This window comes from Clostridium sp. AM54-37XD, assembly GCF_003478225.1.
GTDB lineage: Bacteria > Bacillota > Clostridia > Lachnospirales > Lachnospiraceae > Coprococcus > Coprococcus ammoniilyticus.
This window is the reverse complement of record NZ_QUEV01000007.1, coordinates 115,343-173,013: the sequence shown is the minus strand read 5'-3', so window position 1 is coordinate 173,013 and position 57,671 is coordinate 115,343. Positions and strand designations below refer to the sequence as shown.

46 protein-coding genes, 2 pseudogenes and 1 riboswitch (2 of these 49 running past the window's edge) are annotated in these 57,671 nt (G+C 41.4%); of the genes and pseudogenes, 10 read left to right on the top strand and 38 right to left on the bottom strand.

Going from position 1 to position 57,671, the window contains the following annotated elements:
• The 6 genes and pseudogenes from DXA07_RS08590 to DXA07_RS08565 form a co-directional block, all read right to left on the bottom strand.
• Positions 1-833: part of an NAD(+) synthase coding region (locus DXA07_RS08590; RefSeq protein WP_118484260.1), annotated on the bottom strand (this coding region is incomplete at its 3' end). 1,096 nt of the annotated region lie to the left of the window's left edge; the window shows 833 of its 1,929 annotated nt.
• Between the two features lie 332 nt (positions 834-1,165).
• Positions 1,166-2,364 (bottom strand): annotated as a pseudogene (gene hydF, locus DXA07_RS08585) ([FeFe] hydrogenase H-cluster maturation GTPase HydF).
• 89 nt (positions 2,365-2,453) lie between these two features.
• On the bottom strand, positions 2,454-3,875 hold the full coding sequence (gene hydG / locus DXA07_RS08580; protein WP_118484264.1) for a [FeFe] hydrogenase H-cluster radical SAM maturase HydG: 1,422 nt from the start codon (positions 3,873-3,875) through the stop codon (positions 2,454-2,456).
• A 266-nt stretch (positions 3,876-4,141) separates the two neighbouring features.
• Positions 4,142-4,924 (bottom strand): ZIP family metal transporter, encoded by a 783-nt coding sequence (locus DXA07_RS08575; protein WP_117822006.1) that lies wholly within the window; start codon positions 4,922-4,924, stop codon positions 4,142-4,144.
• A gap of 285 nt (positions 4,925-5,209) precedes the next feature.
• On the bottom strand, positions 5,210-6,607 hold the full coding sequence (locus tag DXA07_RS08570; protein ID WP_117807290.1) for a sodium-dependent transporter: 1,398 nt from the start codon (positions 6,605-6,607) through the stop codon (positions 5,210-5,212).
• Between the two features lie 190 nt (positions 6,608-6,797).
• The gene (locus tag DXA07_RS08565) at positions 6,798-8,180 is read right to left on the bottom strand and encodes an MATE family efflux transporter (RefSeq protein WP_173783328.1); all 1,383 of its coding nucleotides are present in this window, start codon (positions 8,178-8,180) and stop codon (positions 6,798-6,800) included.
• 417 nt (positions 8,181-8,597) lie between these two features.
• Here DXA07_RS08565 and DXA07_RS08560 point away from each other — a divergent pair, with 417 nt between their 5' ends.
• Complete coding sequence (locus DXA07_RS08560) at positions 8,598-10,295, top strand: polysaccharide deacetylase family protein (protein ID WP_181983868.1); 1,698 nt, start codon at positions 8,598-8,600, stop codon at positions 10,293-10,295.
• 362 nt (positions 10,296-10,657) lie between these two features.
• Here the strand turns inward: DXA07_RS08560 and DXA07_RS08555 are convergent, their stop codons facing one another.
• The 5 genes and pseudogenes from DXA07_RS08555 to DXA07_RS08535 form a co-directional block, all read right to left on the bottom strand.
• On the bottom strand, positions 10,658-11,530 hold the full coding sequence (locus tag DXA07_RS08555) for a phosphoribosylaminoimidazolesuccinocarboxamide synthase (protein WP_021944088.1): 873 nt from the start codon (positions 11,528-11,530) through the stop codon (positions 10,658-10,660).
• 104 nt (positions 11,531-11,634) lie between these two features.
• Entirely contained in the window at positions 11,635-12,552 is a 918-nt protein-coding gene (locus DXA07_RS08550; RefSeq protein WP_117822008.1) for a SufD family Fe-S cluster assembly protein, read from the bottom strand.
• 18 nt (positions 12,553-12,570) lie between these two features.
• A pseudogene (locus tag DXA07_RS08545) lies at positions 12,571-13,295 on the bottom strand (ATP-binding cassette domain-containing protein).
• A 225-nt stretch (positions 13,296-13,520) separates the two neighbouring features.
• Positions 13,521-13,901 (bottom strand): hypothetical protein, encoded by a 381-nt coding sequence (locus DXA07_RS08540; protein WP_008401935.1) that lies wholly within the window; start codon positions 13,899-13,901, stop codon positions 13,521-13,523.
• Between the two features lie 157 nt (positions 13,902-14,058).
• Positions 14,059-15,198, bottom strand: coding sequence for a serine/threonine-protein kinase (locus DXA07_RS08535; RefSeq protein ID WP_117822009.1), 1,140 nt, complete (start codon positions 15,196-15,198; stop codon positions 14,059-14,061).
• A gap of 103 nt (positions 15,199-15,301) precedes the next feature.
• Between DXA07_RS08535 and DXA07_RS08530 the strand changes: the two genes are divergently transcribed.
• Positions 15,302-15,745 carry a hypothetical protein gene (locus DXA07_RS08530; RefSeq protein ID WP_117822010.1) on the top strand — a complete coding sequence of 148 codons (444 nt, stop codon included), beginning with the start codon at positions 15,302-15,304 and terminating at the stop codon, positions 15,743-15,745.
• A 15-nt stretch (positions 15,746-15,760) separates the two neighbouring features.
• Complete coding sequence (locus DXA07_RS08525) at positions 15,761-16,399, top strand: lactate utilization protein (protein ID WP_117807283.1); 639 nt, start codon at positions 15,761-15,763, stop codon at positions 16,397-16,399.
• Between the two features lie 159 nt (positions 16,400-16,558).
• On the opposite strand, the gene DXA07_RS08520 is transcribed toward DXA07_RS08525, so the two are convergent.
• From DXA07_RS08520 to DXA07_RS08505, 3 genes are all read right to left on the bottom strand, one after another.
• Positions 16,559-16,993, bottom strand: coding sequence for an Hsp20/alpha crystallin family protein (locus DXA07_RS08520; protein WP_117822011.1), 435 nt, complete (start codon positions 16,991-16,993; stop codon positions 16,559-16,561).
• A gap of 177 nt (positions 16,994-17,170) precedes the next feature.
• Positions 17,171-18,094 (bottom strand): ketopantoate reductase family protein, encoded by a 924-nt coding sequence (locus tag DXA07_RS08515; protein WP_117822012.1) that lies wholly within the window; start codon positions 18,092-18,094, stop codon positions 17,171-17,173.
• A gap of 216 nt (positions 18,095-18,310) precedes the next feature.
• Positions 18,311-19,234 carry a LysR family transcriptional regulator gene (locus tag DXA07_RS08505; RefSeq protein WP_117822013.1) on the bottom strand — a complete coding sequence of 308 codons (924 nt, stop codon included), beginning with the start codon at positions 19,232-19,234 and terminating at the stop codon, positions 18,311-18,313.
• 125 nt (positions 19,235-19,359) lie between these two features.
• On the opposite strand from DXA07_RS08505, the gene DXA07_RS08500 reads away from it, so the two are divergent.
• The 3 genes from DXA07_RS08500 to thiC all read left to right on the top strand — a co-directional run bounded on the left by DXA07_RS08500 (position 19,360) and on the right by thiC (position 23,055).
• Positions 19,360-20,127 carry a DUF4866 domain-containing protein gene (locus DXA07_RS08500; protein WP_117807279.1) on the top strand — a complete coding sequence of 256 codons (768 nt, stop codon included), beginning with the start codon at positions 19,360-19,362 and terminating at the stop codon, positions 20,125-20,127.
• Entirely contained in the window at positions 20,111-21,454 is a 1,344-nt protein-coding gene (locus DXA07_RS08495; protein WP_117807278.1) for a threonine/serine exporter family protein, read from the top strand. Before DXA07_RS08500 ends, DXA07_RS08495 begins: the two co-directional genes overlap by 17 nt.
• Positions 21,455-21,546: 92 nt before the next feature.
• Positions 21,547-21,656: riboswitch (TPP riboswitch) on the top strand.
• A gap of 88 nt (positions 21,657-21,744) precedes the next feature.
• On the top strand, positions 21,745-23,055 hold the full coding sequence (gene thiC / locus DXA07_RS08490; RefSeq protein ID WP_117822014.1) for a phosphomethylpyrimidine synthase ThiC: 1,311 nt from the start codon (positions 21,745-21,747) through the stop codon (positions 23,053-23,055).
• 375 nt (positions 23,056-23,430) lie between these two features.
• Here thiC and hydE read toward each other — a convergent pair whose 3' ends face one another.
• The gene (gene hydE / locus DXA07_RS08485) at positions 23,431-24,483 is read right to left on the bottom strand and encodes a [FeFe] hydrogenase H-cluster radical SAM maturase HydE (protein ID WP_117822015.1); all 1,053 of its coding nucleotides are present in this window, start codon (positions 24,481-24,483) and stop codon (positions 23,431-23,433) included.
• 283 nt (positions 24,484-24,766) lie between these two features.
• On the opposite strand from hydE, the gene alr reads away from it, so the two are divergent.
• Positions 24,767-25,864, top strand: coding sequence for an alanine racemase (alr, locus tag DXA07_RS08480; RefSeq protein WP_173783324.1), 1,098 nt, complete (start codon positions 24,767-24,769; stop codon positions 25,862-25,864).
• A gap of 355 nt (positions 25,865-26,219) precedes the next feature.
• Here the strand turns inward: alr and DXA07_RS08475 are convergent, their stop codons facing one another.
• The gene (locus tag DXA07_RS08475) at positions 26,220-27,716 is read right to left on the bottom strand and encodes a DUF4080 domain-containing protein (RefSeq protein ID WP_348980801.1); all 1,497 of its coding nucleotides are present in this window, start codon (positions 27,714-27,716) and stop codon (positions 26,220-26,222) included.
• Positions 27,677-28,069, bottom strand: coding sequence for a cobalamin B12-binding domain-containing protein (locus tag DXA07_RS14110; RefSeq protein WP_348980800.1), 393 nt, complete (start codon positions 28,067-28,069; stop codon positions 27,677-27,679). The genes DXA07_RS08475 and DXA07_RS14110 overlap by 40 nt, the downstream gene beginning before the upstream one ends.
• A gap of 212 nt (positions 28,070-28,281) precedes the next feature.
• On the opposite strand from DXA07_RS14110, the gene DXA07_RS08470 reads away from it, so the two are divergent.
• Positions 28,282-29,103: a hypothetical protein gene (locus tag DXA07_RS08470; RefSeq protein ID WP_117822018.1), complete on the top strand. Its 822-nt coding sequence runs from the start codon at positions 28,282-28,284 to the stop codon at positions 29,101-29,103.
• Between the two features lie 167 nt (positions 29,104-29,270).
• Here DXA07_RS08470 and DXA07_RS08465 read toward each other — a convergent pair whose 3' ends face one another.
• From DXA07_RS08465 to DXA07_RS08440, 6 genes are all read right to left on the bottom strand, one after another.
• The gene (locus DXA07_RS08465; protein ID WP_117822019.1) at positions 29,271-30,242 is read right to left on the bottom strand and encodes a glycoside hydrolase family 25 protein; all 972 of its coding nucleotides are present in this window, start codon (positions 30,240-30,242) and stop codon (positions 29,271-29,273) included.
• Positions 30,243-30,258: 16 nt separating this feature from the next.
• Positions 30,259-32,001: an alpha/beta hydrolase fold domain-containing protein gene (locus DXA07_RS08460; protein ID WP_117822020.1), complete on the bottom strand. Its 1,743-nt coding sequence runs from the start codon at positions 31,999-32,001 to the stop codon at positions 30,259-30,261.
• Positions 32,002-32,085: 84 nt separating this feature from the next.
• Positions 32,086-33,525 (bottom strand): DUF6034 family protein, encoded by a 1,440-nt coding sequence (locus DXA07_RS08455; RefSeq protein ID WP_117822021.1) that lies wholly within the window; start codon positions 33,523-33,525, stop codon positions 32,086-32,088.
• 89 nt (positions 33,526-33,614) lie between these two features.
• Positions 33,615-35,048, bottom strand: coding sequence for a hypothetical protein (locus DXA07_RS08450; protein WP_117822022.1), 1,434 nt, complete (start codon positions 35,046-35,048; stop codon positions 33,615-33,617).
• A 253-nt stretch (positions 35,049-35,301) separates the two neighbouring features.
• Complete coding sequence (locus tag DXA07_RS08445; protein ID WP_117822023.1) at positions 35,302-36,855, bottom strand: DUF6034 family protein; 1,554 nt, start codon at positions 36,853-36,855, stop codon at positions 35,302-35,304.
• A 188-nt stretch (positions 36,856-37,043) separates the two neighbouring features.
• Entirely contained in the window at positions 37,044-38,552 is a 1,509-nt protein-coding gene (locus DXA07_RS08440) for a DUF6034 family protein (protein ID WP_118484258.1), read from the bottom strand.
• 313 nt (positions 38,553-38,865) lie between these two features.
• Between DXA07_RS08440 and panD the strand changes: the two genes are divergently transcribed.
• Entirely contained in the window at positions 38,866-39,249 is a 384-nt protein-coding gene (gene panD, locus DXA07_RS08435) for an aspartate 1-decarboxylase (protein ID WP_117822025.1), read from the top strand.
• Between the two features lie 174 nt (positions 39,250-39,423).
• Here panD and DXA07_RS08430 read toward each other — a convergent pair whose 3' ends face one another.
• From DXA07_RS08430 to DXA07_RS08400, 7 genes are all read right to left on the bottom strand, one after another.
• Positions 39,424-39,726 (bottom strand): hypothetical protein, encoded by a 303-nt coding sequence (locus DXA07_RS08430; protein WP_118484256.1) that lies wholly within the window; start codon positions 39,724-39,726, stop codon positions 39,424-39,426.
• A 2-nt stretch (positions 39,727-39,728) separates the two neighbouring features.
• Positions 39,729-40,100, bottom strand: coding sequence for a hypothetical protein (locus tag DXA07_RS08425; protein ID WP_118484254.1), 372 nt, complete (start codon positions 40,098-40,100; stop codon positions 39,729-39,731).
• Positions 40,097-41,623, bottom strand: a complete 1,527-nt coding sequence (locus tag DXA07_RS08420; RefSeq protein WP_117822027.1) for a hypothetical protein — start codon at positions 41,621-41,623, stop codon at positions 40,097-40,099. Before DXA07_RS08420 ends, DXA07_RS08425 begins: the two co-directional genes overlap by 4 nt.
• A 14-nt stretch (positions 41,624-41,637) precedes the next feature.
• Complete coding sequence (locus DXA07_RS08415; protein ID WP_118484252.1) at positions 41,638-45,624, bottom strand: VWA domain-containing protein; 3,987 nt, start codon at positions 45,622-45,624, stop codon at positions 41,638-41,640.
• 196 nt (positions 45,625-45,820) lie between these two features.
• Positions 45,821-48,601 carry a glycoside hydrolase family 3 C-terminal domain-containing protein gene (locus DXA07_RS08410; RefSeq protein ID WP_347465071.1) on the bottom strand — a complete coding sequence of 927 codons (2,781 nt, stop codon included), beginning with the start codon at positions 48,599-48,601 and terminating at the stop codon, positions 45,821-45,823.
• Positions 48,602-49,065: 464 nt separating this feature from the next.
• Positions 49,066-49,980, bottom strand: coding sequence for a YibE/F family protein (locus DXA07_RS08405; RefSeq protein ID WP_117822030.1), 915 nt, complete (start codon positions 49,978-49,980; stop codon positions 49,066-49,068).
• Between the two features lie 308 nt (positions 49,981-50,288).
• Positions 50,289-51,998 carry a diguanylate cyclase gene (locus DXA07_RS08400; protein ID WP_226800972.1) on the bottom strand — a complete coding sequence of 570 codons (1,710 nt, stop codon included), beginning with the start codon at positions 51,996-51,998 and terminating at the stop codon, positions 50,289-50,291.
• A 229-nt stretch (positions 51,999-52,227) separates the two neighbouring features.
• On the opposite strand from DXA07_RS08400, the gene DXA07_RS08395 reads away from it, so the two are divergent.
• The gene (locus DXA07_RS08395) at positions 52,228-53,064 is read left to right on the top strand and encodes an AEC family transporter (RefSeq protein ID WP_226800998.1); all 837 of its coding nucleotides are present in this window, start codon (positions 52,228-52,230) and stop codon (positions 53,062-53,064) included.
• A 9-nt stretch (positions 53,065-53,073) separates the two neighbouring features.
• On the opposite strand, the gene DXA07_RS08390 is transcribed toward DXA07_RS08395, so the two are convergent.
• From DXA07_RS08390 to DXA07_RS08350, 8 genes are all read right to left on the bottom strand, one after another.
• Positions 53,074-53,232, bottom strand: a complete 159-nt coding sequence (locus DXA07_RS08390) for a hypothetical protein (RefSeq protein ID WP_309295067.1) — start codon at positions 53,230-53,232, stop codon at positions 53,074-53,076.
• 25 nt (positions 53,233-53,257) lie between these two features.
• Positions 53,258-53,776: a cysteine hydrolase family protein gene (locus tag DXA07_RS08385; protein ID WP_117822032.1), complete on the bottom strand. Its 519-nt coding sequence runs from the start codon at positions 53,774-53,776 to the stop codon at positions 53,258-53,260.
• A gap of 43 nt (positions 53,777-53,819) precedes the next feature.
• Complete coding sequence (locus DXA07_RS08380; protein ID WP_117822033.1) at positions 53,820-54,437, bottom strand: hypothetical protein; 618 nt, start codon at positions 54,435-54,437, stop codon at positions 53,820-53,822.
• Between the two features lie 91 nt (positions 54,438-54,528).
• Positions 54,529-55,032, bottom strand: a complete 504-nt coding sequence (locus tag DXA07_RS08375) for an isochorismatase family protein (RefSeq protein ID WP_226800971.1) — start codon at positions 55,030-55,032, stop codon at positions 54,529-54,531.
• A 30-nt stretch (positions 55,033-55,062) separates the two neighbouring features.
• A complete protein-coding gene (locus tag DXA07_RS08370; RefSeq protein ID WP_022004536.1) occupies positions 55,063-55,503 on the bottom strand; it encodes a hypothetical protein in 441 nt (146 codons plus the stop codon).
• Positions 55,504-55,708: 205 nt separating this feature from the next.
• The gene (locus tag DXA07_RS08360) at positions 55,709-56,035 is read right to left on the bottom strand and encodes a hypothetical protein (protein ID WP_117807256.1); all 327 of its coding nucleotides are present in this window, start codon (positions 56,033-56,035) and stop codon (positions 55,709-55,711) included.
• A gap of 63 nt (positions 56,036-56,098) precedes the next feature.
• On the bottom strand, positions 56,099-56,473 hold the full coding sequence (locus DXA07_RS08355) for an SMI1/KNR4 family protein (RefSeq protein ID WP_015534763.1): 375 nt from the start codon (positions 56,471-56,473) through the stop codon (positions 56,099-56,101).
• Positions 56,474-56,652: 179 nt separating this feature from the next.
• Positions 56,653-57,671, bottom strand: the 3' portion of a protein-coding gene (locus DXA07_RS08350) for a tyrosine-type recombinase/integrase (RefSeq protein ID WP_008400148.1). Its footprint extends 277 nt past the window's final position; only the last 1,019 of its 1,296 coding nucleotides appear in the window; the start codon falls outside the window, past its right edge — the gene reads right to left on this strand; it ends in the stop codon at positions 56,653-56,655.

Sequence of the window (57,671 nt, the reverse complement as noted above, 5' to 3'; positions counted from 1 at the left end):
CGGATCTTTGTCATATTAAAATCACGGATCAGGATACCATCTTCAAATGGCTTGATCTCGCCTAATAATTTTCCGTTTTCATACATCAGATTATGTCCGGAAAATACCATATCCGAGGTTGATTCATAGGCTCCGGCTGATGTATAGACATATCCACAGATACAGGAGGATGACATACTTCCTGTCAGTGTTCTTCTGTACTGTTCCTTTCCGATCACTTCATTGGATGCCGACAGATTGAGCAGGATCTCTGCTCCCTGAAGTGTCAGCAGTCTTCCCGGTGCGATCGGTGTCCAGAGATCCTCGCAGATCTCCATGCCAAATGTAACATGCTCCTCCTGCTGATTCGGATCCGTCATCTCGATCAGGATGGAATTGCCAAATAAAGTTTCCGATCCATCTGCCAGTTCAACTGTCCGGTTCTCTACACATCTTCCACTAAACCACCGTTTCTCATAAAACTCTCCGTAATTCGGCAGGTAGATCTTCGGAACGAGTGCGAGCACCATTCCGTTCCATAAAAAAGCTCCACAGTTAAATAATTCTCCGTCTACTTCATATGGCACACCGACAACAAGTGCTGCGCCCTTTTTGCCATATTCTGCTGTCATTTCCGCCAATTGTAACAGTCCTTCTTCTGCCCTGTCGATCAGATGACGGTTCACAAACAGATCCCCGCAGGTGTATCCGGTCAGTGACAGTTCCGGCGTCACAATAACGTCTACCTGTTCTGCATAGGTTCTATAAACTGTTTCAAGCTCCTTACAGTTCTTTGTTACATTACCAAGATGTACTCTTGGTGATACGGACGCGATTCTTACTAAATGTTTCATCATCGTTCTCCTGAATTATCTGTATATTTTCGTATCATTTGTTCTTTGATATCCGGCATCATCTGTTTACCGGCTTATAGCCTAATTTCCCTATTTTCCGGGAATAATAGGCGTTTCATTATCTCCGGTTATAACGTCTCCACTCGTACAAATGATATCCTCTGTTTCAAATTCTACAATATTCATCTGTGGCGTTTCGTATTTCTTCATAAACTTTGCCTCCTGATTTTGTTTTATATTATATATTATATTACTTACTTTCTGTAGCATTTGTTGTTACCTTTTCCTAAAGCCCATTAATATGATCAGTGACTTCTGTCTTTTCCGGCTTTTTAGACAGGTATTACAACCTTATCTAATATCCCGGTCAGATACGCGATCACCACACCATAATTGGTCATCGGGATCTGTTGCTCCTTTGCATGATCGATCCTTGACATAATATATTTGCGGTTAAACATACAGCCCCCACACTGTATGACAAGATCATACCCCTGCAGATCATCCGGGAAATCCGTTCCACTGACTATATCGATCGTCATATTTTCTCCATACCGTTTCCGCAGCATCTTAGGAATCTTTTCCCGTCCGATATCTTCTTTTAACGGTGCATGTGTACAGCACTCTGCAATCAGCACATGGGATTCCCCATTCAGCTTTCCTATCGCATTTGCTCCCTCTATATAATATTCGATATCTCCCTTATGTGCGGCAAATAACACAGAAAAGGAAGTCAACATAGATTTCTTAGGCTTATGCTCATAGACATAGGCAAATACCTGTGAATCCGTTATGATCAGCTTCGGTGCCTCTGTCAGATGGGATAAGGCTTCCACATACTGATCTGTCGTCACGCTCATAACAAGGCATTTTTTATCTAACAATTCTCTCAGTGTCTGCACCTGTGGCAGGATCAGTCTACCCTTCGGTGCCTGAATATCCTGCGGCATAACAAGCATGACCAGATCTCCCTTTGTTACCAGCTCTCTAAGGATCGAAGAAGCACCATATTGCTCCGGCAGGTCCGTACAAGCTCTTTTCTTACCTGATCCATACCGTCTCCAGTCGCGGCACTGATAACAATCGCACGCTGTCCTGTCTGTTGATACAACGTTTCATTTATCTTTTCTGTATCATTCCGGATATCTGCCTTACCGATCACCCATATGACAGGTGTCTTCTTTTCCTTAAACTGTTCATACCAGTGAAGTTCCTCGTCCATGTCAGTATCTACAAGCAGAATGATCGCTATATCTGTTTTCTCGGCTGCAAGCCTTGTCTTTTCCAAGCGTTCCTCCCCAAGCTCTGTCGCATCGTCAAAGCCCGCTGTATCGATCAGGGTACAAGGGCCAAGCGGATAAACTTCCATTGCTTTGTACACAGGATCAGTGGTTGTCCCTGCAACATTCGCTACGATTGATATATTCTGACCGGAAAATCGGTTGATAAAAGAAGATTTTCCGCTGTTTGTCTTTCCAAATACTCCGATATGAAGTCGATTGCCCGATGGTGTCTCATTTAACCCTGCCATGTGCTGCCCTCCCTGTTGTTATACGCTGTCTGCTTCAGCATTTATCTGCAATCCTTTCATCTGTTAAGATCGCTTCTTCCTATCATCTGTTAGAACCGGAAGTCTCTCTGTCCTTCTGCAATATCATGTATATGATCTGCCGTGATCTGTCTGACCTTCTCATTCGGGATCCGCGCAAGCTCACGTTCGATCAGCTCCAGACCGATCTGCTTCGTCTCAGGACTTGCATAATCTTCCAGATATTCCTTCAGCGTCATAAGAGCATTTGGATGACAGCAGTTTAAGATCTGCATACTCTTACAGAGTGCCATAAACCGGTCTCCGGTTCTTCCTGCTCTGTAACATGCTGTACAGAAGCTTGGTATATAATCCATCTTCATCAGCCAGTTCACAACCTGATCCAGCGTTCTGGTATCGCTGACATCGAACTGAGCCGATGTGATATCTTCTGATGTCTCCGGGATATCATATCCGCCTACACTTGTTCTCGAACCTCCACTGATCTGTGAAACACCAAGCGGCAGCACTTTCTCACGAACTGCCTGACTCTCTCTGGTTGATATGATCATTCCCGTATATGGTACTGCAATACGGATCAGTGCGCAGATCTTTGCAAATGTATCGTCACTGATTCCGTTATCGAATACATCCGGGTCGATATCATCTGCACGTTTGATCCTCGGAACACTGATCGTATGCGGACCTACCCCATGAACCGCTTCCAGATGTTCTGCATGCATCAGTAACCCTGCAAATTCATACCGGTACATTTCCAATCCGAACAGTACACCAAGTCCTACATCATCGATACCACCTTCCATGGCACGATCCATGGCTTCGGTGTGGTAATCGTAATCATGCTTCGGACCTGTCGGATGTAATTTCAGATAGCTTTCCTTATGATAAGTCTCCTGAAACAGGATATAGGTTCCGATGCCTGCATCCTTTAACTTCGTATAATTCTCAACTGTTGTCGCTGCTATATTGACATTGACACGGCGGATTGCGCCGTTCTTATGTTTGATACTGTAGATTGTATTAATACATTCCAGAATATATTCGATCGGATTATTCACAGGATCTTCACCGGCTTCGATCGCCAGACGCTTGTGTCCCATATCCTGAAGTGCGGTAACCTCTCTTACGATATCCTCCTGTGTCAGCTTCTTTCTTGCAATATGTTTATTCTTGCTGTGATATGGACAATAGACACATCCATTCACACAATAATTGGACAGATACAGCGGCGCAAATAACACGATACGATTTCCATAATAATCTTCCTTGATCTCCCTTGCCAGATCATACATCTCCCGGATCTTATCCGGCATCTCACAGGCCAGCAGCACAGACGCTTCTCTGTGCGTCAAGCCCTTTTTTAATCTGGCTTTTGCAAGGATCTCATCAACCATCTGTACGTTATCTTTATTCACATCGGCATATGCCAATGTCTCTCTGATCTCTTCATCTGAAATAAATTCTTCTGCTTTTAATGATTTTACATCATACACTTGTATCTGCCTCTTTTCTTCTGCTATATAATTCTTCTTCCTGTACAATCATCCGGTCTGCCTCGCGCGTTCTATAAAATCAATATATCTGTGAGCAGACCTTTGTTATGCTTCAAGCTATACCTAATAACAGTATAGTGGAACACTCCGAAAATATCAACTGCCATAAAAATGCAGTTATATAGTTATACAAATCATAAAAATGCAGCATATAGTTATCCTTTTACAATAACCATAACCTGCATTTTCACGTTCTGACTGTTCTCTTATCCAAGTGCTACATCAAGCACCATCATCATTGAAAATCCTACCGCAAACATGATCGTACCAAGATTCGTATGTTCGCCCTCTGCCATCTCCGGTATCAATTCCTCAACTACAACATATAGCATAGCTCCTGCCGCAAATCCCAGAAAATACGGAAGCACCGGTACCATGATCGAAGAAAGTGCGATCGTAATCAGCGCTGCGATCGGCTCTACGATACCGGAAAAGAATCCATAGCCAAATGCTTTCGTTTTACTGCATCCTTCCGAGCAAAGCGGCATTGACACGATCGCTCCCTCCGGAAGATTCTGGATCGCAATACCGATGGATAATGCAAGTGCTGCTGCCAACGTAATGTTCGTGCTGCCACTGATCCATCCGGCATAGACAACACCGACTGCCATTCCTTCTGGAATATTATGTATGATGATCGCAAATACCATCATAGTCGTACGTTTGAAATTGCTCTTGACCCCCTCTGCCTCCTTACTGTCAATATGTAAATGTGGCATCAGAGTATCGATCAGTAATAAAAATATAATTCCCAGCCAGAAACCGATAGTTGCCGGAAGAAATGCAAGCTTCCCCATTGCTTCCGACTGCTCCATCGCCGGAATCAGCAGGCTCCAGATAGATGCAGCCACCATAACACCCGCCGCAAATCCGGACAATGCTTTCTGCAATAACAAATTCATCTGTTTCTTCATAAAAAATACACAGGCTGCTCCTGCCGTCGTTCCAAGAAGCGGCAGTCCCAGACCAACAATTAAACTTAATATCATATATATTCACGCTCCATAAATTATTTCCATTTATTATATGAATCATCTCTCCTCTGTTTCCTTATTATAGCGGAATACTGTTAATTATGCCATGACCTGTTTTTTTCTTATCTGTATTTTTCTATCATTTGAGGTCTGTCTGCCACAGATTCTTCAATATATTTCATATTACAAAACCGACCGTCGATGCAAGATTTAATATCCGGCTTCCGACGATCGGTCTATATTAGATAATATTCATTTGAAAACTTAATATTGCTGACAAATTATTTATATTTTACAGCTTTAAATAAATGTCAATAAGCCTATCGACTTTAAGAACAGGATAAACAACAGGATCGGTGTTATGAATTTCACCATAACCACATACATACCTTTTCTGCTGAATTTTTCTCCGTTCTTCTGCACTTCTTCGATAACCGTCTGCGGTTTGGAAATCCATCCGATCAGGATACAGGTTCCGATTGCTACGATCGGCATCATAATGTTATTACTGATGTAATCCATGATATCAAGGATCTGTGCGATCGATCCGTTTGGAAGCTTTACTTCAAAGTACAGCTTGTTATATCCAAGACATACGATCGTTCCAACAATGATCGCGATAATCAACTCAATAATACCGGCCTTTGCTCTGCTTGTATGGAATTCATCCATGATACTTGCCACGATTGCTTCCATGACAGACACTGCACTGGTAAATGCCGCAAATAATACCATTGCGAAGAACAGACAACCGATCACATTTCCCACCTTACCCATCTGGGCAAATACTTTCGGAAGTGATACGAACATCAAACTTGGACCCTGTGCCATTCCCTCTGTTCCTGAGAATACATATACAGCAGGAATGATCATAACGCCTGCAAGAAATGCTACAACCGTATCAAAAATCTCAATCTGTCCAACTGATTTATTCAGAGCTGCATCATCTTTTACATAAGAACCGTAAGCGATCATAATACCCATGGCAACAGACAGACTGAAGAATAACTGTCCCATTGCATCCAATAATACCGTAAAGAAGCTTTTCACAGTAAGTCCGTCCAGATTCGGAATCAGATATAATTTCAAACCTTCTACACCGGTTCTGACAATTCCATCATCTCCGGTCTTTTTGATCGTTATGGAGAAGATCGCGATTCCTATAACCAGAAGGATCAGCAACGGCATGATGATCTTGGAAAAAGATTCAATTCCTTTATTAACACCACGAAATACGATAAATGCCGTAACAGCAAGAAATATCAACATCAAAATGACCGGTTCGATATCTGATGTAATAAAACCTGTAAAATAACCGTCCTGCGCTGCCTCTGTACCCTTACCGGTTAAAAATGCGAGGAAGTATTTGACAACCCAGCCACCGATCGTTATGTAATATGGGAAAATAATAACCGGAACCAGACTTGCAATGATTCCAAGGAATCCCCATTTCTTATTCAGCTTCTTATAAGCGGTAAGCGGACTCTGCTTGGTCTTCCGACCGATTGATACTTCTGTCACCAAAAGTGTATATCCAAATGTCAGTGCAAGGATCAGGTATATGACCAGGAACAGTCCACCGCCATCCTTTGCTGCAAGATATGGAAAACGCCAGATATTTCCAAGTCCTACTGCGCTTCCCGCGGCCGCAAGGACAAATCCAAGCGAGCCTGAAAAAGTATTACGTTTCTTTTCCATATTTTGTTTACCCCTGTCTGTATATCACAGACTCTTTCTAATTTATTTGTTATCCTCTTAGATTCTATGGAAGCTTCTCCAAATTCTCTCATAGAACAAACACCTTTTTAATATAGCATACCAAACAATCTTCTGTCATCTGAAAAATTCTACTTTTTTTACGAACTTACTCATATTGTGCCGCATACGGTCAGATTACCTTTTTGCCGATCCATCTGCCGCTTAGGTACCGCCGGATGAACAGCACGCCACGTACGAACTGATCCATGATCATAGCGACCCAGACACCAAATACACCCATACCCATATATTTGCCGAGCACATAACTGAACACGATACGGCAGATCCACATCGTACAGATGGATACGATCATGCTATACTTAACATCACCGGCTGCACGGAATGTACATGGAAGCGTAAATGCTACCGGCCAGATCGTAGATGCCGCGATACCATGAAGCATCAGGATCTTCTCGGCAGCAGACTGCGCTTCGTAAGATAGTCCATACGCTTTCATGACCAGAGGAAGAACCGCAAATGTAAACAATACCGTAACTATGATACACATATATGCCATGACCAGAACTTTGATCGTATAATATTTTGCCTGCTCGTAATCTCCTGCTCCCACGCATCTTGATACTACTGTGACCATGGCAAGGGAAGCCGCCATACCAGCCATCAACTGGAATCCGGCAATCACATTACCGACTGCATTTGCAGCGATCGCATATGTGCCAAATGTTGAGACCAGGCTGAGCACAAGGATCTTACCAAGCTGGAACATACTGTTTTCCAGTCCGTTTGGAATACCTACCAACAGAATGCTTTTCAACATATGCCAGTTCGCCCGATAATGCAGACTTTTCTTTATATAAATACGTGTACTGTCCTGCTTCGCCTGTGCACTTTTCTTCGGGATCAGCAATATGATCATGATAACCGCTGCTGCCAGTCTGGAAACCAGAGTAGGAATCGCAACGCCTTCCGTTCCGCATTTGCATACATAGATCAAAATGGCATTTCCCACTACATTGATCCCGTTCATGATCAGAGATACCCGCATGGATATATTGGAATTACCGATGGAACGGAAAATAGCCGCACCGGCATTATAAAGTGCCAGAAACGGAATCGATGCATTTACGATCATCATATAAGTATCTGCATGACCATATACGTCTGCTTCGATCTGACCAAACACATGATTTAGGATCAGTCCCTTGCCCGCATACATTAGCGCCATGACTCCGAGCGACAGGATCATCGAAAACCACACAAGCTGGGTAGCTGCCTCTCCCGCCTTTTCTTTATTCTTCTGTCCGAGATATTGTCCGACAGTAACCGCACCCCCGGTCGCAAGTGCCGCAAACAGATTGATGATCAGCTGGAAACAGCTGTCCACCAGTGATACACCGGATACTGCTGCTTCTCCTACAGAAGATACCATGATCGAATCTGCAAGTCCGACCAACATCGCAAGCATCTGTTCAATGATCAATGGCACATACAGAGCGACCAGATCTTTATTTGAAAATAAATATGTACTTGTATTCCGTTTCCTTCTATGCATAACCATACGCTTCCTGCTTTCATTTTCTATCTGCACTGTAATTTCATTTGCATGTGTATTTCCGTCCTTTCATTTCTGTCTGTCATGTTCCGGACGCAACACACCAATACTGCATTATACTCATCCCAGAATTTACTTGCAAGCCATATCCTTTTCCATCGTGCTCTTTTCTCTTTCATCCGTCTTTTTTATTATTTAAGTACTGCCTTGTTACAAATTTCTACGCCAGATTCTGAAAAATATACTTTTCTGTAGATATCCTGTTACTGTTTTATTTGAAAATTATTACAAAAAAATGTTATGCACTTATTACCGATTGTTAAGATAATTTTGGGTAGCCTGCCTGATTTTTTTATGCTAGTATGGGTTGTATTCATAGAAAAATACGATTACAGCAACAGGAAGGAGAACATATCTATGAAAAGAAAAATTTTACTGATTTTTGCCGCTCTGATCCTGATCCCGACACTCCTGAGTGCCGGATTTACCAGTCAGGCAGCCGGGAAAAAACAATCATCCGGTTTTGTCAAAGAAAAGAACGGAACCCATTATTACTATAAAAATGGGAAGCAGGCGAAAGGCCGGGTAACGATCAACGGGCACACCTACATTTTTAACAGTAAGGGTGTCATGCAGAAAAAAGGCTGGTATACGACCAAAAGGGGAAATACCTATTATCTCCGGAAAAATGGTACAGCCGTGAAGGGCAAACAGACGATCAAAGGTAAGACTTATATTTTTTCCAAAATCGGACGTATGCGAAAAGGCATGTACAAAAGTCCTTATACCGGAAAAAAATATTACCTAAATCCAAAGACAGGTGTATTACTTACCAATTCCTGGTTTACAACAAAAAAAGGAAATAAAATGTATTTCGGTTCCAGCGGTGCTGCCTACACCGGAAAGCATACGATTGGAAAACATACCTATCTGTTCTCAGACAAAGGTGCCATGAAAAAAGGCTTCCAGAAATTAAACGGGCATACCTATTATTTCCGTAAAAAAGGCGGGGCTATGGCAACCGGATTTCTCAGAATAAAAGGGAACATGTATTATTTCAACCAGAATGGTATCATGCAGACCGGTTTTCAGACCTTAAACAATAAAACATTCTACTTCAAAGAAAATGGTTGTATGTTAACCGGCTTCCAGAAATTAAACGGTCATACCTATTATTTTACCAAACGGGGTGTCATGGCAAAAGGATTTAAAAAACTGAATGGCCAAACTTATTACTTCCATGATAATGGAACTATGGCTGTCGGTGTCCAGAAAGTTGGCAGCAGCAATTATTATTTTAAGGCAAACGGAACCATGGCAACCGGTTTTCAGAAGATAAACGGCAAAACCTATTATTACAAAGAAAACGGAACCATGGCATATGGGATGCAGACGATTGGAAAAGACAGATATTATTTTAAATCAGATGGTACATTACTGACCGGCAGAGTTAAGATCGGCAACTGCCTGTATGTCGCAAATGACAAGGGTGTTATCTACAGAACGGTAGATGGAAATAAGAAAATGGTTGCCTTGACCTTCGATGATGGTCCTTCTCCATACACACCACTGGTATTGGACACACTGGAAAAATATAATGCAGTTGCAACCTTCTTTGTTGTTGGAAACCGCTGCTCCACATACAGTTCTTACCTGAAACGGGAATATGCACTCGGCTGCGAGATCGGTACACATACCTATGATCACGCATGGTTAAACAGATTATCCGCAGACGGAGTCAAAGAAGAGATCAAAAAGGGATCAGATGCGATCATCCGTGAGATCGGAGTTGCTCCTACTCTGATGCGTCCGCCTGGTGGCTGCGTCAATGATACTGTACGTGAGAATGTAGGTCTTCCAATGATCATGTGGTCTGTGGATACCAGAGACTGGGAAACCAGAAGCACTCCTACTACGATCACACGAGTTGTGGATGGTGCTTATGACGGAGCGATCATTCTGATACATGACCTTCACCAGTCAACCGCTATTGCCTCACAGACATTCATTCCGAAGCTGATTGAAAATGGTTATCAGCTTGTAACTGTCAGCGAAATGGCTGAGCTTCGTGGTGTAACAATGGAAGCCGGGCAGTCCTATAATTCATTCAGATAATACACAGGAATCTTGTCCTGAAACAGGCTCCCACACATATTTCCGCTTTACAGAATGGGATTTCTTATAATGAGAATCTCCCTGACAACGCAAAAAATAAGATGGAATCTTACTACCCCATTGTAATAAGATTCCATCTTTTTATTATAATCACCATAAAACCCCTGGTAATTTTTTATCTGTTGTATTTCTTATGAGCTGACTATAGCATGCCATTTTTCAAGCGTCAACCCATAATTGTCAGATTTTACAGACATTTTGTTGAATATTCAGAAAATTAATTCAGGCGGTATAAATACAATCCTGCGTACCTATACCGCCTAATAAAATTAAGTACTATTCTATTATTTTTCTATTACTTATTACTTTAAAGGCTTGCCTGTGAGAAGCTCATATGCCTGAAGATATTTGTCAATTGTTTTCTGAACAATCTCGTCAGGAAGCTCCCAGTTGTTATCCGGATTTGCCTTTAACCAGTCACGGGCAAACTGCTTATCAAAGGATGGCTGACCATGACCCGGTTCATATCCTTCTGCAGGCCAGAAACGGGAGCTGTCCGGTGTGAGCATCTCATCACCGAGAACGATATTGCCATTCTCATCCAGACCAAACTCGAACTTGGTATCTGCTATGATGATACCTCTTGATAATGCATATTCTGCACACTTCTTATATAAAGCGATCGTATAGTCACGAAGCTTTGCGCCATATTCTTCGCCCTTGCCAGGAAATCTCTTTTCCAGATATTCAACACTCTGCTCGTATGAGATATTCTCATCATGATCTCCGATCTCTGCCTTTGTGGAAGGTGTGTAGATCGGTTCCGGAAGCTTATCGGATTCTTTTAATCCTTCCGGAAGCTTGATACCACATACTGTACCGTTTTCTTTGTAGCTTGCCCAGCCACTTCCTGTGATATAACCACGAACGATACACTCAACAGGGAGCATTTCCAGTTTCTTGCACATCATACTGTTTCCGTCAAATTTCTCCTGCTGGAAAAATTCAGGCATATCCTTTACGTCAACCGAAATCATATGGTTTGGAAGAATATCTTCTGTCATATCAAACCAGAATTTGGACATCTGTGTCAGGACTGTACCCTTCTTTGTAACGATGTTCTTTAAAATGACATCAAAACAACTGATACGGTCTGTTGCTACCATGATAAGGCTGTCACCATTATCATAAATCTCACGTACTTTACCCTCTTTAATCGGTTTCATTTCCTGCATTTTGATACCTCGCTATGATTTTATGATTTGTATTTTTTACTCTTACAAACTATCACTATCTACCTTTAATGTCAAATAGGTTATATGATTTATTGTAAACGCTTTTATTTTAAAAATCCATTGATGATCTGCTCTTCCGCTTCTGCCTCTGTCAGCCCAAGCGTCATCAGCTTGATCAGCTGCTCGCCTGCAATCTTTCCGATCGCTGCTTCATGGATCAGGTTTGCATCAATGTTATTTGCCGTCAGCTTCGGACTTGCTGATACACTTGCGCTATCCATAATGATCGCATCACATTCACTGTGACCCTTACATTCATTATTGCCATTGATCGTGGAGAAAAATTCCTGTCTGGACTGATCTCTTGCAACGGATCTGGATACTACATTTGCACTGCAGCCTTTTCCATTCAAATCCACAACAAAATCAGTCTTTGCATACTGTTTGCCATGTGTCATGATCTTCTCCCTGATCTCTAATGATGCGTTATCCTTCAGATCACCGCCGGTCTTTCTGACAGTCGAATCAATTCCCTTGATCTGAGTCGTCTCCATCTCCATCGAGGCACCTTCTTCCAAGTGCACGATGGTTTCCGGATTCATGATATTCTCGCCATTTCCATCTCCCTCACCATAGTGTCGTTCGATGTATTTTACTTTTGCATTTTTACCAATATAAAAAGTATGGATGCCGTCATGCTTGGAGGTGTCCACACCACAGTTATGGATACCACATCCGGCTACGATCGTAACATCGCAGTCCTCTCCGATATAGAAATCATTGTATACCATATCCTGCAGACCGCTCTTACTCAAAAGAACCGGAATATGCACACTCTCATTTTTTGTTCCCGGTTTAATGATGATATCGATTCCCGGCTTATCCTCTTTTGTTACAATATCTATATTTGCAGTTGTATTTCTGCTGTCAAGCTGTCCGTTGACACGAATGTTATATGCGCCCTCCGGTACATCATGAAGTCCTGCTACCTGCTGCAATAAACTCTTCTGAATTAAATCCATGTTCTGTTACCTCACAACTTATTTCTGTTTTTCTTCCAGCACCTTGCAAGTGGCTGATTCACCAGTCAGTCTTGGCATGATCACATCTCTGCTTCCGATTGCATCAACATGACCATTTGCGATCACAACGATCTTATCTGCTATATTAAGGATCCGCTCCTGATGGGAAATGATCAGGATCGTTCCGTTGATCTCTTCACGCATCTTTTCAAATACCTTGATCAGACTGTTGAAGCTCCACAGGTCGATGCCTGCCTCCGGCTCATCAAATAATGACAGCTTCGTACCTCTTGCAATGATCATGGCGATCTCAATACGTTTTAACTCACCACCGGAAAGACTTGCATTTACTTCACGGTTCACATAATCTCTTGCACATAAACCAACTTCGGAAAGGATCTCGCAGATCTGTGAAACATTCAGTGTTTTGCCGGATGCTATAGATACCAGATCTTTTACAGTAAGCCCTTTAAAATGAACCGGCTGCTGAAATGCATAGCTGATTCCTTTCTTTGCACGTTCTGTTATATTCAATTCCGAGATATCTTCTCCATCTAAAAGAATCTGTCCGGTTGTTGGCTTGATAATTCCGGCTATGATCTTCGCAAGTGTTGATTTACCGCCACCGTTAGGCCGGTAATTGCTACGAAATGTTCGTTTACTGTAAGGTTAATGTCTTTTAATATTGCTTTCTCTTTTCCATCCTCATTTACAATATATGAGATGTTTTTTAACTCTAACATAGTTCCTCCATCGCTGTTTGTATTTTTTAAACACACTGTTTTATAGTATATCCTAAAATCCCCTATATTCCAATATTCTTTTAGTATTTTTTCCGGTTCTCGGCGGAAGTATGCGTGGTTTTTCTTCCTATAATCAAAAATAAGTCCATCCGGTTGTGTGGGGGGATGACTATCATTCCCCCACACACACGGATGGACTTATTTTTTATAGACGTTTTATATAAATTAAGAATTTCTCTTCTTTGTTAATACGCCTGCGATTATGAATATAACGCCGAATGCTACGGAGATAACGCCCCAGATTACTAAATCAGCATAGGAACCTGCACATATAAGGCCGATCAGACCACCGACTATGTAGAAGCCTGCACTTGTGAATGCACCGCCTGCTCCGGTTGACTTTCTGGTTACAATTCCAACAATTCCTGCAACAAGGAAACAAACTGCAAGTAATACACCTGCAGAGCCTCCGGATTCCCCGTTTTCTTCCAGTGCATTTGATAATCCTGCCGCACAGGACTGAAATGTTACTAAGACTGATAACACGATCGTTATGATCCCTGCTACGAGTCTGAATGTTGATAAAGGTTGCTTTGTCTTTTCCATAATAAATTCTCTCCTCTTTCTGCTGTTATAAGTGTTCTTGCTATTATATTAAAATCCCCCTGTATCAGTCATCATTCAGGGTATTTTGATATAATTACAACCACTGCATATTCTATCTTATAAAATTTTCAGAAAGAGCTGGTGTGCTGACAGCACACTATCGGAATATATCCTCTACTATAACGAATACAAACATCACTAAAAAAAACCATGCCACCGTATATAAAAACAATCCAACCAGCTTCCATATCTTCTTCGGTGAGCGCACAAGCGGGAAATAATTCCAGACGTCCAGATAATTATTCCAAAAAAACGGAGTAATGATAAACATCATAAAATATACAAAGCGATTTACATATAACCAAGTTCCGGAGAGCGGTTCTCCATGATCTTTTACTTCTACTGTCAGACAGAAATACATCCAAAATATATAATAAATGGCTGCAACAACCATATTCAGGATTTTTCCTTCCCGAAATCCCGGTGGCAGGAAACGAGTCCATGCCGGGCGGGATTTATCATTCAAGGATACTTTATCTGTAGCTTCATCTAAAATCATGCTCTGTTGCATCGCATCGAGCATTTCCTCTGCTGTCTGATATCGTTTCTCCGGATCGATCCGGGTTGCTTTCCGGATGATCTGTGACACTTCCTGATGATCTGCGTAGATTCCATCCCGGATCAATTTTCCACACAACATATAATTTAATAACACGCCAAGTCCGTAGATATCCGTCCGCGCATCTGACTGCGAAAAACCGTATTGCTCCGGAGCTGCAAATCCTCTTGTACCGATCAACTCGGTATCCCGATTCCTTTCTGCGTCAAAAACTCTTGCAGTATTGAAATCGATCAGATATACAGATACAATACCATGTCCCTTTTTGAAATCCCCCTGAAGCATTATATTTGTCGGCTTGATATCCCGGTGTACGATCGGCGGTATATGTCTGTGCAGTTTTTCCAATGTCCGGCAAAGATATTCGATCACTCTTCCGGCAGCATCCAAATCCAGACATCCAAACTGTTCAATATATGTTTCCAGCGTGATCCCCTGTATGTATTCTTCGATCAGATATAACGTACCATCCTCTTCCATACATTCATAAATCTGCGGAACGTAAGGGAGTTTTGATTGTTGCAGCCAATCATATATAGATTTATCATATTGCGTCAGCACTTTTTCTACATAAATCTGTCCGGTCTCTATATGCCGCACCAGAGAAATTCCCTTTTTATGCTCTACTTCTTCCAGTCTGCGATAAAAGGACAGACGACTTTGTATTTCTAAATTCATATCATTTTCCTATTGTTTATCTTGAAATTGCTTTATCGACAAGTATAATAAATATTATATGGTACTGATAAAAATTATCAAGGGAAAGAATGCAGGATTAATCATGAAAACGACCAGAACAACAGATCTGCTGAATGAATTATCAACCGATGATTCAAATATACATTTTAAATCATATATAACATCTCATGCAGATGATATGTCCTGTGACAATCTGCAGGATTATTTTAATCTTTACTTTAAAGATCACCCGGAGCTTCTGACCGCCGATGTCATAAAACGAAGCAATCTGGACCGCGGCTATGCTTATCAGATCTTAAACGGCAGGAAACCACATCCCGGAAAATACAAGCTGGTTCTTCTGGCATTATGCGCCGGAATGAATTTGAAAGAGATCCAACGTGCACTTACAATCTCCGGAAATGCCGTGTTGTATCCCAAATTTTCACAGGATGCTGCCCTGATCGTATGTATCAATCAGAACTGTACTTCTGCATTTGAAGTGATGAATTTCTTTGCGGAAAATAATCTGGATTTCCCTGAATAAACGGAGGTATATCAAATGGACACTTTTAGAAACATGAGAAACGACAAACTGGCGAAAGCCATGATAAACAAGCTGGCTGCCAGAAATATGGAAGGCTTCTATGTCCAGACAAAGGAAGAAGCTAAGGAGCTTGCACTGAGTCTGATCCCGGAAGGAAGCTCTGTCGGCTGGGGCGGTTCCATGACCGTAAAAGCAACCGGACTTTTAGATGCTCTTATCGAGGGAAACTACAAAGAGCTGAACCGTGATGCAGCAAAAACACCGGAGGAAAAAGACCGGATCTCCAAAGAATGTTTCTTCGCTGACTACTTCTTAACAAGCTGTAATGCGATCACCGAAGACGGCATTATGGTAAATATCGATGGCAATGGAAATCGTGTAGCTGCCATCGTCTATGGTCCTTCCCATGTTATCGTGATCACAGGAATGAACAAGGTAGTACGGACAGAAGAAGATGCTTTAAGCCGTGCAAGAAATGAAGCAGCTCCGATCAATGCACAGCGCTTCGGACTTTCAACCCCTTGCAGTACAACCGGCGAATGCGCAAACTGTCTGTCACCGGAAACAGTCTGCTGCCAGTTCTTAACCACCCGCTATTCCAAGCACAAAGGACGTATCAAGGTCATCCTTGTAAATGAAGATCTGGGATTTTAGAAAACAGACAAATTTCAGGGGTTGTTTATTATTATTGTGCAAGACACTTTCGTTCTATCCTCAACGCAACGGTACATAAGGTTGCAAAATACGCAACCTAAGTACCGGCGCTCGGACAGGCTTGCTACATTATAATAAACAGCCCCTAAAATTTGTCCGTTATCCTTCTATCGAGATAATCTTCTTTTCTTCTACTTCCGGTTGGTCGTCGAATTTTGGTACATAGACATACAGAACACCATTTGCAAATCTTGCTTTAATATCCTGTTCACTGACTTTGTCGCCGACATAGAAGCTTCTCTTATAATGACCGGAATACCGTTCCTTTTTGATATAGCTTCCTTCCCTGTCTTCACGATCCTGTCCAGTATAGCTGGCAAGAATTGTCAGGTAACCACCTTTTAATTCTGCCTTGATGCTTTCCTTTGGAAATCCCGGCAGATCCATCTCTATCTCATATCCGTCCTTTGTTTCGAATATATCAGTTGCCATTGTAGTCATGGTACGAAGTCCGGAATGGCTGCCCCAGAAGGAATCATCAAAGAAGCCATTCATCATCTCAAAATTATCTGAAAAAATACTTGGTCTATCCATCCTAATTACCCCATTTCTATCTATATTTCTGATTCTCTTTCATCAGTCATATATTACTGTCATTTTTCTGCATTTTATTAGACTCACACAGCTTTCTCTATTATATGCAGTTATTTCATACCATTATTTATAGCACGTTTTGTTAGCACTGTAAATAGATGAGTGCTAATTCAAATATTATCTTTTTGTAAACTTCTCCTCCAGTACCCGGATACCATGATAGAACATCTCATTAATCGGAGTGGGCACGCCAAGCTCTTTTCCCATCTTTATGACATTGCCGGCAAACATCTCTACCTCGGTCAGCTTCTCCGCTTCCAGATCCTGCAGGGTTGATGGTTTGTTCTCGGGTGGAATTGTCTTTACTGTAACATCCTGCTCCGCTATTTCTTTTTCACCTATATCGATTCCCTTCTTCTGCGCGATCGCAGCCACTTCCCGCATGGCATTGTCACGGATCCAATTCGCACTGTCGCTGATACGAAAAAATCCAAATGGGATACCGAGCAACGCACAAGTCATATTTTCCCCAATATTGCACATGTATTTAAACCAGAGTCCCTTTAACATATCCGGATCGATCTCATATGGAATATCGGCATGATCAAATACTTCTTTTACAGCAAGTACACGATCTGACAGAACATCATTTTTATTCTCTCCGAAGTGGATCTTGCCCCAGTACGGATCAAAGTCTGCTTTTCCGTCTTTCATAACAATGGACATTCTCATATATGCATACAATACATGTTCTTCGCCAAATGCCTGAATCAACTGTTCCTCACTGTCTACACCATTTAGCAAAGACAGGATCAATGTATGTTCGCCTACCTGATGGCGGATATCTTCTATTGCCTGTGCAAATCCATAGCCTTTTACACCGATCAGTATCAGATCCGCCGGCTCACCCTGTTCTTCGGGTGTCACGATCGGGAATCTGTAGTTGACGCCATTGATCGTAACTCCTTTACTTTCCAGGCGTTTTTTACGTTCACCACCTGCAATAATATAAAAATTCTCTCCAAATGCTTCATATAATCTTGGCGCAAAAAATACACCCATCGCGCCAAGTCCAATCAATGCAATTCTTTTGATCTTCATATTTCTTATTCCTCTTTTCCACTATATTGATTCTTTGTTTAACATTCTATCCTGTTTTGGTGTGATTCCACACCATCTTTTATATGTTCTTATAAAATGACTACAGTCAAACTGTCCTCCTCACAAAACAGTCATACATTTTCTGCAAATATGCCTGGGGGATATTTAATGTATGAATGTTGAACTTGATAACTGCATACCAGACGTTTTCTGTTCTCAATCGATGCCCCGATTGAGGGTGTTTACCTTTTCGCAGTCTTCTTCCAATAATCTGCGAAATGATCTTGCGGCTGTATTCAGCGGATGCTGGCTGTCATATATCATGCAGATATGCCGGTCAGGAATTTTCTCCTTTAGGACTGCCTGTATTACCTCTCCGCGTTCGAGCGCCTCACCTGCCATGGATTCCGGTATAAATGCCAGTCCCAGCTCACAACGGACAAGCGGCAGGATCTGGTCTGTTGTCGCAGCCTCTGTATCCGGTGCAAATTCTATCCCGTGCGATAAAAACAGCCGCTCATAAAATCGAAATGTCATCGTTTCCCGTCCAAGACTGATCAGCGGATATTTCTTCAATTCTTTTAAAGATAAAGCCTTCCCCTGTAGCTCTTTAAATGATGCCCCACCGATCAGTATCTCCCGAAAAGGTTTTAACATTCTGCTTTCAAGGGACGAGTCTATTTTCATCGGTGTCGATACGACAGCAAAATCAATCTTACCGCTCTTTACTGCATCTACTGCCTCCGGCGTGGAATGATTATAGATTCTCAGTCGAATTCCCGGATATGCAGTATGAAATGACCTTAATTTATCAAACAAATATATATTTAACGCTGTCTCGCTGGCTCCGATCGATATACTTCCATGTACCATGCCCGAATAGTCCGCCAGTTCTTCCTCTGCCGTTAATAACTGATGCATAGCTGCCGACACATACATATATAGTTTTTCTCCCTCAGGTGTAAGCTGAACGCCCCGGTTGGTTCTTACAAATAAGGTACTGTGCATCTGCTGTTCCAGACAGTTCATTGCTCTCGTAACATTGGGCTGGCTGCTTTCCAGAACCTGCGCAGCCTTTGTAAAATTATGATATTTTGCCACATAATAGAAAATTTTATAATATTCAAAGTTAATATTCATCTGTCTGCTCCATTTCTTTTATCATATCAAATGATTATATCTGTCATATCAATTATATCTTTTACTTATCATCCTGCCAATAGTATAATTATGCAGAACAGAAAAAGAAAGGAAGTCGGTTAAGCATGAACGAAACTACAATTTTCCCACGAGAAAAAAGAGCAGATTTCTTATTTGAAAAAATCCTGAATGATCCATGGGCATGTGAGAAATTACAGGAAACATTTGCAAATTACCTGTGCTATAACGAGGATGCTTACGATGCACCACTTCCGGCAGAAGAATTTGCACAGGCACTATTCAATTCCTATCATAACCGGGATCTGTCTGCATTTCTTATGGCAATCTGCAACAATACCCTGTTTGATCTTCTGCGTAATTCCTTTCTGATCCCATATCGATTCAACGCAGATGGCAAAACAAATCCTGTCATTATGACAGATGATAATGGTCAGTTGCTTCCTGAATACGAAACTTCGATCTGGGAAAAAGAATATCGTCATTTTCATAAGATCTATCAGACACTTGGAAACAACAAAAATATCTATCTCGCCCGCGCATACAGATACAGTCACGATTATGCCGCAAATGACATGAAACCGGAACAGAAGATTCTGGAAAAAAGTGACGGTGTACTGTTGATCCGCGAGCTTCCCGATACTGTAAAGCAAAAGGAGACAGAGGCAGAAGCATATTCTGCTGTATGGAATCTTATGATCGCACTGGAAAAGGAGCTTCCTATGTCCTACATTTTCTACGGGCAGGATTCTCTGGTGAAAAATAATTCCCGATATGATGAAATCGGCATATTCCTTCCAAATTCATTATTCCTGACGAATCTGGAACATCATATTGAAAAAGCGGAGGAGATCATCTATGCCAAAGAACAGTAATTATACAGATATCATGGAAAAAAACCATATGGAAATTCCATGGCATGATTATGTAAAAAACGATAGCAATGTCCTGATCGCCAAGGCGGGGCTGATAGAAAAAGCCTCTGTTATTGGAAGGGTCGGGTTAATTATGCTCTCCTGTGGAACAGGTGCCTGGCGTGTTCGTACTTCCATGAACCGTCTGTCCAAAGAACTGGGCGTAACCTGCACCGTTGATGTCGGATTGATGTCCATTGAATTCAACTGTTTTGATGGAACCGACTGCGTTTCACAGTCTCTGAGCATTGCGAATACCGGTGTAAACACCTCGAAGCTCTATCGGATGGAACAATTCGTTGACAATTTCCCAAAAGAAGAAGCCCATCTGACGGGCGAAGAGATTCACCGGCGTCTTGATCAGATTGAGAAGATCCATACACTTTATTCACCTGCAAAACTGGGTCTGGCTTCAGCCCTCGCCTGCTGTGCATTTACCTTCCTATTAGGCGGCGGTCCTGTTGAAATGATCCTTGCTTTTATTGCAGCCGGTGTTGGAAATGTCATCCGTACCAAAATGATCAAGCACCATTTTACCCTTTTCTTTAACATAGCAGTATCCATATCAGCCGCATGCATGACATATGCCATCTGCTTTCACCTTGCAGAAATCTTCTTCCACGTATCTGCACTCCATGAAGCTGGCTATATCTGCTCAATGCTGTTTATCATTCCCGGATTTCCATTCATAACAAGCGGCATTGACCTGGCTAAACTGGATCTTCGGTCCGGGCTTGAACGTCTGAGCTACTCTGTCATCATAGTTTTAGTAGCCACTATGTTCGCCTGGATCATGGCATTGCTGTTACATTTTCATCCTCAGGATTTCTCCGCTTTGAATCTGGCTGTAGGTACAAAGCTTATCCTGCGGATCATTACAAGCTTCTGCGGAGTCTTCGGTTTCTCCATTATGTTTAACAGCTCGATTCCGATGGCTGCAACTGCTGCCTGTATCGGAGCAGTTGCAAATACTCTCCGGCTGGAGCTTGTCGATTACACAAGCACGCCTCCGGCTGCTGCCGCATTCGCAGGCGCATTAACCGCAGGTATTCTTGCCTCCATTATAAAAAGGAATAACGGATATCCAAGAATCTCTCTGACCGTTCCGTCCATCGTTATCATGGTTCCGGGACTTTACCTTTATCGTGCTTTCTATAATCTTGGTATCATGTCCCTAACAGAGGCTGTTTTATGGTTTTCATCTGCGATCATGATCATTGTTACCCTGCCCCTCGGTCTGATATTTGCAAGGATCCTGACAGATCGTACTTTCCGGTACTGCTCCTGATTCATGTATCGGGCGCAAGTCCTTATTTATCTTTTATGTTGAAAAATTATCATTGAATTATGTCGTATTCTGGCATATAATATTTCCAGATATTTATATATTCAGGGAGCTGACAAATTAGCCGGCTGAGAGGAGAATGAAGTTCTCGACCTGTGAACCTGATTTAGGTAATGCTAACGTAGGGATGTGTATTAGAGGTGCCCTGCGGCATCTTTTTTATTGCTCTGTGGCAGATCGGGAGCACCACTTTCTACCACGTAAAATAACATTGGTTGTAGTAGGAGGATAATATGGAAAATTACACAACACAAATGGACGCAGCCAGAAAAGGGATCATCACTCCGCAGATGAAGATCGTAGCGGAAAAAGAACATATGGCTGTCGAGGCGCTCAGGGATTTAGTTGCAAAGGGACAGGTTGCCATCTGTGCTAATAAGAAACACACCTGTCTGAATCCTGAAGGTGTCGGCAGTATGCTGCGTACCAAAATTAACGTAAACCTTGGAGTATCCAGAGACTGCAAGGACTATAACATTGAGATGGAAAAAGTAATGAGTGCAGTTAATATGGGCGCTGAGGCGATCATGGATCTGTCCAGTCATGGAAATACACAGCCATTCCGTCAGAAGCTGACAAGCGAATGTCCTGCCATGATCGGTACGGTTCCGATCTATGACAGTGTCATCCACTATCAGCGTGATCTTGCAGAGCTGACAGCAAAGGATTTCATCGATGTTGTCCGTCTTCATGCAGAAGATGGTGTTGACTTTGTAACCTTGCACTGTGGAATCACAAGAAAAACGATTGATCAGATCAAAAAACATAAACGTAAAATGAACATCGTAAGCCGGGGCGGAAGCCTTGTATTTGCATGGATGAGTATGACCGGTCAGGAAAACCCGTTCTATGAATATTTCGATGAGATCTTAGATATCTGCGAGGAATATGATGTTACGATCTCCCTCGGAGATGCATGTCGTCCGGGCTGTCTGGCAGATGCGACTGACGTATGCCAGATTGAAGAACTGGTACGTCTGGGCGAGCTGACAAAGCGTGCCTGGGCACACAATGTACAGGTTATGGTGGAAGGTCCCGGTCATGTACCACTTAACCAGATCGCTGCAAATATGGAAGTTCAGAAGACCTTATGCATGGGCGCACCATTCTATGTTCTCGGGCCTCTGGTTACAGATATTGCTCCCGGTTACGATCATATCACCAGCGCGATCGGTGGTGCTGTTGCTGCCATGAACGGAGCTGCTTTCTTATGCTACGTTACCCCAGCCGAGCATCTTGCACTTCCAAATGTAGATGATGTAAAACAGGGTATCATCGCATCGAAGATCGCTGCTCATGCAGCCGACATTGCAAAGGGTATTCCGGGTGCCAGAGATATCGATGATAAGATGGCGGATGCCAGACGTGTCCTTGACTGGGATGCACAGTATGCCTGCGCACTTGATCCTGCTACAGCCAAAGCGATCCGCGACAGTCGTATGCCGGAGGATGACCACTCCGACACCTGTAGTATGTGCGGCAAGTTCTGTGCTGTCCGCAGTATGAACAAGGCTCTCGCCGATGAGTACATCGACATTCTGTAGTACGAATGCATAATATAATGGGCGGTTCTCTGCCACTGACTATCTATAATTGACTCGCTATGATTTCTATTTGATGCACATGCCTGATTCGTAAATACTCCTGTGCCAACTCGCCTTCGGCTCAGACAGGCACCCGTATTTACTGGCAATGTGCATCGCATGACGAAATCTTTGCTAATGTCAATATATAGTTCGTCAGTGACAGAAAACCGCCCATTTTATTTGCTGTCGTATTGCAGAATGTAAAACATGCAGTTCTTAATATAATCAGAATGTTTTCCAACATCTTTCTTTCATAAAATCTGCAATAACAAAGATATTTTCACCTTCAGCTAAAAAGCCTCTCCCATGTTTGCATTTCTCCAATATATGCATTCATCTTTTCTTGTCATACAATGGATGGTCGCCGCGATCAACCACAACCTCGTATCCGATTCCCTGCATTCTCCGCATCATACAACCACAACACTCCGAGGCTTCTTCCCCGGTGCAGATCTTATTGTCATATAACAGATATTTTTTCCTGACACCGACCGGGGACAGATTCGGCATCACAACATTTGCCCCGGCAAGAATCCCCTTCTCCCTGCCAAGCGGATGGATCGTGCCAAGTGCTGTTGTCGCAGGAAGCAGAACTGTCGGATGAATCAGCCGGATAATTGACAGCAGACGTAAGGTCATCTCAAGTGTTCCGGCAGGCTCTTTTCCAAATGGTGTGTCTGCCTGCGGGATAAATGGCCCGATTCCACACATTTCCGGTTCCAGTTCTTTGATCAGGCAGAAATCCTCATATAACGTATCGACCGTCTGATATGGTGAACCGACCATAAAGCCGCACCCGGTTTGATAACCGATCTCTTTCAGGTCATGCAGGCACCGGATCCGGTTGTCAAATGACATTTCTTTCGGATGAAGCTTCTCATAATGTGCCTTATCCGCAGTCTCGTGACGAAGCAGATAACGTTCCGCCCCGGCAGCAAAATACCGCTCATAGGCTTCTCTGCTTTTCTCTCCGATTGACAATGTGATCGCACAGTCCGGATGCTGATGTTTGATCTCTGATACTATCTCACAGATTAGGTCATCTGTATAAAACGGATCTTCGCCTCCCTGTAACACAAACGTCCGGAAACCGAGCCGGTATCCACTCTGACAACAGTCAAGGATCTGATCTTTGGTCAGCCGGTACCGGTCAACATAACAGTTATCTCTTCTTATCCCACAATAAATACAGTTATTTTTACAATAGTTTGTGAACTCGATCAGTCCACGCATATAGACTTTATTTCCGTATACCTTCTGTGCTTCCGTTCCGGCACATACCATCAATTCTTCAATCATTTCCTGATCGTCTGTTTCCAGCAGAAGCTGAAGCTGTTCCTTTGTAATATTCTGTTTATCGCGAATCTCTGTTATCAGTGTATGCATAAACGGTTTCCATCCTGTTTTTATTTACAAATAGTTTATCACATTTTACTCTTATACAACATCCACTTTTCCGGATTGCATACAAACGATGCAAAAAAAGTTCAAAGATATTGCATTTCTGTGTCGGTTTTTATACAAAAATGATGCATTTCGAATATATGCTAGATTCATCAAATAAATGAACAACCGCTCATGCCCGGGCAGCGAGTTTCGACAACAGACCATATGTCTGTAGATAAACAATGAGATAAATACTTACATGAAACCGGAGGAACTTGAGGACATGACAACTCTTACAATCAAAACAAATGCACTGGATAACAATATACGGATCATCAAACGTCTGGCAAATGGCGCAAAGGTCATAGCAGTATTAAAGGGGAACGCTTATGGGCTTGGGCTTACAAAATTTGCATCGTTCTTACAATCAAAGGGTATTGATAACTATGGTGTAACCGAACTGTCAGATGCTGTCACCTTACGCAGAAACGGCATCAAGGGAAATATCCTGCTGATGACGCCTTTATATAACTCAGAAGATATCACGACTGCGATTGATCACGATATCACGCTCAGCATCACCAGTACCGACTGTGCGCATGTGATCGATGAAACAGCCGCCTACATGAACCATCCGACAGTCCATGCACATCTCTGCATTGACACCGGATTTGGTAGATACGGCTTCTTATGTTCCGAAGAAAAACAGATTGCCGATACCGTACAGTCGCTAAGACATGTGCGGATCACCGGTATCTTCTCTCATTTCCATGCAGCTGCATGCAGAAATGAATACTATGTGAAGAAACAGTTTCAGGATTTCACTCACCTCTGTGACACACTCCAGAAAGACGGTATTCCGGTAGGCATCCGTCATATCTCATCTTCAACCTCGATGATAAAATATCCATCCATGAATTTAGATGCCATCCGCATCGGCTCTGCCTTTCTTGGCAGACTTGCGGTTCCAAATGATTATGGTTTTCATGAGGTCTGCAATCTGTCTGCCTGTGTGGACGATATCTATGAGCTGCCGGTCGGTCACAACATCGGCTATGGTCACAGCTTTAAACTGTCACACAATACAAAAACAGCCGTTATCTCCGTCGGATATTATCATGGACTTGGGATAGAACGCCACACCGATTTCCGGACAAATTTCTTCTCTCCGATCCGTATTTATTATAAATTAAAAGGCACTTTCCATAAAAAATCACCGGCTGCCAGCTTTAAAGACTGCCGGCTTCCGGTGTTAGGTCAGATCAGTATGAACTCCGTGATCGTGGATACAACCGGATGTAATATCTCGGTAGGCGATATGGTTACATTTCCGATCAACCCGATTTTCGTCAACAGCGCTGTTCCGCGGGTATATATGTAACCTGTCTCGTGTTGTCTGAACTACTGTTGTGTATATGTATCCTGCCTCATGTTGTCTGAACTACTGTTGTGTATATGTATCCTGCCTCATGTTGTCCGGGATACTGCCGGTACACTTTGTACTATCGTTTGCTTTTTTTCGTTATGAGATGCAAATTGTCAGCGAATGCGGGTGCCTGTTTGAGCCTGAAAGGCGAGTTGGTACAGGAGCATGAGCGAATCAGACATTTGCAACGAATAGAAAAAAACAAGACATACAAAGTATACCGGCAGTATCCCGGACAACATGAGGCCGAACACATACACATCCGTAAAATAGCAGTATCCCGGGCAACATGAGACAGCCAAATTTTATATCACATGGATGCGACAGGTGTTACTATCATATACCTTGCATCCCCGGTCAGCGGATCACGGCGTTTGTAATCGAATAATATATAGCATACTTCAGACAGACGATTTCCCGTCTCTCTGTTGTAATAAATCTTTTCTATGTGTGTCATTCTGGACATAGATTTCCAGTCACAGCCATGATAGTCTTCTTCCCGAAGGTATCTGTGGTCGTTGGCCTCACGGATGTAGAAGTCCCGGAACAAATCTCTCACACCCTCCTGTTCCGGGGCGAAATCCGGTCGGGTCTTCATATTCTCACGAAGATATAAATCAAATACCAGCATTTGCCGAATCAATTCTGTCTTCTTAGGGAAGTGTTCTTCTGCAAAATGAAGCAGTACATGATACCGGTAGATTCTCGCCGGTGTCTGGATAAAATATCCCTTTTTGTCATAATAAGAAGCAAGGCTCGCATAAAAATCAAACGGCGAATCAAATTCTTCCACCAGGAATGGCAGCGTGTTCTCAAACTGACAGCTGTTATAATAAATCTCTACCATTTCTTCGATCTGCTTTAACCGCAGGATCTCATCATAAGATATCCACTTTGTAAATAATACTTCATACGGCGGACAGCTTGTATACTGTAAACCATATCGTTCTGCATTATCATGCATCTTCGAACCCTTTAGCACCTTTAAAAACCCTAGCTGAAGCTGCTCCGGCTTCATTGCATACACGTCATTAAAGGAATGTGCAAATGATTCATAGTCCTCATACGGAAGCCCCGCGATCAGATCCAGATGCACATGCACATTATGTCCCTGATGGATCCTTTCAACAATCTTTGCAAGCTTATCGACATCCATTACACGATCGATCTCCTCTATCGTCTGCAGATTTGTCGACTGCACTCCGATCTCCATCTGTATCGCACCTGGCCGCAGACTGTTGACCAACTCCAATTCTTCCTCATTTAAAATATCTGCAGCAATCTCAAAATGAAAATTCGTGATTCCATTGTCATGTTCTTTAATATACCTCCAGATTGCCATCGCATGTTCATGGGAACAGTTAAATGTCCGGTCTACAAACTTCACCTGTTTTACTTGATGATCCAGGAAAAACTGCAGCTCCTTCTTCACCAGATCAAGATTGCGGAACCGAACCCGTTTGTCAATCGATGACAGACAATAACTGCACCGGAACGGACAGCCTCTGCTGCTCTCATAATAAATGATCTTATTTTTAAAAGTGTCCAGGTCATAATACAGAAAGGGAAGCTCCGACAGATCGGTAAGTCCTCTTGGCTTCGTACAAAGAATATCTTTTCCTTCCCGAAGCACCAGGCCGTCAATATCCCGAAAACCCCCGGTATCACGGAAATTTTCAATACCACAGGAATTCCCAGTATTACAGGCGTTCCCAATATCATAGGACTTCCCAGTATTATGAATATTTCCAATATCAAGATATCTTCTCAGCACATCATAAAAGGTTGCCTCTCCTTCTCCAACCATAACTCCTGTAAGCTCCGGCATCTCCGCAAGAAGCTGATCGGCATCGTAGGTACTTCCGGTCCGCCAACCCAGATATCTGTATCCGGAAGGAGCTTCTTTAATTCTGTAATGAGCTCACGGATCATCTCGATATTCCATATATAACAGGAAAATCCAACCGCATCCGGCCTTCTCTTATAGATATCCGCAAGAATCTCTCCTTTTTGATTGTTGATCGTATATTCTGCAATCTCAATATATTCTGCAAGAGACGGCTGTTTCTTTACCGAATAAGAATACAGGGAATAAATCCCCGGATTCGAATGAATATATTTTGTATTTAATGCTGCCAGTAAAAACTTCAAGGAATTCACAACCTCCTACTATATGATTTTCTGTATCTTTGCAGGCTTATTCATAATAATCTCTTTTTCATGTTTCTGATATATGAAATTATTTATCCATTTCAAGGATTATACCACAGATAAGATTTATTAAGCTACAAAATCCGGTATTTGCCTTTACTTTAGGAAACGCGGATGATAGACTGAGTCTGTAGACAAAATTTTATTATAGGAGGGTATCTATGAACAAAAAAATGAAACACGTACTTTTGGCATTGTGTGTCTGCATCTTTGGTCTGATGATGACCGGCTGCGGTTCTGCTATTAACACAACCGTAAAACTCACCTCTGCCACCAAAGCAACCTGTACGATTGAACAGGGTTATGATGATGAAATGTTGGATGGACTTGCCAGCATGTCTGAAATGACAAAAAAAGAACTCATTAATGAACTTAAGGGATCCGGTGCCAAATATTCAAAAAAGAAGATCGATGGTGTTACCTACCATATGTTCTCCATGACTGTAAAAAACAAGAAACTCAGTGATATCGAAGCTTTACTTTCATCTGCAGGTTACACAAATGTATGTCTGACAAAGAATTTCTTCTATGCTACACTTGATCCTTCTACAGCAGGCAGTAATCTTACAATTGCAAAACTTGCCGACGCTGCACAGCTTCAGAAAAACGATCTTACTGACAGCCTGTCATTCTACATGAATGTAAAGGTTTCATTTAAGAATAAGGTTAAGACCACAAACGGTAAGCTTTCAAACAAATCAAAGACCGTTTCATGGACTATCAGGGATGCCAGCAAGAAGAAAAACTTCTACGCATCTACCAGTAAGGTTACAAAAACAGCAAAGACAACAGCCGTTAAGAACAACAAGTCCTACAAAGCCGGCAAGAAGATCACAGTATCCAACAGCAAGAGCCTTGTAAAGATGAAACTGGACGGCAAGGTAGTTAAGAAGAACACAGTCGTTAAGAAAAAGGGAACACATACCCTGACCATCTGGTCAAAGAACGGCAAGGTTCAGAACGTAACCTTTACAATTAAATAAGACGATTTATCACATAAAAAACATCCATACCTTTATTTACAGCATTTATCTGTATTATAAAATATGGATGTTTTAATTTTATAATTTTATCATAGACAAGAATCCATCTGCTCTGTATTGTTATAAAGCAGATGGATTCTGTACTATAATCATATTCTTAATGTTTTCTATTTCATCCAGACGTCAATATCAACGGATCCTGAGATTCCCGGCACACTTCCCTCACTGGTATACTGCCAGCCGGTAAACAGATATGGGAAATCGGGTACATTGGAATATTGTGCCAGCCAGAGCTGATAATCACCCAATCGATCCATATCCAGATTCTGCGCATACCAGTTTCTATTTGCATAGATCATCGGTGTATATCCGGCATCTTTTATCGTCTCACAAAAACCAACAATGGCATCGGTACGCTCTTCATTTGAAATATCATTTGCGCGGGCACCTTCTGCTTCCATCTTCTCCGTATCAATTACAACCGGATAACTGATCTTATAATCTGCGATATTCTGAAGTACATACTGTGCTTCTTCTACTCCTTCATCATAACTTACTGCCTGTGTATAGAAATATACCCCAACCGGCATTTCCGCTTCCAGAGCCGTTTCTATATTCGTCACATAGCTGTCATCCAGTGCCAGACCACCCTGTGTATATCCACGATATCCCAAACGGATCATTGCAAACTTAATACCAGCTTCTTTAACTGTCTCCCAGTCGATTGATCCCTGATGACTGGATACATCGATTCCAAGCTTTGCATGCTTGATTTTATCATCCGAATAACTCATATAGCCATTATCATCCAGTTGAAACCGTTCCAAATCATAATTATGTCTGGCTACCTTACTACTGATCTTATAAAGCTGTGCAGTTTCTTTATCATCTCCTACAATGATGTAACTCTTCTTGATATAATTCCAGTAATTGTCATAGATCAGATTTGCCAGTTCTCCCGGTGTCAGTTCTAGACCATGTTCCATTTCCGTGTACAAGGCAGGTGTCGATCTGGTTGTCTTATTATAATCAATACCAATACAGATTCCTGCTATGATTCCAATTACAATTCCTGTACCGATGCACACTGCATATTTCATTCTTTTTGCTAATTGTTTTCTTCTGTCTGCTTCTCTCATGTCAGTCACAAGCCGTTTATATTGCAATTCGTTCCGTACCTAACCGAAGCTGTATGATCTTATCATATTTTCGTCTGATCGCATGACGATACTTTTTTGCTATATCAGAAGAAAACATCTCCGTGATATCTTCCTGATTCAGAATCGCCTTGTCATACAACACTCTGTACTTGATATTCCAGTCATACATCAGGCTGGTACAGTTATCAATACTTACTTTTATAAACGAACCTTTCTTCTTTCCTGTTAATACTTTCAAATTTGCCCGTTTTCTGCCAACGGAATTCTTGACATCAAACAGTACCTCAGCACCCGGAAACCGCTCCCATATCGCATTCAGAAACGCCTGCAGCTTCTTATCCGTAAAATACTTCGTTACATCACAGCATACAAATAGGATTGCTTCACCCGGTTTCTTCTTCACACTGTCAAGCCATGAAAAATCAAGGATTGATTTGCCGATATTCTGCTCCCGGTCCCTGCTCTCCACCATCTTGCGCCGCAGTTCCATGGTCTCAGGCATATCTACATTGTACCATCGGATCCTGCCATTATCCATGCGGGAAAACATGGTATCTAACTCAGCTCCGACATTTACAATAACGCCATCTGCATACCTCATAATAAACTGTTTTACCCGTTTGTCAATCTCTACGATCCGTCCAATCTTAACAAGGCGATCATATTCCTGATACATCGCATTGAAATCCTTATGTGACACATTTAATTTGGCTGCAATCTTAATCGACTCATCATCCTGAAACAGCTTCGGATATCGTTCCGCTACCATTGACCGTGCCCATACTGCACGCTTGATCTCAGGATTTACAAGCTTTGCTTCATCCTTGATACTGTCGCTGATACGATTGATGATCATACGGCATTCCGGCACATGCTGATGCTCGATATAGTCATGCGGCATTCCAAAATATTCAAAATAGTGAATCCGGATCTGCTCTTTCTTAAGCTTATCATATAATAATCTTGCATAGCTGTTCAGCAGATCATTTTCTACTGTGAATATGGCGATCTCATCACAGATATCAGTCAGATCCGCATAGATCGGGCAGGTATATTCATTCTGATGATACAGATCCTGAATCCAGTACCTGCTAAGAAATTCCTTAATGCCCAGCCGGTAATAATACTTCCGTACCTCTTTCTTGCGATCAAGCATATGATTGGCGAGATTTCCATCCATAAATTCTGTATCTAATGAAGGTGATAACAACACCAGCTTATCCGGTCTGCGAACACCTTCCTTCCATGCCAGAACTGCCAGTGATAACGCCAGTCCACCGCCTGTGGAATCTCCAACAACAACCAGACGGTCGATCGTCTCCTGCCTGGTCAGATGTCTGTATGTCCCGATCAGCATATCAAAGGTATCCTGTGCATTATGCTCTGGCGCCAGCGGATAGATCGGAACAGCCGCACCATATCCATTTTCCTCGACCACAGTCGCAACAAATTCCCACTGGTTTTTGTTGATTTCCATACAATGACCGCCGCCATGGATATAAAAGAAGAAATTCTTTACCTCTTTCTTCTTTGGTTTCACATAATAGCATAATCCATTCTCTGACTCTGCCTTTGTAATATGAAATGCATCCTGCATCCACTTTGGAGGCGTGCTGCATTCCCGTTTTCTTCCCTTCAGGACTTTTTTAGCAATATCATCCGCTTTCATGCGCTTATCATCCAGCATGACACCTGCAATTTTCTCTTTTATGATAACAAGACTGTTTTGTGTACTCATATAATGTATCCCTTAATATACATATGTAACCATTTTTACCTGCTACCATTTTCACATAACCGGGATTGAATATCAAGTCTAATTTTAATCTGTTGATATCTTCATTGCTACATTCAACATATCGATCACAGACCCATCGGCTGCATCTAATACCACCATCTCACTTGGATAATCCGGATCCGATTTATCATCACAGGAAGAAAAGATCCAGACAGGTTTATATTCAAATTGTCCATCTGCTGCGCCTGCTGTCAGGTAATAGGTCAAGGTCACATCATTAAAATTGATCGCGTTATATTTACATGGATAGGTTTTGTAATATTCCGGTATGGTTTCATTTGCCTTTTCAAGCAGCTCCGGAAATGAAAGGATCTCAGTCTTTGTGCTTTCTCCGGTGGACTCCAGATAATCACACCAGTTCGCATTGATGATTCCATTGGAATCCATTGTGATCTCATAGCGTTCAACCGGCACATCATAATATTCCACCTGCTTCTGCAGATTTTCAACCTGATTAAATGCCATCGTTGACACCGGCTGCTTATCAACAGCTCTTACGTAGGTGAACGAATACCCATCCACATCCGTAGCAACAACCGAATTTGTCGCATCTGTATATACCCAGTAAAGATCAGAACTGTCCTGTAAGGCTACATCCTTCGCACCGATCTTCGACAGAAATTCTTCTGCCTTCATCTGTGCTTCCTCTTTGGAATAGCTGCAGGCATTCTGAACTGTATTCTCCTGATCCGCTTCTGTTCCTGTCTCTCTTTCATAGTCAGCCTTTGAATATGGCGTGACATACGTTGCCTTTTCTTTCGGACGATACATCATAAAATCTTCCCGCATATTAAAGGAACGATAAACGCTGTCGGTTTTGTAATACAATTCATATTCCTTCCCATCCACAGTACCAACATAATCATCCGCGGAATAATCTCCGGCAGCCGGATAACTGTCCGGGGCATCTGCCAGTTCCGTTTCCAGATCGCTGATCCATGAATCATAGGAATCCGCAAATACAGGATCCGGATAATTCTCCTTTGCTGTCTGATACTGTGTGATCTCTGCCTGAATGTCCTTTTTTATCCGATGCATGGAATCATATACATAGATTCCCTCATCCTTATCAAACAGATTCTCTGCCACCTGCTTCTTCACTTCATTACTCTCCGGATCTTTCTTCTTATACTGTGCGATCTGAAGGTCAGAGGTATCCGGAACACTGATATCATCATCCGTTACATGGATCTTTGATAAGCCGGTATCTCCAACCGCAATCTCCGTATCACAGGTAAATGGAATCTTATACTTACTCCACAGACTTCCACTATCCAGATCTTCTCCGGATGCAGATGTCTCCGTCTGTCCCAGATCCGCCTCTGTTTGTTTCGGCTGGGTATTATCTACATTGTAGTCTACATTTTTCCTTCCGCATCCTGTAACAGCCGCAGATACTGTAAGAGTTCCTGCAAGAAACAGTGCCATCATTTTTCTTCTTTTTGTAATGTCCATTTTCATCATTTGTATCCCTTCTTACTTAAAGATTTTCCCGTTTTCCCTCATATATCAGATAAAAATGACTTCTTTTATTATCCTTATACCGCCTCCGTTTAATCCTGTATTACACTGCATGTTCCCAGTGCCTTCGATACCTCAAGGATATCAATATAGGATCCGTCGGTTGCATCCAGCACGACCATCTGTTGAGGATCTTCATATGTAACTTCATCAAATTCATATACTTCAACCTGCGATATGATCCATGCCGGCACATATTCAAATTCACCGACCTGTGCTCCCGGTTTCAGACAATAGGTAAGCTGCATACGATTAAATTCGATCGACTTGTACTGTGTATTATACTTTGCATAATATTCAGAAACAGATGAATCCGCCCGCTTCATCAGTTCTTTAAAAGAAAGCAGTTCTGTTTCCTCTGCCTCACCTTCGACAGACAGATTATTCGTCCAGACAGCTCCGATCACTCCATTATCATCCACCGCAATCTTACAGTAATCTGTAGGTATATCCACACCTGCTTCCTGCTGCACCATATTGTCAACATTCAATGCCTGTAAGCCCTCTCCAAGAGACTGATCCTTTATCATCCGGTCAAATGTAAAATAATACCCATCAATATCACGCTCTATAAGCGTTGATAAAGCATCATCATAGGTCCATGCCAGTGCGGAGGACTCTCCAAGTGTCATATCATTACAGTCGATCTTCTTCAGAAATTCTTCTGCTATCTCCAATGCTTCCTCTTCTGAATATTTACACTGGTTTTTATCGTTCAGTGCCTCCTCTGCACCTTCGGAACCATATTTTATACTGTCATTTAATGACACATAGCCGCCATGATCGATCATCTCCGTTCCATCCTCTGTTCCGTCTGCAGGTCTATATACCATGGCATCCTCCTTCAATGATAAATCATAGCTTAAAATCATATCATCCGGTGTCCTCAGAACAAATTCATATTGACCACATGTTCCAAGGTACTTTGTTGCAGAATAATCTCCGGCAGCCGGATAATCTTCCGGTGCTTTTTCCAGCTCATCCTGAAGCTCTGTAAGCGTATCATTTATCTCCTTAATACGTTCCGCATCGGTTCCCAGCTCTTTTTTCAGTTGTTCATAGGATGCGATCTGTTCTTCTATATCTGCCTTTGTCTGATTGTTCTCATCATAAGCATAGATTCCTTTGCTCTTATCAAATATCGCTTCCGCTATTTTTTTAAGTGCCTCTCCTGCGGTATCATTCTTTGTTAACTTCTCAGTATACATGATTGATGTATCAGGAACCGAGATCTCATCCACCTTCAATGTGATCTCACTCAAACCCGAATCCCCTACTGCTATACTGTCATCATATGACTTTGGAATATCGTACTTATCCTGAATACTTCCGCTGTCCTTTTTTCCGCCAGATTCATCGATATCATAGTCGATATCTTTTTTCCCGCATCCGGTAAATACCGCCGCCATCATCATTGTTCCAAACATCAGCCAGGCGGTTCCTCTTCTCCTGATCTGTTTTCTCATCTTCCTTCCTCCTCATATCGTAAATATATTTTATTTCTTTCCCAATCCCGGTCACTTCTCTGCACTATCTGAAGTATCCGTATCTTCTCCAATTTTTGTATTTTTTCTCCAAATTATCTTACGACTTTCTAATTAAAACACAGGGAAAAATCATTTTCGCATCATAGCTGTATATTTTCTGAATAATTAAAAATGCTCATGTACTGCTTATTACATGAAACAGTACATGAGCATATCTTTTATATTAATATTTTTATTCTTCAGAAGATGTATCTTCGGCAGAAGTGTCCTCAGCGGATGTATCTTCAGAAGATGTATCTGTGTCTGTATCCGTATCGTCTACGTCTTCTGTATCGGAATCGTCTTTGTCATCATATGTATAATATGTGCCAAGTGACTTGGCCAGTTCCAGAAGATCGATCACTGATCCGTCTCTTGCATCGACTACAACCATCTGTGTCGGGCTGTCCTTATCTGTATAATCCTGATATTCCTCATACTGGGATAATATCCATGCCGGAATATATTCAAAGGTTCCTTCTTTGTCTCCTGCTTTCAGGAAATAGGTCAGCTCCATACCGTTAAATTCAATCTTCTTGTAATGAGATGTGTACTTGCTGTAATATTCAGGAACGGTTTCATTCATTTTATCTAACAGATCCTTATAGGAAAGAATCTGTGTTGCCTGTGGTTCTCCATCTGCTTCCAGATATTCGCTCCAGCTTGCACTATTGATACCCTTGGAATCAATGCTGATGGAGCATTCCTCCTTTGGAATATCAATGGATGCATTGTCCTGCTGGATGTTATCGACATTCCATGCATTTACTGTTGCGGTTGGCTGGTTATTGATCGCTCTTGAATATGTGAATGTATATCCATCCACATCTGTTGACTGGTTGTCACCATTATCATCATAATAAACCCAACAAAGTGCTGATGTATTCTTTAAGGTTACATCCGTACATCCGACTTTTGCAAGGAAATCATCTGCCATCTGCCTTGCTTCATCTTCTGAAAATGTACACTGATTTGTATTTGCATCTACAGAATCTGACTCGTCTGCACTATACTGCATGTAATCGTCCATGGAAGTTGAATAACATCCGCTTGCCCCATCCTTTGGACGATATTTTAAGAAATCATCCGCAAGATACAGGGAATATCCGGTTGTACCATTTTCCTCGCTCGGAGTGGATACCGTAAACCTTGCATCTCCGATCGAACCAATAAAAGTATCTCCTGTATAATCGCCTGCTGCAGGATATTCATCCGGTGCAGTCGCAAGCTCATCCTTCAGATCATTGATCCAGGAATCATAATAAGATGTCATGTCACTGTCACCTTTTTTCTTTTCGGCTTCATACATATCGATCTCAGTCTGAATATCTTCTTTGGTACGCTTATCGTAATCATATTCATAGATACCCTTATCTTTGTCCAGAACTGCTTCTACTATTTCTTTTTTACTATCATTTGTTGTTTCCTTCTTCTTAAACGATGCAACATAGAGATCTCCTGTATCCGGAACGATCACTTCTTCTGCATCGATCGCAATCTTCTGAATACCGGAATCTCCTGTTGCGATCTCTGTATCACAGCTTTCCGGAATACCATATTTACCCTGCAGGCTGCCACTGTCCGCATTGCTTCCGGAACCACCATTTCCTTCTACATCATAATCAATATCCTTCTTGCCACAGCCGGTAACTGCTGTGCTGACTGCCAGCATACCAACCAACAGTATAGCTGCCATCTTCTTACGATATGTACGAAATCCCTCTTTACTCTTTGTTTTGTTCTGCATATAAGAACCTCCTCTTTTCTTCTCTCATTTATTATAGCTTCTGGATCCAATCCAGTAAATGACATATTATTTTGCGCCATGTTCCGCGACCGATTACTCTTCAGTCGTATCACCGGTTGTATCTGCATCACCCTCTGTGGAATCTCCTTCACTACCTGTGGAATCTCCGGAAGTGTTGGTATCATCATCTATAGTAGATATCGATGAACTGCCGTCATCAGATACATCTCTTGCGATCGTATCTGTTTCATAACTCTGATATGTGCCAAGTGCTTGGACAGTTCCATCAGATCGATCACCGTACCATCTGTAGCATCAAGGACAACCATCTGGGTTGGATATGTCTCATTTGTGGAATCGGTCATATCCTCATACTGTGTCAATATCCATGCAGGTACATATTTGAATGTTCCTTCTTCATCTGTCTTCTCCAGATAATATCCAAGCTTCATAGAATTAAACTCTACTTTTTTATATCTGGTTGGATATGTGGTATAGTATTCTGCAATATTCTTATTTGCTTTTTCTAACAGCTCCTTAAATGATAAGAGTTCATTTGACTCTGTTTTTCCGGTTGTTTCCAGATAGGATACCCAGCTTGCAGATATAATACCATTAGAATCAACATATACCGTACAGGTTTCAGCAGGAATGCTTACCGATCCATCATCCTGCGTAATATTATCAACATTCCAGGCTTCCGGAACATCGGTAGTCTGATTATTGATCGCTCTGCTGTATGTAAATACATACCCATCGACATCAACAGCCTCGGTATTCCCATCTGTTCCATAGTAATACCAGTAAAGATCCTGTGTATCATTCAGGGAAGCATCTGAGATACCGACCTTACTGATAAAATCATCTGCAATGGACTGTGCTTCTTCCTTTGTAAATGTACATACATTTGAGGCTGACACATCTGCATCTGACAGATCATCCCCGCTATCCGGAGTTGAATAATATACTCCGTTCATTCCATCTTTTGGACGGTAGGTGATCAATGAATCCTTCAGACCTACGGAACCACTTCCGCCTTCCTGATCATCCATATACATAATATATTTTCTTCCGTTGATCTCTCCGATAAAGGCACTACCGGAATAATCATCAGCCGCCGGATATTCATCCGGTGCATTCTGAAGCTGATCTTTCAGGTCGGAGATCATGGAATCAAACCAGGATGCACTGGAATTATCTCCATTTGCTGCAGAATCCTTCTTTTCCTTTTCATACTCATCGATCTGGTCCTGAATATCTGCTTTTGTCATATTGTTATAATCATATGTATAAATACCTTTGTCTTTTTCAAGAACAGCTTCTACGATCTGTTTTCTAGTATCATTTGATGATTCTTTTCTTTTTACATATACAGTCGGAAGATCTACCGTATCCGGCACTGTTACCTCATCTGCTTCTATTGCAAGTTTGCTGATCCCGCTGCTTCCAGCGTCCAGTGTAGTATCACAGGATTCCGGTATTCCGTACTTACCCTGAAGGCTTCCACTATCCGAGCTGCCTCCGTTTCCTGATTCACCGTCTACACTGTAATCTATATTCTTCTTTCCACAGCCTGTAAGTGCAGTTCCTGTTGCCAGAACTCCTGCAATGGCAAGTGCTGCCATCTTTTTATAGCGCATTTTTCTGCTTACCTGTGTTGTCTTATTACCTGCTGTTTCTTTTCTTATTTTCTTCAAAATAATTACCTCCTGCTGTGATCCTACATTTTAACAAACAAAATTAATATGTATATTTTTTCAGTGCTGTAAAAATATTAACACAAACCATCGATTTTGTTCATTAATACGGGTCTATTTTTTTATTAAACTTTCTTAAGCTTTCGTCTCATTTTCCCGACATATTAAATGTACATGACCAATACATAATTTATGCAATATATCTGCATCCTTTTTGCATCCTTTTTCTACAATTTCTTGTATTTCTATATTGCATTTTTTCTTTTTATGTTATAGTATGTGCGGTGAGAAAGAATAAAGAGGTGTCATTCTAATGAATATTACCATGTTAAAAAGTAAGATCCACAGAGCCGTTGTTACACAGGCTGAACTGAATTATGTCGGCAGTATTACCGTAGATTCAGAGCTTTTGAAGAAAGCCGGGATCCTTGAATATGAAATGGTGCAGATCGTTGATATCGAAAACGGAAATCGTTTTGAGACCTATACCATCGCCGGAGAACCGGGATCGGGTGTGATGTGCCTAAATGGTGCAGCAGCCAGACAGGTTCAGGTCGGAGACCATATCATTCTGATGTGTTATGCCTCCATGACACCGGAAGAGGCCAAAGATTATCGTCCGACTGTTGTATTTGTAAATGAAGATAATTCCATTTCCCGCATCACAAGCTATGAGAAGCACGGCGAGATCGGATAAATACCTGAAAACGAGGTGTATAATTACCCTTGGTATTTTGAGTTAGTTGCATAATTTATTATACCAAAAATAGCTATAGGCACAAGCCCATAGCTATTTTTTCTTTTTAGGGGAGTTTTTTTACATCCCCTTTTGTTAATAACAAGATTCGTTAACGGCTGAAATGACTCTTTTTCATTTCATTCCTGTTTTTGTGTCTGGAGCATTCTTTTCGTCCGATGATATATATTGTCCATATGTATCCGGCATATATGTCTGTGCATTTGCAGCATATTCATCCGGATAACCTCCCTGTATATCTGCATTATAGCTATTCGGATAATACGTCTGATCCTCTGCACTATATCCATTCGGATAATAGCCCTGATTCTCTGCAGCATATCCATTCGGATAATAGCCCTGATTCTCTGCAGCATATCCATTTGGATAATAGCCCCAGTTATCTGTATCATATCCATTTGGATAATAGCTTTGCATGCTTACATCATAATTATCTGATACTGTGTCACCGGCAGCTGTCTGAGGCTTCTTTGCATCTGTCTTTTTCTTCTGTTTTTCCTGCCTTTTTGCCTCTTTTTCGCTGTTTTTTTTGCCAGACGCTCTTCTCTGTGTTTCATCCTGTATCTACGCCAAGCCAGTATATACAGCACCCACAAAAACAGCAATACCGCAATAGCAATGCCTGCATATAACTGCCACTGGCGATAAGCAACCGCGTACCGATAACCTAATGTACTGTCCATGGTCAGCAGCCGGTCACCGGAAACCTGTACAGTCAGAAATATACTGTAACCGATCACACCAGCCGCAGCAAGCGTAATGACCACCTGAATGATTGTATATACGATCATGACTGCTTCCTCCTTTTTCGCCCCTTGACAAATACAATAATATAAAGGATCAATAATACCAGTACCAGACCACCAAGTATCACATATTCAAATACACGTTTTACAGTTTTTGCAGCTTCATAGGTCACCACAGCTCTGTATACTGACTGATTTCCTACTGCATCCTCTGCGATCAGCTCCAGTGTATTTTCTCCATTTGCAAGTGACACTTTTTTATGGAAATAGCTTTGTGTCAGTTCGACCGGTTCGCCATTCAAGGTCAGGGAAGCTCCTGCTTCCGTATAACCATTCAGATAAATGGTATTTTCGGTTACTACCTTTCCATCAACATCCTCGGATATGGACAACTGCGGTGGTACGGTATCCACATAGATCTCTTTGGAATATTCTACAGTATTGCCTGCCGGATCCGTAATAACAAAGGTCACCGTATTATCTCCATCCTTTAAGTTCACCCGATACATACCATTTTCTTTTTCATCCGTAAGTATCCGCTCATCTCCCAGATATGCATCAAATGTATTCTTATCCTGCATCGTGACCGTTGCCTGAATGAAGCTGCTCTTTGTTCTGTCTGCATCTGTATCAAAGACTACATCAGCATCAGCCTTTACTGCAGCATCTGCCGACACAAGCTCATACCTGCAGTTCTCATCTGTTCTTATCACTGCCAGATAAACCTTAGAAGCATCACCTGTAAAATCATCATAATAGAAATCCGTGGTTCCCTGCTCCTCTTCTCTGATCAGATTATGTGCCTCATCATAAACCCGTACCGTATAAGCTTCCTCATTAGAAGCTTTCCATGAAATATAATATCCATCATTATATGTTCCACCCTTTACCCCGGAAACCTTCTCTACATCCTCCGGATTCTGATAGCTGATAAATGCATCACTATAGGCACGCTGATACACACCGTCTACGGATACACGGATATAAAAATGATATTCTCCGCTCGGAAGCTGATCCAGATCAAATGTAAACGATCCGGATTTTTCCATATTGTCACTATATACGCAGGTTCCGTCAAAGCCCTCTGAATCTGTATCTGCAAACACCTCCACATAAAGCTCATCCGGGCAGTCTGTGATCTTATAGTTTACCTTGACACTTCCGGTTCCTTTTTCTGATATTTCAAATTTACTGATGACCAGCGAATCCGGAACCTCACCTATCGTTACGTCCACCACACCAAGATTTTCTCCGGTTACCGCAGCCTTCCATGTACCTTCTTCTCCTTTTCCGACATGTATGATTGCTTCGCCATTTGCCTCATAAACCTGATCCGGCGTTTTTTTCTTGCTATATACTTTACCGGATGGTGAAGTCAGCACAATCGTTCCAGGCTGTTCATAATTTTCCCAGGTTACATAAAAGACCGCCTTACTGTAACCCTCCGGCATATCAATCTCGACTTCTGTCTGTGCTGCCCACACCTGTATCGGAAGCCAGACGATCATCCCTATAAATAATAATACGCCTGTCCACAGCTTCCACATTGTTTTCCTTACTCTCTTCATGTTAAACTGCCCCCTTAATTAGATGATGTGCTGATCTTATCCCACAGGAACAGACCTCCATCTTCATCATACCATATAGATTTTTCCTGTTGTTTTCCGTTATTCGCCTTATAATTTAATGTTACCTTAGCTTTACTGAACTCTCTGTCCCAATCAATCGTGAGCTTGCAGTCACCCTTTGCATGGACATCCACCGGCGCCATATCTACATTTCCATTTACTCCAATCTTAATATATCGATCAGTGAAGTTTCCTCCAAGATTTGCTGCTGCACTTCCTTTTACCTCGCAGCCAAAACCGGAAATTCCAAGCTCGAGTGCCGCTGATATATCAAGTCCATCCTTGTTGATCTTGGCTCCTGCCTTTGCTTTTTCAGCACCAAGCAATGACATTTCTGCTGAAACAGCAAACTCCGGCTCGCTGAAATTGATCTCAACCTGTCCCTTTGCATTTCCGATCTCGCCCCATTGCCTGAACTTTTTCATCCACTGATTTCCGGTATTCTCGTCGCCAAAGCATCCGAACAGATCCGCCTCTGCCTCAACAGTTCCGATCAGCTTAATATCCTTATCATATAACGTCTGATCGATTCCGGCATTTAGGATCTTCTTTGTCTCTTCAGATACGAGAGAATCATATAGTCCGATCAGCAATGTGCTCATACCCTGTAATTCTCCGCCTACCTTATTGATCTCCATTATCTCGCAGACTCTTGGTCCCGGCCGCAGATTTGCATCAAGCTTAACTGTATCCGGAATCCAGTAATAGGATGACAGATATCCATCAAAGCCGGAAATTCCGGTATTACCAAATGCACCTATTGATGTTGAAAAATCAATCTTACCGCCAATTTTCCAGTATTCATGCTCCGGATCCAGCGAATTCAGCTTGACCGACATTTCATTTATTCCAAATATTCCAAAGCTGATCTTATCATCCGGAGACAAAGTCAGTTCTCCACCAAACTCCAGTCCATCTGCTGTAACTGCTACTGAAGCCGAAATATCAAAGCCCTTAAAGAAATCGGAAACGCCAAATTCCTTTAAGCTGGCTCTTTCCTGTGGTTTTTCTGTCTTTTTGTATTTGTTGGCACCGGTTTCATGCTTTAGTGACTTAATTCCTGATTTTATCATTTTATCCACCCGGATCGAATCAATGTCGATCTGCAAGCGGTTACTGTATAATTTTACTTCCGCCGCCTTGATATCCATGATAAATGGGATCGATATATTCATGTTTGAAAGGTTCTGATCAAAGGATGTCTTCTCCTCATCTATCGTTGCATAAAAGCCTGACTCTGCAACAATATAATCCCTGCCATTCATGACAAGATCCGCAAATCTGCTGCTTTTTTCCTGCATTTCTGTATAACTGACATAAAGCTTGCCATCACCCTGAATTGTACCGGAATCTCCTGCCTTTATCGTCTTGCCGGACACAAGCTCCAGCTCCGGATCCATATCTGCCACGATCATCTCCATATCACCTGAGCAATGCATAAAACCATTGATCATAACATTACCACTGGCTACCAGCCTGTCATCTGCCACCTGTCCGATCGAATCTGCTGTGACCGTCATATCTCCTATTCTTACAGACTCTGAGGTTCCTGCCTTAAATACCTTGAAAGCAGCACTTCCGGTTACAACTCTTCCATCGGTTGTTCTTACCTTTACATCGTAAATGCCTGCGGTGAGTTCTCCGGTCAGTACGCCAGTCAGACTTGTTCTATCTGTTACCTGTATATCCGTCAAAGCTGTATTTCCGATAAATACACTTTCAATATCAGCAAATCCACCTCCATTTACGGTAACGGTTATACCTGCCTTTACATCCTTTTCCGATGCATTCCCCGGTGTGACGGATGATATGCCAAGTGTATTCTCGTCTACCTTCCGGATCAGATCATCCTGCCCCAGATCTTCCGGTCTGTTTTCTTCATTTATATAATAATCCTTGGTCTCTGATGCATTATATTCTGCAATATCAACCGTCAGAAATCTTGGATCTGCTTCCGGATTTCTGGTCACAGTATATTCAATGCTGTAATTATTGACAATATATTTCTGCAGATACAGATAAATATCCGACAGCTCCGTGGATGCCTCTGCCTTTACAAATTTTCCACCTGTGTATTCTGCGATCGCCTGCATATAGGCATCATCACACTCACCAAATCCAACCGTATATACACTGATGCCAAGCTCTACCGCGCGATCAACTGCCGCCTGCATATCCTCCTCCGAACCGCCGTCCTGTCCATCGGACATCAGGATCACAGCCCGGCTTCCATTCGCGCTTTCCAGATTATCCAGTGCAAGATTTAAACCAGCCGAAATATTGGTTCCACCACCACTTGATATATTATTAATAGAATTCTTCAGGGTTCCGCTTTTTGATGTCAGGGTCTGTTCCAGATATGCTTCATTATCATAGGAAATGATCATCATCTTTTCTGCTGTTATATGATCGACTGCTTCTGCCGCTGCCTGTTTTGCATTTTCAAGCGCTGCTCCCTCCATGCTTCCACTCTTATCCATGACAATACCGATGCTTGCTCCTTCACTCTCCGCACCACTATGTAAGGTAAAATCTGTTATCTCATACTGTGTATCGATCACTGAAAAGTCTTCCTTTGTAAACTGGTCTGCCAGCTCTTCCTTGGAATCCTTTGTTCCGTTAATATTGATGTAAGCACGGATAGCAGGATAATCTGTTGTATCGATCCGGCTGATATGAATACTGATCCTGTCATATTTCAAAGTCGTTGATACATAAGAATTAAATGAACCATTAATGGTATCCTCTGACACCGGAACAACCTGTGCACTCTGTTTGTCCACCAGATCAGTCACAGCTGCATTCAGCTCCGGATTGTATGCATCATTGGATATCTGATTATACTGGGTAACAACCTCATCGATCGAATCCTTCAAAGAGGACTGATCGCTGATCGCTGCACTATTATCAATTATCTGATGCAGATGTTCATTTGCAGTATCCCGGTCATCCATTGCAAGGTACAGCTTCGACAGCTGCAGTTCATAAAAGCCGGTATCATCGCCATGTCGTGGTATCTGTACCAGAATATAATTTGCCGCACGCTTGATCGGAACATTACATGCTTCCTTGTAACTTTCATCTGCCTCTTCTAATAATTCATTGATCTCATCCGCATGCTTTCCTTCATAGCCCTCTTCATCAATCAGCTTCTGTGCTTTTTCCTTCGTACGTTCTGCCTGTTTCACCAGCTTTCTGATCTCCTCATCCTTCATATCAAAGGAAGCCTCTGTATAGTTTTTATCCATGTTGTTACGGTAAACCTCTTCGGCGATCACATCCGTATAAATAACCGTATTCTCCGGACTTTTAAATTGTCGGTTCAATTCCGATGCTTTTTCCTTCGCCTTATCATAATCCTGTTGATAAACATAAAAGCTGACCTCCCTGCGAAGGATCTCCTCTGTTTCTCCATAGGTATGTTTCAGGTCCTTGATATCATCCTCTGTAAGCTCCGAAACAGCCACTCCATGGATCTTGTTGTCAAGCTCATACGCCTTTTCATATTTGCGCTTTTCTTTTCTGGTGAAATGCCGTTCATCCACATACTCTTCTAAAGCAGAAAAAAACTCCTGTCCTGCCGTCTTCTTTTCCTGTACATCATCGGATCCGCTTTTATATGTAGCTTCCTCCACCGCACCTTGCTTTTCCAGATCCGAAAGATATGCTTCATAATCCGTATATGCCTCTGTTCCACCATCTGTCATACCAAGCTTTTCGGAGCAATAAGTATCAAGCTTCGTCAGGCAGGTTTTGCCAGCCTTGCTGATCCCTTTTCGTTCTAATAGCTCCTGGGTTTTGAAATACCCATTGATATAATCGCCATTCATCGTATCACAGGCTGCACCAAGCACCTCTTTTTCCTCCGAACTGCCTGATATATCATTCAGAATCCGGACTGCCTGGTCTGAATTGCCATCCATTATATAGCAATATGCCATATAGATACCCTGCTCATTTGTATCTGTATCATCGAAATAACTGCGTACGCCAAGAAAGGTAGTCCCGGCAAAAGCCAGAACTACCCCTATCGTGAGCAGCCATTCCGGGACATTTCTCTTTGTCTTAAAGATGAAATGTCCGCATATATCAACGACTGTAAAAACAGAAAGATAATTGCTATCTTCAGTAAAATATTTAATTCCAAATTTTGCCCTCCCTTAAATATCTGAATCGGATCTGTTTTAAATGAAGACCATTTTTACCGACATTCAGACGCATAACTGAAAATCTGGTATGCAGATCAAATTCTTTTTTGATAACCATGTCTTCCCCATTTGTTCCATGGAATGTGAAACTGAGGATCGGTATATTGGTATAATACAACGTACATGGCATTTGGGCAAGTTCTGAGAGATCGGAACTTCCGATCAGTTCAATCTCATAAATTCCTTTTTTCTGTACATCAAACGGAAGAACATAATTTACACCGGCTTTCGACTTCTTGGTATCAAGTCGTAATTCATAGTCGCCATCTAATCTGACAAATTCAACCTCTGACAGATCGACATCATCCGGTTCTGCCGGACGATTGATAATCGATACCTCTGTCGGGCAGCCCATTGCTCTGCGCATTGCTTCTGTATGAAGTACAAAACCACAGATATTGGCTGCATTTCTCTGAAGCTCCGAACGCTTCAGTCGTCCGTCTACGAGTGCTGCGGCTGTATTGTCTCCGCTGGCATTTGTTGAGCCATCCGGGCATACCATATAGATATCATTCTGCGCACGCGCCATCGCAGCAAAATTGATCTTATCCGGCTCCTGTCCACGCTCATTGATGGATGCCCACCAGTCAGTCATAACGATACCTTTAAATCCCCATTCTTCTCTGAGGATCGTCGTACAGAGATCATAATTACCCGCTGTCCATACTCCATTTACCGGTCCGTATGTCGTCATGATCGCATCGCAGACACCGCTTCTTACGATCATCTCAAAACCTTTCAGATAGATCTCCCGAAGTGCACGTTCTGATACAATAGGATCTGCAAAATGTCGTCTCATCTCCTGATTATTTGCACAGAAATGCTTGGCTGCCCCTGTTACACCTGCTGCATGCAGACCTTCTAACATCGCACCGGCAAAGCATCCTGTCACATATGGATCTTCTGAGAAATATTCAAAGTTTCTTCCATTTAACGGATGACGGTGAATATTCATACCAGGTCCAAGTAAACAATCCACCTTCTGTGCGATCATCTCATAACCGGTACAGGTGTAAAGCTCTTTTACAAGCTCTGTATTAAATGTACATCCGATGATCGTTCCATTTGGCAGGCTGAATGCTTTCACACCACAATCTAACCGCATACCGGACGGTCCATCACTGCAGCATACAGAAGGGATTCCATGACGGTTGATCAGTGACTTGGATACACCGCCAAACGCTGCTGCCGTTCCCGGTGTTACAAGTGAACTTCCCATGCCTTCTCCTCGAATGATACAAGTAAGGTCATCGTCTGTCAATTCTGATATAAATTTATCCATTCCGATCGAACCATCTGCCACATCGGATAATGTATGCGTCCCCATCGTCTGACGGATCTCCTGTGGAAGATGAGCCTGTCTTCTCTGCTTCTCGTTTGATGCATGATGTGGTGCTGCTTCCATCATGACCTGATATCCGTTCTCTGTCTCTGCTGCCTTCATTCTGTCAAATGCTTCTACCGGAGCAAGTGCAGAGCAAAGCTGTTTGATCACAAGATCTCCTGCAAGCTCAAATGTGCCTGCACATTCCGCACTTCTGACATCTGCACCTGCAAATACATGATATGTGCCTGCCTCTAATACAAATGCATACGCATGTCCTGTAATACCGGAGTCGTCATAGGATGCAAAGCGGCTGTATGGAACAGTGATCTCTACTTCTTCGGATTCACCCGGTGCAAGCTCCTTTGTCTTTGCAAATCCGACAAGAACCTTATCTGCTTTTCCAAGCTTACCCTGCGGAGCTTCCGCATAGATCTGAACAACATCTTTTCCTTTCTTTAAACCGACATTTGAAACAGTTACATGAAGTGTAAACTGCTGTTTCTCCGGCTCATTTGCAAATACAACGACTGACTTTTCAAATGTTGTATAGGACAGGCCATATCCAAACGGATATCTGACGCTATCCTTTGCGAAAGTCTCAAAATAACGATATCCGACATAGATATCTTCACTGTAATAATTCTTATCCGGATCACCAAAATATGGTGTAGAAGGATAATCAGCAACTTTATATGCGATCGTGTCTGTCAGATGACCGGATGGTGAAACTGCTCCTGTTAATACATCTGCTGTTCCAAGTCCGCCAACCATGCCGCCCTGCCATACATACATAACAGCTTCCGGCTGGTAACGGTCTGTAAAACTCATATCGAGCAGACCACCGACATTTAATAAAACGATCATCTTATCAAAGTTCTTTCTTACTTTTGTGAGCAGATCTTCTTCCACATCTGTAAGCTGATAAGAACCCTTGGTATCACTTGCATCTTTATCCTCGCCTGCTGTACGTCCGATGATCACGATAGCTGTCTCTGATCGCTTGCCGGCTGCTTCCACAACCTCATCGGTCAGCTCCATTTCTTCCTGACACCATGGTTCATTTCCCCAGCCTTCGCCTTCGTTAAATGGATGTGTCTCTTCCCAGTCCTGATAGATCTTGATCAGCTCCTCATCCAGAATGACCTGACCACTCTCACGCAGACCATCTACGATTCCATAGACCTTTGATACATTTACCATTCCGCCTGAACCGGTTCCGCTCTTATAATAGTGGTTCTGGATTCTTCCAAATACTGCCACCTTCTCATCTTTTACAAGCGGAAGTGCCTGATCTTTATTCTCAAGCAGAACACAGCCTTCTGCTACTGTCTGTCTTGCAAGTGCTACATACTGATTCCAATCCAATACTACCTGATTCTTCATATCCATCATACTCCTTTTCCTGATTTTATCCGTTTGTTTTATCTTCCTTATGCAGCTGTTTTCCGGCTCTCTGCATATGTATTTTCTGTCTCATTCTTTTTGACAGAAATTATGATTTCGTTCTTCAATTTATGAATGTATGATAGTATGAATCCTATTTTTACAATATAAAAAATACGACATTCTCATCATTTTCCCGACTGTTTTAAAATCGAAAAAAACTGTTATTTGAATTATTCAAACAACAGTCTTTTTCTGTATCTTATTTCACCCATTCTTACAATACATGCCATGTTTCTTTGCAATTGGTATTGTTTTATCTTTGATTTCTTCAATTGTATAACACATCATACATACCTCCCTCTCAAAATATACAAGCAAGTAATTTTATGTTTATTATACCACAAGAATCCCGCCTGGCATACGCCAAACGGGATTCTTATATTTTTCTGTATAACTGACACTTACTGTTTATTCTTTCTGCTCTTTGCAAATACACAGCCGGCTCCAAAGGAAGATACCAGAACGCCTGCGATCAGAAGTGATCGAACCGAAAGTCCTGTCGCTCCCTGAATGACCAGCAGTTCTTCCGCATTGTCACTGTTAAATCCTGTAAGATGTAAGGTTTTTGAACTTATGTAAAAAATAATTCCTGTTACTGCGACTCCAAGTACAGTAGAAAGTGCGGATACAGCCGTCCGTCTGCTGCAGCCATTTAACAACAACAGGCTGACTGCTGTTCCTGTTAATATAGTCAGGATTGAGACAATCACAGGAGGAAATCCGTGGTAGATCGCCTGAACCATAAACAGTACTACCAGAAGAAGTGTAAAAACGACACCGGCTAATGCCCGTAAGCCTTTTCCTTTTCCCACAAACAACATTACCGCGGCAAATACCACCACAAGGATGCCAAGTGGCAGGCACCTGTCATAATTGAATACTGTGTAGTAGGGAGCTGCTTCCTCCGGCATATCTGCACATACGATTATTTTCTGATTCGCGTTTACATAGATGTTATGTGTCTGTGACAAATAATTATCAATCGATACTTTGTCGCCTTTCTGCTCCCCATCCAGAATCAGAACTGTAAGCTCCTGTTCCCCAAGATATCTGGAATGATCATATGGATCTGTCTCCAGCCGTTCATTATCGACAGATACTACCCGCCCTCTTACGAATGTCCTGCTGTCGTTATTGTACATTGTATAGCTGTTGATCCGATCCCAGTCAAATGAACCTGCCGCCAGAAGAAAGGCTGCTCCAATCAGGAAAACCGCGATATATACTGCATTTCTTCTCACAAATAAAACAAGATGCCCACCTGCTTTTTCATCCGTTTTCCCTGTCGTTTTGTCTTTTCTCTCTGTCTCTTTCATCTCCGGCTGCCTGCTCCTTATACATATGAAGCGGACTCACCTGCTCCTTGAGGTGGTCTCACTTCATTTCTGTATTTATTATAAATATGCCTGCCTGTGCCTGCTATCACACTTCCGTAAAGATTGCAAGGGTTGTATATTTCTTTTGTAAAATTCACGAAAAAACAGGCAGTCTCGTTATAAGACTGCCTGCCTGATAATTATTTTTATATTGTATTGTTTTCTATATCTCATATATCACATAGGATATACCTGTATCTTCATGAGAAAATCAGTTCTCCAATAACTGTTTCTGCTGATGACTTACTCTATCTGGAAAAGCCATCATAAAAAGATTCAATCAAAGCACAGTCCATGATAAGAACATAGAACACATTTCCATAGTAACGGCTTTCTACAATTCTTCCATGATCAAGAACAGGGCGGTAGGATCCATCTTTTTTTGCAAAATGGAATCTTACATAATCATTATTTCCACTGGTCTTTGCATCAATCTGTTTCCAGATACTGGTCTCCACAGAATCCCGTTCATCCGGGTGAATAAGATTCCTGAATCGCTGCCCGGTATAATCCAGAAAATCATCGAAATCCTTGCAGCCTGCAAACTCAATCAATTCACGATTTGCAAATAAAATACGATCATCCTCCGGATCAGCTATATATATCAGGAAAGCTCCCGGAAGATTTTTTGACACATCCTGAAGTGCAAACCCAAGCTGACTTCTGTGCTGTATCTTATAATCACTGCGATAAGGACTGCAACTATGCTTCCCATGTAGTTTTACCGCATAAAGTGCCATATCTGCGCATCTGATAAGCTCCAAAACATCGTCACAGTCCTTCGGATATTCTGCGTACCCAAGAGAAATATAAAAAGGATGCTCTTCACCATTATATGTTATATACCTTGGCTTAAGGGTAAAACTCTCTATTATACTCTTTGCCTCTTCCTCTGTTGTTCCGATCAAGATAACAGAAAACTCATCGCCGCCATTTCTGCATAGAATGGCATTTACACCAAAATTATCTTTCATGTCCTGTGCAAGACTTTTCAGTGCGGTATCACCAACGACGTGTCCATACATGTCATTTATAAATTTAAAATCATCAATATCCATCTGTGCGCCCACACAATGAATACAATGACCGTCCTGTATCACCTTTTCAAGCTGCTCATCAAAACCTTTGCGGTTCAAAAGACCGGTTAACGGATCTGTTATCGCCATTTTTTTTAATATCTCACGATGTCTCTCAACCACAAGAACGATCACCGTTAATCCCGTTAAAAGCAAAATAATACAAATTCCAAAAACGAGCTGCGGAAGTATGTTCCATCCGTGGTTCCAACCATCAGTTGGCATTACCTCTAAGCCAAATGTGCTGCCACAAAATTCAAACTCAAATGTAATCGGCTCCTTCAAAATATTACCTGATGCCGATACCACCTCTGTATCATCCGACAAAGGAGAAACTGTCTTTGTCAGACAGTAATCATAACCAAATTGGGTAAGTGACTGAACCGATTTCTCAAATACCTCCGGAATACGGATAATTACAATAGTGAATCCCCAGAACGCAGAGGTTCCATCCGGGCACTCCAGATATACGGGATTTCTGATTGCAATGCCCCGGCCTCCTTGTTTTAAGTCAAACGGGCCCTGCATAGTAACTATATTTTTATCTCTCCCGTAACGGCATATCTCTCCACGACTTTCATCGTGGATCAAATCTATCTTTCCCGCTTCATTTCCCGCCTCCGGATATATATCTGTAACAACACCATTAGGTGCAATCTGTATGCTCTGAACAAAATCTGTCATCAGATTTCCTGCAACTTTTTGAAAATTATCAATTTTTCCATTTTCACTGAGTACTATTTCCTCAAGTGTATCTGTAATCGCAACGCCACGGTTCATATCATTCTGCAACCGTTCTGCATAGGTTGTGGCATTAAGTTCTGTGACAGCCCGCATATGTTTTAAATTTGTTCTGTATGAATGATATAAAACTGCTGCCAAGGCCAGACAACCTGCCAGGAAAATGAGAACCGGCAATATGAGTTTTTTGTTATGGATTTTCTGTGAATGCATAGCTTGTCATCTCTCCTTGTTCTAAATCCAACTAAACAAATTCCTGTAAATTGCACATATTCTATCGCATTCTTTTATTTTTGACAAGCCACCCATTGTGGTATATTCCTTTTTTTGTAAAATGGGATTATAATACAGGAGCGAAAAGAGGTAATCAATATGCAGGATCCTGTCTATCATTGTGGTATATCTGGTGATGCCCTGCGCCATAATAAATTCATTTGAAATTGGCTTTACAAAAGAAAAACTGCAGGGACTATTATTTTCCGCTGTTCTTGCAACCATTATACATATTCTTCTATTGATTTTTATAAATATCGGAAGGAAACTCTGGCATTGGAATACAGTTGAATGTGCCACTGTCATGTATTCCAACTCGGGAAATATGATAATCCCACTTGTAAATGCTATGCTGGGTACCAACTATGTACTGTATTCATGTGCATTTATGTCTGTACAGCTGATATTTCTCTGGACACACTGCAGCACCATGCTCGCCGAAAAGCCACATATGGAATGGAAAAAGATAATAACCAATATAAATGTAATAGCCATAATAGCCGGACTCCTGCTCTTTTTCTGCCATATAAAACTGCCATCTGTCATACTCACACCGGTAAAAGACATAGGAAATATGCTTGCACCTCTCAGCATGATAGTAACTGGCATGCTGATGGCTGATTCGCCGATCCGCGACAGCCTGAAAAACGCAAAACTATACATTTTCTCTGCCATCAGGCTCGTCATCTGGCCTGCTGTTTTACTGCTTATAATGTATGTAAGTCATGTATATGCCCTTATTCCAGAAGGAAGAACTTTACTCCTCATAGTATTCCTTGCCTCCATCACACCATCCGCTTCAACAATCACCCAGATGGCTCAGGTATATAACAAAGATGCTGCATACTCCGGTCTTTTAAATGTATTTACTACCTTGTTCTGTATCATAACCATGCCTTTGGCTGTCATATTGTTTTCACGGCTTGTGATATAATGGAGTTGCTCAAAAACCAATTAACCACGCCCCGACCATCATCTCTTTAGTCTTTCCATACGCCGGACATTCACCATATTTAATATAATCACTATAAAATGCAAAATTATAAATATCTATTAGCAATTCTGCATCCGTAATATCTGCTTTTCTATATTCAATCTTCATAAACAATACCTCTCCAAATCTCGATTTAACTTTCCATCAATTTAATTGCGTCATCAACAGATACACATGTAGCAAATCTCTTTGGCCACATCATATCATTGTAATATTTATAGGTTTCTTCTCCAGACATATAGTCGTTATCAAATGTTGAATTTGCCCCTTGTGGAACAATTACTTTATATCCTCTTTCAAAAGCAGATTTCACAGTTGCATCTATACAGAAGTTTGTCTGTAGTCCCACTATCACTAATGTATTATCATCTTTAACATAATCTGTAAAATCTTTATTTCCAAAACAACTATTGATATTTTTTATAAATATCTTTTCCCCTTCCTTGGGAATCACTTGTTCTGCAATTTCGAAGTCTTCATCACCGATTGAAAACCCCGTTCCTGGTCCATCATCATGTTGAAAATAGATAACCTCTATTTGATTATCTCTAGCTGCTTGTATAATTCTTGTAATATTTTCAATAAATTCATCAAAATTAAAAAGTCTACTATCTGTTATTCCTTTTTGTATATCTATCACAAGTAGTTTCATTCATTTCTCCTTTATACATAAAAATTGCGATTTTACTTTCTTCTTAATGGAACAAGTTATTATCCACAATATATTTTAAATTACATCTATTTAACATCCATGATTTATTCCTTGCCCCATTTTGATATTGAATAACCTGTTCTTTACATTCGTCAGATAAACCCTCATATATTTGTTGTGCTTTATCTTTAATTATTTCCTGACCTAAATTATCTGCCACAAAGTCAAGATACACATTATATTTTTCAAACCCTTCAAAGAAAAGATATCGTATAGCTGCATTATAATCTTCATCAAATCTTTTTACCAAATCCATTGCAGTATCTCGAAATCTTTTTTCTAATATATTCTTCGTTTCAAGCAATTTACTTTCCGTTGATATATCATACCAATACCCATCTTTGGGATTATAACTCATAGATGCTATTACATTGTCAACTGGTAATTTTCCGTATTTTTTATAAATAATCCTCAAATCGGCATTTACTTCAATACTCTGCCCAGATGCATTCCATTTTGACGAGAAAAAGTTTATTTCAAACACAATGTCTTTTACTGTTTTCTTCAAAATACCACTTTTTAAATACTTAAAGCCAGTTACTGTTGACAACTCACATATTAATCTTGTTTTCGTTTCTTCAACACTTAAAATATTTTCCATTTTTTCTCCTAATAACCCATGTGAAACTTCAAAGTTTCTGTTGCTTTCAATCTCTCCGCATGACTGAAAGTTTTGAGTGCCTTATATTTATCTAAATAATTTTTGCATCTGCTTCTCGAAGCTTTTTAAAATATTTTTCTTTATTCTTATTAAACATTGTTCCGATAGCTGATTCATTAAGTATTACACTATAGCCTTCTTTTATGGCCCCTAACGCAGTCAATGCTACGCACCCACCACCATCAACTCCTACGATTTCCACACATTTAATCTTATGTGCTTTTAAGAACTCATTAAGTTTAGGATTGCTAAATGCGTTTCCCTCATATTTTATGAAAACATAATCAGATATAACATGAAGATTGCTAACTAATTCCACTTCTTCAGTTCCTTCATAAGCCTTAAATGGTGCAAGCTTATTTATTAAATTTTTCTTCATGATATTTTTGATATAAACAACCACATTACTTTCATTTGCGTCAATAACTTCGTTTACAGTTTGAATCAGAATTTCATTATCATATTTAAAGTATGTAGCGTGATTTTTTCCAACACATACATTCTGCATATCAATTACCAACAATGCTTTTTTCACTTTCTTTCCCTCCGTCATCTTCAAATTCATCTAATACTTTGCATTTTTATATGAAATCAATATATGTGCAGGTGCAAATAATAGCGATGCTACAATCAATAATACAGACCTGCTCATAATTCCACTGAAGATGAAAATTACGGATGGAATAATAGATAATGTCAATGCTTTAAAAATCGTATTATTTCTAAAACAAATAATCCATATCACACAATAAAGTATAATTAAAACGACATTTGCTATTAAATATATCGCAAAAGCTTCATCAGACCACCAACCGAACCAGGTTCCAGGAATATTGACAACCATAAATCCGAAACACCCAAATCTTCCTATCTGTTCTACAACTTCAACACCTTTATTATTCCACTTATTTTCAAAACCATCTTTATACTTTAATGTAAAAATAATATTGGGTACCATGATTACTGCTATAAATACTGCCCCAAAAATGTTTATCCACTCCATCATGTTCTCACCTTCAAATTCAAAGTTTATTCTCTGTCATTCAACAGTTTATTTACTCTTTCAACTGGAAATCTGTCTTCAATATCAATTATCTTTATTATCAACTATTATAATTCCTACTATCACAAAAATAACACTTATAACAGATAATAGTAACCCTCCGTTACATTTTGCCCGGTAAAATTATTTGGACGAACTTAGGTATTTACTAATTTTTATATTTTACCGTCCAATTACCTTCAACACTTTCTGAGGTTGCATATTGACCGTAATCTAACACTGCTAAATCCCTCATCGATTCATCTATGCTTAAAATTTCACCTAAGGAAACCACTCTCGCATCTTCTTCCTTATGGTTTTCGCCGCATAAAAACTGCCAATACCCGTCCTCATCGTGAGAAACGTATAATATAGGCTTATACCCCTCCAACACATGGTAGCAGGTAATGCAGGCAGTGTCAGGACTATCTTCAAACGGAAATTTTCTATTATCCGCTTTCTTTTCAACTCTTTTAAATTTATCAAGTAATCCCATAATTTAATCCTCTCTACAACTTCAAAGCTTATGATCTGTTCGTCATATAACCAACAACAGAATCTACTCCCATAGTGCATTAATTTTATCTGGAAGTAATTCTATCTCCGTTCCAAGCAAAGCAACATCATCTTCATCTATTGGCACTGGTACATTAAAGTAGTTTCCCTTATTATCAATTCCATAAAGTTCACCACCACCATTTGAGCCAATAATAATGTGACCCGGCAAAATTTCTTCAATTTCATAATCATCATTTATTTCTTGCAATTCTTCCAACGGATATAATATAAGCCAGGTTTCACCAATATCGCCTTCACCACCATTATGTTTTTTCATCAATTCTATGTAATCGTTTGGCAATACCACGTCATTTATTTTCTCTATAATTTCTCCAAAATAAGGCGAATTAAATTCAAACATTCCCCATTTTTCCATATTATTCACCTCGTCGCTAAATTCCGATTTCTCAGTTTCAAAAACTTGAATTTATATAATTATTCCTCTAACTTTCCCTATTTTACAGGCTTTCCCGCCTGTTCATTAGTGAAATGATATGTAGTTTCCCTTATTTTTGCCCTTATGAGATAATCACAAGGGAAATAAGGGAATTTTTTTTAATCATTGCCTACCACTTTATCAAGAAGCCGAACCGATTTTCGTTTCGCATCTCTTGTGGAGTGAGCATAGACATTCATTGTGGTACTTACATCTGAGTGTCCTAATAATTCCTGCACATCTTTTGGAGCAGCTCCATTTGCCAAAAGGTTGCTTGTATAGGTGTGACGTAACTGGTGGAAATGAAAGCCTTCAAATCCCTCTAATGTTTTTGCCACCTTTCTGCATACCGTCCCCAAAGTAGTCGGAAGTTCCAGACAACCATCCGGTCTTAAGCAGACGAAAGAAATTTCTTTATAATCTGCCGGGACTTCCTCTGTTCTGTCTAAGCAGTAATATTCGTAGTACACTCTGTTTTTCTCTTTGACCTCTTTGTAGTAGTTCGTGTGATAAAGTTCTCCGTACTGCATTCGATTTTTTAACTGCTCTTTCCGGGCATTGCGGAAAATCTCTACCAGCGTATCTCCAAAATCAACAATCCTCACTTTTTTCCGCTTGGTTGGTCCGATGATATATTTGCGCTTTGAGCCATCATATCGGATGCTGCGTCTTATGGTAAGGCATTGTTCTTCCAGATTTACGTCCTGCCATGCCAAACCACAGGCTTCTCCAATACGAAGCCCGGCATAATAGGCTATCTGGATTGGAAGTATTGCGGCTGGGTTCTTTTTTTGAAGATACGCAAGCAGTCTTTCATAATCTTCTCGTGAAATTGGTTGGATATTTCCGTCCATGTCCTCATCCGAAAACAAATCAACTTCGTCCGTCTGATACCGCAGTTTAATATACTGCATGGGATTGAACGTAATATACTGTTTTGGAAATACTGCAAAGCGGAAAGACTGCTGCATGACTGCGGAAAAAGAATGGATGTAATCTTTGCTGTAACCCTTTCTCTCTTTTCCATCGGGATGAACTCCCCCGAAGGAAAGCAAATCAAAGAAAGATTGCAAATGCTCAGAGGTTACATTTTTTAATTTCCGTTCTGCCAGCGGATGTTTCTTAATATTTCGGATTG

Bases quoted from the DNA above. Each gene is read 5' to 3' on its own strand.
- DXA07_RS08575 (WP_117822006.1), bottom strand. From the start codon at position 4,924: ATGATATTAAGTTTAATTGTTGGTCTGGGACTGCCGCTTCTTGGAACG.
- DXA07_RS08570 (WP_117807290.1), bottom strand. From the start codon at position 6,607: ATGGAAAAGAAACGTAATACTTTTTCAGGCTCGCTTGGATTTGTCCTT.
- DXA07_RS08565 (WP_173783328.1), bottom strand. From the start codon at position 8,180: ATGCATAGAAGGAAACGGAATACAAGTACATATTTATTTTCAAATAAA.
- DXA07_RS08560 (WP_181983868.1), top strand. From the start codon at position 8,598: ATGAAAAGAAAAATTTTACTGATTTTTGCCGCTCTGATCCTGATCCCG.
- DXA07_RS08555 (WP_021944088.1), bottom strand. From the start codon at position 11,530: ATGCAGGAAATGAAACCGATTAAAGAGGGTAAAGTACGTGAGATTTAT.
- DXA07_RS08550 (WP_117822008.1), bottom strand. From the start codon at position 12,552: ATGGATTTAATTCAGAAGAGTTTATTGCAGCAGGTAGCAGGACTTCAT.
- DXA07_RS08540 (WP_008401935.1), bottom strand. From the start codon at position 13,901: ATGGAAAAGACAAAGCAACCTTTATCAACATTCAGACTCGTAGCAGGG.
- DXA07_RS08535 (WP_117822009.1), bottom strand. From the start codon at position 15,198: ATGAATTTAGAAATACAAAGTCGTCTGTCCTTTTATCGCAGACTGGAA.
- DXA07_RS08530 (WP_117822010.1), top strand. From the start codon at position 15,302: ATGAAAACGACCAGAACAACAGATCTGCTGAATGAATTATCAACCGAT.
- DXA07_RS08525 (WP_117807283.1), top strand. From the start codon at position 15,761: ATGGACACTTTTAGAAACATGAGAAACGACAAACTGGCGAAAGCCATG.
- DXA07_RS08520 (WP_117822011.1), bottom strand. From the start codon at position 16,993: ATGGATAGACCAAGTATTTTTTCAGATAATTTTGAGATGATGAATGGC.
- DXA07_RS08515 (WP_117822012.1), bottom strand. From the start codon at position 18,094: ATGAAGATCAAAAGAATTGCATTGATTGGACTTGGCGCGATGGGTGTA.
- DXA07_RS08505 (WP_117822013.1), bottom strand. From the start codon at position 19,234: ATGAATATTAACTTTGAATATTATAAAATTTTCTATTATGTGGCAAAA.
- DXA07_RS08500 (WP_117807279.1), top strand. From the start codon at position 19,360: ATGAACGAAACTACAATTTTCCCACGAGAAAAAAGAGCAGATTTCTTA.
- DXA07_RS08495 (WP_117807278.1), top strand. From the start codon at position 20,111: ATGCCAAAGAACAGTAATTATACAGATATCATGGAAAAAAACCATATG.
- thiC (WP_117822014.1), top strand. From the start codon at position 21,745: ATGGAAAATTACACAACACAAATGGACGCAGCCAGAAAAGGGATCATC.
- hydE (WP_117822015.1), bottom strand. From the start codon at position 24,483: ATGCATACACTGATAACAGAGATTCGCGATAAACAGAATATTACAAAG.
- alr (WP_173783324.1), top strand. From the start codon at position 24,767: ATGACAACTCTTACAATCAAAACAAATGCACTGGATAACAATATACGG.
- DXA07_RS08475 (WP_348980801.1), bottom strand. From the start codon at position 27,716: ATGGTTGGAGAAGGAGAGGCAACCTTTTATGATGTGCTGAGAAGATAT.
- DXA07_RS08470 (WP_117822018.1), top strand. From the start codon at position 28,282: ATGAACAAAAAAATGAAACACGTACTTTTGGCATTGTGTGTCTGCATC.
- DXA07_RS08465 (WP_117822019.1), bottom strand. From the start codon at position 30,242: ATGAGAGAAGCAGACAGAAGAAAACAATTAGCAAAAAGAATGAAATAT.
- DXA07_RS08460 (WP_117822020.1), bottom strand. From the start codon at position 32,001: ATGAGTACACAAAACAGTCTTGTTATCATAAAAGAGAAAATTGCAGGT.
- DXA07_RS08455 (WP_117822021.1), bottom strand. From the start codon at position 33,525: ATGATGAAAATGGACATTACAAAAAGAAGAAAAATGATGGCACTGTTT.
- DXA07_RS08450 (WP_117822022.1), bottom strand. From the start codon at position 35,048: ATGAGAAAACAGATCAGGAGAAGAGGAACCGCCTGGCTGATGTTTGGA.
- DXA07_RS08445 (WP_117822023.1), bottom strand. From the start codon at position 36,855: ATGCAGAACAAAACAAAGAGTAAAGAGGGATTTCGTACATATCGTAAG.
- panD (WP_117822025.1), top strand. From the start codon at position 38,866: ATGAATATTACCATGTTAAAAAGTAAGATCCACAGAGCCGTTGTTACA.
- DXA07_RS08430 (WP_118484256.1), bottom strand. From the start codon at position 39,726: ATGCAAAGCTATTATCCAAATGGATATGATACAGATAACTGGGGCTAT.
- DXA07_RS08425 (WP_118484254.1), bottom strand. From the start codon at position 40,100: ATGATCGTATATACAATCATTCAGGTGGTCATTACGCTTGCTGCGGCT.
- DXA07_RS08420 (WP_117822027.1), bottom strand. From the start codon at position 41,623: ATGAAGAGAGTAAGGAAAACAATGTGGAAGCTGTGGACAGGCGTATTA.
- DXA07_RS08415 (WP_118484252.1), bottom strand. From the start codon at position 45,624: ATGGCATATTGCTATATAATGGATGGCAATTCAGACCAGGCAGTCCGG.
- DXA07_RS08410 (WP_347465071.1), bottom strand. From the start codon at position 48,601: ATGAAGAATCAGGTAGTATTGGATTGGAATCAGTATGTAGCACTTGCA.
- DXA07_RS08405 (WP_117822030.1), bottom strand. From the start codon at position 49,980: ATGAAAGAGACAGAGAGAAAAGACAAAACGACAGGGAAAACGGATGAA.
- DXA07_RS08390 (WP_309295067.1), bottom strand. From the start codon at position 53,232: ATGAAGATTGAATATAGAAAAGCAGATATTACGGATGCAGAATTGCTA.
- DXA07_RS08385 (WP_117822032.1), bottom strand. From the start codon at position 53,776: ATGAAACTACTTGTGATAGATATACAAAAAGGAATAACAGATAGTAGA.
- DXA07_RS08380 (WP_117822033.1), bottom strand. From the start codon at position 54,437: ATGGAAAATATTTTAAGTGTTGAAGAAACGAAAACAAGATTAATATGT.
- DXA07_RS08370 (WP_022004536.1), bottom strand. From the start codon at position 55,503: ATGATGGAGTGGATAAACATTTTTGGGGCAGTATTTATAGCAGTAATC.
- DXA07_RS08360 (WP_117807256.1), bottom strand. From the start codon at position 56,035: ATGGGATTACTTGATAAATTTAAAAGAGTTGAAAAGAAAGCGGATAAT.
- DXA07_RS08355 (WP_015534763.1), bottom strand. From the start codon at position 56,473: ATGGAAAAATGGGGAATGTTTGAATTTAATTCGCCTTATTTTGGAGAA.